Origin of the sequence: Exiguobacterium sp. SH3S1 (assembly GCF_004337105.1) — a bacterium.
GTDB lineage: Bacteria > Bacillota > Bacilli > Exiguobacteriales > Exiguobacteriaceae > Exiguobacterium > Exiguobacterium aurantiacum_A.
Genome location: NZ_SJUW01000006.1, coordinates 57,672 through 113,930, shown reverse-complemented (window position 1 = coordinate 113,930; position 56,259 = coordinate 57,672). Strand labels below are relative to the sequence as shown.

Genomic DNA, 56,259 nt, shown 5'->3' with positions numbered 1-56,259 from the left:
CTCTGGCATCGGAATCCCGACTTCAGCGCTCCCGAAACTGTTCGACAAGTTTTATCGCGTCGACAATTCGGCCAGCCGGAAGATCGGTGGCACCGGTCTCGGTCTTGCCATCTGTAAAGAGATTGTCGAAGGGCATGACGGGACGATCCGGGTCGACTCACGTGTCGGTCTCGGATCGACGTTCACGATCGTCTTGCCGAAATATATCGAGGAAGATCAAATGAGCGGCTAAACAATAAGGGATGACTCGCCTCGGGCGAGCCATCCCTTATGTTATTGAACTTTGCTTTCTGGACCGAATGCCGGATAGAGCGACAAGCCACCGTCAGCAAAGATGGTCGTGCCCGTGACGTAAGACGATTCGTCTGACGCGAGCCACGCTGCCACCGCAGCAATCTGTTCCGGCCGCCCGATCTTATGGGTCGGGATGAGCGCTTCGAGCCCTGTCTTCTCTTCTGGGTCTCGCATCGTCTCTTTGTTGATTGGTGTGTCGATCGCACCAGGCGCGATGGCGTTGACCCGAATTTGATTCGCCGCATATTCGAGCGCGACCGACTTCGTGAACATCTTGACCCCGCCTTTACTCGCCGCATAATGCGTATAGCCTGGGCGTGGGATCACCTCGTGCACCGAAGACATGTTGATGATGTTTCCTTTCAGATCATGTTTGACGAAGTACTTGAGTGCGGCCCGCACCCCTAGGAACGTCCCAGTCAGGTTCGTATCGATAATTTTCTGCCAGTTGTCGAGCTCCATTTCGTGCGTTTTCGCTTCGACTTGGACACCGGCGTTGTTGACGAAAATGTCCATTTGTCCAAATTCAGACACTGCTTTTTCGATCATCTTCTCGGCGAGCCCTTCTTCGGCGACGTCACCTTGGACAGCGACGGCTTTGCCTCCGGCCGCCTCGATGCCGCGGATGACTTCCTTCATCTCGTCTTCACTGCTTCTATAATTTAAGACGACGCTGACGCCTTCTTTCGCATAGCGTTCGGCCACCGCTCGTCCGATTCCTTTTGAACTGCCTGTGATTACTGCGACTTTCCCTTGAAGTTCTGGATAATTTGCCATGTCGGTTCCCCTTTCGTCTTCTCGGTTTGTAGTTCCCGCATTCCCCTCTTCATGAAACCTTTCGGGCTGTCTTTTGAATATTTATGGGAAATCTACTATACTGAAACAAACTATTCGTTTTCAGGACTCGCCTGAAAAACGTACAAACTTATTCTTATGGAGGTGAATCCCCGATTTTTTGGGGAATTTTTGGACAGTCCCATGTTACTCAGTTTATTGATCGTCGCCTTTCTCATCTTCATGACCGCCTTTTTCGTGGCGGCCGAATTTTCAATCGTCAAAGTCCGGAGCGCACGGCTCGACCAACTCGTGCTCGAAGGAAACTCACGAGCGTCCGTCGCTAAAAAAGTCATCGAGAACCTCGATGACTCGCTATCCGCCTCGCAGTTCGGCATCACGCTCGCCGCGCTCGGCCTTGGTTGGATCGGTGCCGATCAAATCGAAGGAATGATTCAACCGCTCGTCGACCGCTTAAGCGTCTCGCCGTCGGTTTCCACATTCCTGTCGTTCTTAATCGCCTTTTTGCTAATCGCCTTTTTACACGTCGTCATCGGCGAACTTGTCCCGAAGACGCTCGCCGTACATGAAGCCGAGAAATTGACGTTGCTCGTCGCCCGGCCGCTCTATTTCTTCACGAAGCTGTTGTACCCGTTCATCCGGGTGCTCAACAGTATGGCCCGGCTCACGCTCCGCTTGTTCGGTGTCAAGACGACGGCGCAAGAGACGGCGCACTCGGAGGAAGAACTCAAAATTATCATGACGGAGAGTTTTCGAAGTGGCGAAATCAACGAGAACGAACTCGCTTACGTTCAAAATATCTTCTCGTTTGATGAACGTGTTGCAAAAGATGCGATGGTGCCGCGGATGAATATGGTGACGATCGATGAAGAAGACTCGATCGAGACGATTATCGCGACCGTCCAAGAGCATCAATATACGCGCTATCCGGTCACACGAGACGGTGACCGCGATGACGTGCTCGGTTTTATTAACGCCAAACAAGTGTTCACGGCCCAACTCGTCAAGAGTGACGCCCCGCTTGAATCGTTCATCCATCAGTTACCTCTCGTCACGGAGTTCACACCGCTCCAAGAAGCGATGGTGAAAATGCAGAACGCACGGACGATGATGTGTCTCGTCATCGATGAGTACGGCGGCACCGCCGGCCTGCTCACGATCGAAGACATCCTTGAAGAGATCGTCGGTGAGATTCGCGACGAGTTCGACCGGGACGAACAAGCCGAGATCACTGAAGTCAATCCAGGCCATTATCGCTTGTCTGGTCTCGTGCTCACGCAAGAGATCGAAGAGCGCTTCGGCATTGAGATCGAGGATGACGTCGACACAATTGGTGGTTTCGTCCTCTCGCAAAAAGCGAATGCACGCACCGGCGAACGTTTCGTCCTGCCAGGTGAGCACGAACTGATCGTCCGCGAGATCGACAATCACCGCATCGTCTTCGTCGACTTGATTCTTGCGCATAAAGACCAGCTTCGAGCCGAAATGGACTAAGTGTCTTTGACCGCCCTCCCTTGAACATTAGGGAGGGCTTTTCGATTGACGCTCGAACTGTCGCTATATTTTCAAGGCTTGTCGTGATATACTGCACATATGTTGCTAATTTGAGTGCGTGCCACTCATTGACACAACATCACCGAACAGTTCATTAATGTTCGGTCCAACAACTACAGAAAGAAGGTTACGCATGGAACGTAAACTATTTTTAATTGACGGAAACTCCATGCTGGCCAGTGCCTACTACGGTGCCGCCGCGAGCCGAACGAAAAAAGGACGCGAGGTATCTAAAAACGATCGGAGTGCCGTCATCGGTATGACCGGCCTCATCCGGACGATTCTACGCAGACATCGTCCGTCTCATTTTGTCGTCGTATGGGACGTCTCACGTGAAACATTGTGGCGTCGCGAGCTTTATCCTGGCTATAAACGCCGCCGTCGCCAGACACCACCCGAGTTGAAGGCTCAAATGGAACTCATGCGCCAATTGCTTGAAGAGAGCGGAATCCCGCAATATCAAGTCGAAGGCTATGAGGGAGAAGATTTGATTGCCCACATCGCTCGGAAGTTCAGCTGCAGCGCGCCTGTCGTCATCATGACGAAGGATAAAGACTTGCTTCAGCTCGTGAGCCCACGTATCACAGTATGGCTTCAAACACAGGAGCTTCAGCAAATGCAAGCTCGTTGTGATATCCAAGACAACCGTCCGCTCCCACTCAAGCGACATCTCGAGATTCGTCCTGAGGAGATTGCAGCGTTGTACGAAGGATTGAAGCCGAAACAGCTCTCAGCGGTCAAAGCGTTGACGGGAGACCGTTCAGACGGCATCCCACCTGTAGCCGGCCTTGACGAAAGTCAATCGGTACAGTTGATCAAACGCTTCGGTTCGCTCGATAAGCTTTACACGGCGCTTAGCGTCAAAGGCGATAAACGACAACTGATCAATGAAACGATCGCGGCACTGACGTCAGAGGAAGTGCCCCGTAACTTGAGACGTACACGCAAAAAAGCCGAGCGCAACATGGAGCTCGTCCGTCTCGATGTCACGGTGCCAGAACTTGAACATTTGAAACTGGCTCATCTTGAGCTCAGCATCAATTCAAAACGGGTCGAACAAGCGTATCAAAAACGCGGTATTCGCCTCTCGTTTGATTCGAGTCAAAAGAAAATTTCAGCACGTTAAAAAGCGCGGACATTAGTCCACGCTTTTTATATTGACCGTAATCCCATCGGTGTCGGTGAGCGACCATTCCGACGTCGTCCCTCCGAGTTCGTGGTTCGTCGAAGCGTCGACAAAAAGCGTCCAAGCTTCTAGTCCCGCCTCGTCGTTCATCGGTTCACTCGGACGGGCCCAGACGTTCGCACCGATGTGGTGATGATACCCGTCGGCCGCGAGGAACAGTGCGCCCGGGTATGAATCGGTCGTGACGGTAAACCCGAGTCGATGTTGATAGAATAACTTGGCCGCTTCGAGGGAACCTACTTTAAAGTGAACGTGTCCCATCGTCGTCCCAACTGGAAGACCTGTGAACGGACGGTCCGCTGCCGCTTCGAGCATCGATTCGTACTCAACCGGATCGGTCGACATCTTCACGTGACCGTTCGCTTCATATTCCCACTGCTCACGTGGCCGATCAGCATACAGCTCGATGCCGTTCCCTTCCGGATCGTTCAAATAAAACGCCTCGCTGACCAAATGGTCGCCTTGACCAACTTCAATCCGTCGCTCGATCAAATGACGGAGAATGCGTCCGAGTTCGACGCGGTCTGGCAGCAAGATTGCCATGTGGAACAAGCCGGCCGCCTTTCGGTTCGGACGCACACCTTTGACTTCATGCAAGATGACGAGCGGCGCATTCGGCGCACCGAGCGTGACGCGGTCGATACCGACTTCGAGTACGTCCATTCCAATGACTTGTTCGTAAAACTGTTTCATGTTTTCTAATTCACTGACCCGGAGCGTGACCGGTCCGAGTTGGATATTGGTTAATTTCATGTTTTCTCACCTCTCTCTTTACTATACATGCCGTGTCCCGTTTGCAGAAGACGGCACAAAAAGGTGGTATAGTTACCGAAAGGATACTTAGAGAGGAGCGAGACTCATGACGATGATCTCAAGCTGTGAAGTCGATACCGCACTCGAACTGATCACCGGTAAATGGAAACCATCGATTTTACTCGCGCTCATCAACGGGGGGACGCTCCGGTTCAGTGAACTGAAACGCTCGCTCCCGAACATTAGCCAAAAGATTTTGACAGCCCAGTTGCGTGACTTAGAAGAGCAAGATATCATCATCCGTACCGTCTATCCGGAAGTCCCGCCGCGCGTCGACTATCAGTTGAGCGAGTACGGCAAGACGCTTATCCCGGTACTCGAGACGATGAACGCTTGGGGCATGAAGCACGCTGCGCGCATGCAACAAAAATAAATTGTCCACATGTGGATAACTCATTTCCGTATCACTGCCCATCACTTATCCACAGGAGGATCTCATGATTCGTTATCCACAGTTGACCGGTCGCCACGTCGGCGTAACCGCCCCGTCGTCCGGAGTACCAGCCGCGCGTCATAGTTTACTTCACGACGCCGAGACGACGTTCGCACGCCACGGCTTCACGCTTCAATTTGAACCGTCTGTTTGGACACAACATAAAGCAAAATCGGCGCCGGCCGCAGTGCGTGCCGAAGAGATGACGCGACTGTTCCACGATGAGGACGTCGATTTGATCATCCCGCCATGGGGCGGCGTCTTGTTGCTCGAGCTACTCGATAAAATCGCTTGGGACACGCTCCCAGCGAAGTGGATGCTCGGCTACTCTGACGTCAGCTTATTTTTATTCGTCTACACGCTCAAGACCGGCATCGCCTCGGCTCACGGGACGAACCTTGTCGATCTGCGCGGGGAATCGTGGGATGCGACGAGTTCGCGTTGGCTCGACGTCTTATCGACGAAACACGGCGAGACCGTCATTCAACTGTCTTCAGAGCAATTTCAAAAAGAATGGCAGCACGGTAATCCGAGTCCATGCGTCTACCATTTGACCGAGCCGACCGAATGGAAATCACTCGGCGGGACGGAAGCGACCGGTCGTCTGCTCGGCGGTTGTATCGACGTCCTCTTGCATACGATCGGGACGCCTTACGGTGACGTCGCTCAGTTCCAACAGACTCATTTGAACGATGAACCGATTCTTTGGTATTTCGAGAACGCCGAGATGGATGTACCGGCACTCAAACGGACCCTGCTTCAAATGAAGTGGGCCGGTTGGTTTGATCATACGACAGGCATCTTATTCGGTCGCAGCGATGCCCAACCACCGGTACAAGGTTATACGGCAGAAGACGTCTACGCTGAACTACAGGAACTGCTCAACGTTCCCATCATTTATGACATCGACTGCGGGCACGTGCCACCGCAACTGACACTCATCAACGGTGCCCACGCCTCGATTCAAGTCGAGGACGGGAAAGGCACGCTCATTCAAACGTTCAAGGGCTGAGGATTCAGCCCTTGATTTTTTGTAGCAATTCGGTCAAATGTGTCCGATAAAATCCTTCGGGAAACCTTTGAACAGATTCTTCGATTGAAGGCACTAATTCGAGCCCACACCCGTAACTCGCACCAATCAGCACCCCTTCAAAATAGACGGCCTGATCGATCAAGCTATGTGTCTTCCAACCGTCCATCCCTTCCCATAGCCGCTTGAAAGCCATATCTCCGAGTTCCATCTCACCTTTCATCGCATAATAGACTCCTTGTGACATCTCGATCGCGGCGATGAACGGGTAATCATCACCCAACAGTCGCTCCATTTCCTCGATCTGTTGACCGAGCTGCTCGACGCGGCCGTAGTGGATGGCATAAAGTGCCTCTGACAAAGCGAGACGCACTTTGGCCACGTGTTCGTCCGTGAACTGAATGTACTGCCTTGCTTTCACAAACGCCTCGTTGATCCGTTGTTCGTCTTTCAGGTAAAGAGCACATAATGCAATCGTCCGATTCACATCGTCGGCTCGATAATACGTTCTCGTCTGATGCATATGTTTAAGGGCAGAATCTAGATGATGGATGGCCCCAGATAGATTCCCTTCATACGTCATTTCTTTCATGACGAGAAGCATCTCATATTCAATCCGAGTTCGTGACGACATGTTTCGCACGTCTAACAATTCCAATCGATCAAACTGTTCGCTTGCTTCCTCAAACTGATTCCACAAAATGTAGTAGTAAGCTTTCCCGATGAGTGCCATCGCCAGCTCATCTTTTTCATCGAGCCGTTCGAACACATTGATTGCACGTTCATAATAAGTTAACAGTTCACTGCGCTTATCGCCATGTTTTAAGTTATCGCCCATAATGACGTATGCCTTCCCTTGCCACACCGAGTTCATCTCTGTCGTCAAATATGGGGATAGCGCCTGCTCGGTAGCTTCCTCGTCCCATGGATTAAGGCTCAATTGGGCGTATTCGATGTCTTCGACGAGCGCTTGAAGCTCCGCCTCGCGAGGATCGACAAGTAACGACTGCACCGACACGTCCAACCGCTTGGCAATCTCGCGCAGACTGCGCATCGACGTTTCGGCTTTCCCGTTCTCAATCATACTGAGCATCGATTTCGTGATGATGCCGTCTGCGAGTTGACTTTGCGTCAACTTTTTTTCTTTTCGTAACGTCTTAATCCGCTGTCCAATCATAGAGCACCTCTTAAAAGTTAAATTTAATTGAACTTATTGTTTACAACTCTCTCTTTGTCGTCTATTATAATGTTAAATCACATTGAACTCAATTACAAAGGAGACTATGTATGACTACTTCTACCTCGAACTTGTACGTGTTGTTGCTCGGGAAATTCATGTCGTTGTTCGCTTCCAGTCTATTCACGTTCGTCGCCGGATTGACGGTGCTGACGACTTCCGGATCCGGGCTCCAGTTCGCCCTCGTCTTACTGGCCGGGACGTTGCCTCGTGTTCTATTATCGCCGTTTGCCGGTGCGTATGCCGACAAATTGAACCGAAAACGCGTCATCATCACGATGGAATCGCTCAACGGGCTATTGTTCTTCTTGGCCGGGGCGGCGAGCCTTATTTGGACGTTCGGCGTCCCTGCTTTCTTGATTATTACATGTCTGCTTTCTATCGTCTCCACTTTCTTGTCGGTCACGTTGACGAGTTCGATTCCACTCCTGTTCGACGAAGACGGGCTTCAACGCGCCAATTCGCTCATCCAAAGTATCATTTCCGTCTCAAGCATTGGCACGCCACTTTTAGCCGGGGCGCTGTTCAAGCTATTACCGATTTCAGCGTTCTTGTTCAGCTCATCCCTCTTGTTCCTCATCGCCGCCCTGTTCGCCTCACGTCTCACATTCCAAGCGTATGAACATGTTTCCACCGATCAATCGACGTGGGACGACGTCCGATCCGGTTTCCGCTATTTGAAACGCCAACGCGTGCTATGGACGCTGACGATTCTCGCGGCGTTCCTCAACTTCTTCTTCGTCGCCTCGGAAGTACTGTTCCCGATCGCCGCCTTGCAACAGATCGGGGTCAGCCCGCTCCAGTTCGGCTTTTTAGAAAGTATGTTCGCAGTCGGATTTTTAGTCGCCTACTTGCCCACGCGCTGCCGTTCTTTAAGATCAAGTATCGTCTAGCGACGGTCCGCACATCGCTTATCGTCATGGGTTGCCTCTTTATCGGCCCGGCCGTCCCGCTCTATTTCGACTTCTCGGTCACACCCGCCATCGTCTTCCTCACCGGATTCGCTTTGTTGAGCGGTTTCTTCATCATCCGCGTCAATATTCCCATCCAACTGTTTTTGCAGACGAACACGGAACCAAGCTACCTCGGTCGTGTCATGGGCGTCCTCGAATCGCTCGCGATGGGGATCACCCCGCTCGGTTTCGTGTCGTTCGGGTTATTGAGCGAATGGATGTCGGTCACGTCACTTTATGCGATTTGCATGGTATGCCTGCTTTCGATCACGCTGTTCGCGATGCATCGCATCCGTCACGATATCGCGGCTGAAAAAGCGACGGTACTGGCTGAAGTCGAAAGCGCGCCGACACATCAATGAACGAAAAAAAGACATCGAACGTTTTTCAGTTCGATGTCTTTTCTGTTGATGGAAGGACTCGTTTCTCTAACAGGAACGGCCCGAACGGGATGACCGAAGCCATGACCGCGAGGACTAACACTTTGAAGCCCCAGTTGAAGCGCCACGCCATGTAAACCGCTGCCGCCACGTAAGCGACGAACAGGAAACCATGGGCCGCACCGACGATGCTGACGGCTAGCGGCATGCCAGCCAAATACTTGAGCGGCATTGCAATCAACAATAAGAGCAGGAATGACATCCCCTCTGTATAACCGAGCCATTTGAATCGAGTTGCGTTCATATCCGTTCTCCTTTTTAATCGATGCTACATTCATCGTAGCCGATAGAGGTGAAGTTTGTCACAGGGGAACGTTAGAAAGTCGTTAGGCTATTTGACGATTTGGTGAACGATGCGCAATTTTTGTTTCGACGAAGCGGCGAAGGAACAAACCGTCGACGCCGATCTTGCCTGCGTTGTAGCCCGCGACGAGAATCAAGACCGATACGATCAACATCGTCGGGTTCGTGCTGACCGTCCCTGACAATAAGAACGCCATGTTCATGACGAGTCCGAAGAAAGCCGCGCTGCGTGTGAGGGCGCCAAGCAAGAGACCGAGACCGACCAAGAACTCACCATACGGAATTAAGATATCGAAAAGTGCTGCGTTTGGAATCGCGAATTTTTCAAGGAAAGCTGCCCACCATCCGGCGACCGCCGGGTGATCTCCCGTCGCGAGTGAAGCTGCGTTTTGAAGGTAACCGCCTGATCCGAAGCCGCCCGTGATTTTACCCCATCCGGCTGTGAGCCATTGATAGCCGAGCCAGATCCGTAACACCGTCAAGATGCCGGTTGCGATGTTGTGGTTTTGCCAAAACTTTGTGAACATGATAATTCCTCCTTTTGAATGGTTGAATAATGGCTTATATGTGATTACATTCACAATATACCATCCATGTTCATGTTTTCACATAGCTTGAGACAATAGTTCACGTTTCGTTCATATGTGTGTCACAGGTCAGTAACTTTTTGGAAATTGCACCAAAAAAAAGCAATGTCTACTCGAGACATCGCTTCCACTGCCGTGAACTACTCACCACTTATTTGCTTCGCAACTTGAAGTGGGAGCTTCTTGGGAAGACCGTGCTTTGACTAGCCACGGTTGTGGACCAAGCTCGTCGGGCAGTCCCTGCCCTGGGGTGTTTTAGTCTGCGAGACGCAACAGGTTGAGGCTCGCGTTGACGTCGCGGTCGTGGTGCGTGCCGCATGCGGCACAGGTCCACTCGCGGACGTGCAGGCCCTTCTTGCCGCCGTTCTCGCCGCAAGCCGAACAGACCTGGGTCGAGGCGAACCAGGGGTCTGCCTTGATGAGCGTCCGTCCATAGAACCTCGCCTTATATTCCAGCTGGCGGACGAACTCGCCCCACCCGGCATCCCCGATCGACTTCGCCAGGCGGCGGTCCTGCATCATCTCCCTCGGCTTCAGCGTCTCGACGACGACGACTTGGTTCTCGTCGACGATGCGTCGCGACAGCTTGTGGAGGAAGTCGTGCCGTCGGTTCTTGACCTGCTCGTGTTTCTTCGCGAGGACGAGCCGTGCCTTCTCGCGGTTCCTGCTGCCGGGCTTCTTGCGGGAGAGCGCGCGCTGCGCTCGTCTCAGCCGTTCCTCGGCCTCGCGCAGGTTGCGCGGGTTCGGGATCTTCTCCGTCACGAGCGCGTCGTTCGTCATGACGGCGAAGTGCCCGAGGCCGAGGTCGATCCCGATCTTGTGCTCGGCCGGGACCCACGGCTCGTCGGGCTGCTCGACGAGGAGCGACACGAAGAACTTGCCCGTCTTCGTCATCGACACGGTCGCCGATCGGATCTCGCCGTCGAAGATTCGGTGCTGTGTGAAGCGGATGAACCCGACCTTCGGGAGCCGGACCCGGTCCCCCTCGATGCGGATCGTGCCGTGCTGGTTGTTCGTCGTGTAGGAGGCGCGCGCCTTTCGTCTCGACTTGAACACCGGGAAGCCGGCCGTCCTGACCAGGAAATCGGCCTGTTCCGACGTCGGGTGGAGCCTGTATTTGTAGCCATTCAGCATGTCTCCCCCTCCTCTCGGCCGATGATCGTGATGAACGCCTTCCTCATCCGATACCCGCGACGGGGGAAGGGAAATCTGACGGAATTACGAACTTATGTTCGTCATATCTGTCACAGGGGTGGCCAAGAGGTTTATGTACGGGCGATTCATCTCCCACCTACGCTGGGCCTCGCCCCAGACGCTTAGAGGTGGGAGAATTCTCGCTTAATTATGTTAAAGATCAACTTGTTGTGGCGGTTGGCCTTTTTTATTCATCACACGCATCGATTGCGGTGAGATTTTTAAAATGACGAGTTTTGGATCATCCGGGCCGTCGAACCAGCCCTCAAGTTTTTCGTTCCACACTTTTTCTTTCATCGACTCGTCATCAGACACCGACGTCTCTCCTAAAATCTCGAGATACGTGTCGCCGACCCCGTCCCCGTCGTAGCCGATCAAGACGTGCGTGTACGGATTGTTCTTCAACTCATCGACTTTATCCGTATCTTTCGAGGTTGCCGTATAGAGTGTCAGACCGTCATGGAAAAACGTCATGTATCGGCTGTGCGGCTTCCCTTTATATACCGTGGCCATCGTTCCGACGTTGCTTGCATCTAGAATTTGTTGTGCCGTTGTTTTAGCATCCATTTAAAAAGCCCCCTTATCATAGTCACTCGTATAATCATTCCCTTGCGGCATTTGATTAAACACGAAGACACGAAAAAACCTGCTCGCCGAAGCGAGCAGGTTATAAAATTCCTTAGAAAGGAAGATTAGATTTTTTCAACGTTAGAAGCTTGTGGGCCACGAGCTCCGTCAGTGATTTCGAAAGTTACTGCTTGGCCTTCTTCAAGTGTCTTGAAGCCGTCGCCTTGGATTGCTGAGAAGTGTACGAATACGTCGTCTCCGCCTTCCATTTCGATGAAGCCGTAACCTTTTTCTGAGTTAAACCATTTTACTTTACCTGTGTTCATAATGAACCCTCCTGAAATAAACGCTGTGCGTTCTAGTAGTGCCTTACTAGAAAAAACTGACCAAAAAAAAGCACAAAACTTGTTGGATTATCTTTCATGAAAAATAATCCCAAGCGATTGTGAATTATGTTTCCAGCTATTCTTAATTAAGCACATATGTAATATACCATGGATAAATGCTTCTGTCTACTAAATACTTCGGTTTGCTAAAAATAATTTCAAAACGGGTACATCACATGTAGTGAACGTTAGGAGGACGACTCATATGATGAATCAAATTGACCGCACGCATATCGCTGCCACTATCGCCCGCTACGCGGCCTGGTCGACAGATGAGCTATTGACGGAGACGCTCGCTTGGCATCAAGCGACGCGACACGACCATTATCCTGACCAATCGAAGTCGTACCGCTCCCACTTGCCGATGACGGAACGGATCACACCGGTGACGAGTGCACTCCCGCTCGAGGTCGTCGACGATCTCGTCCGGCCCGTCTGGATGCGTCGTCTCGACGCGGAACATTTGAATTTACTGCAGACGACACGCCATCACGTCGACGTGACCGATTACGGGGCCGTCGGGGACGGCAAGACGGACTGCACGCTCGCATTCCGGCTCGCGCTTCGGTCGAACCGCCACGTCCACGTGCCGGCCGGTGTCTATATCGTCCGTGGCGTCCGGATCCCCTCGAACTGCGTGCTCGAAGGTGCGGGACAGCAGGACACGGTATTACGCTTGGCCGACGGCACACCGAAGCATCGCCGGCTGCTGCGAAATGCGACACCGTTTTATGGGAACCATCACATCGAGGTCGCCCATCTGACGCTCGACTGGAACGTCGAGCGCCTTGGCGACGTCGATCGGACGTCGAGTGGAGACACGGCTTCGAGCGCGTTGACGTTCGCCCACGTCAAATTCGCCTGGGTCCATCACGTCACCGCCAAAGGTGCCGGACTGCACGCGTTCGATATCACCGCCCCTCACTACCATTACCTCGGGGACGGATCGCGTGCCAAAAAAGGCAGCCGCTACATCTGGCTCGATCGCTGCGAGGCGACGAACTATGGGGACGACGGCATCACGACGCATCATAGCGACGCCATCTACATCACGAACTGCTACTGTCATCACCCGCACGGACGTACGCACGCCCACGGCTTCTCCAATTCAAACGGCATCGAGGTCGATGACGGTTCGCGTCACGTCGTGCTCGTCAACAATATGACGGAAGGTTGTTTTGGAGGAGTCGAGGTGAAAGCCCACGGTACGTCCTCGGCCGCCCATGACGTCCATATTTTTGGGCACGTCTCGTATCGTGATAATCGGTCCTTCAATTTTCGCCACATCGGACACCACTTGGCCGACGATCCCGAGTCGAAGACGGCGCGGTTCATCTCGGGAACGAATTTACTATCGATTGAACCGGTACGCTCGAAGCTATACGCCAAGTCATCGCCCCGTAGCCTCGTCGTATCGGCGTATCAAGACGTATTGATCCATGGCTTTACGGCCATCGGTGACCCGTCCTATGATTATACAGGACATCCAGCGCTCGCCGTCCAGTATAAGTCTCGGAACGTTCAATTAAAACGAATTGCCACAAGCGGGTTCGTTTCCAGCCGCGCCGACATCGAACTGTTCGGCGGCGACAACCGGACCGATCACGTCACAATCGAAGATGTCACGTGCCGGAATTCGGCCCCGATCTCTGTAAAGATCGGCGGACAGCTCGCTAACGTCGTGCTAAAACACATCGAAGGCGAACAAAAAAGTGGAGATGTCCTCATCTCCACGAGTAGCCCGGTCGAAGCGCACGACTTATTCGCTTATGGTTTCTCAGATCGGGTGCGAAGTGACGCTTGAGCCGACTCGACGAGCTCATTCAACCGTGCTTCGTCCAAATTGAGCGAACTGACCGTCTGTTTGGCCATCATCCGGACGATGGCTTTGTCGAGGAAGCCCATCCGCTCAAAGTCATAGCCGCTACCGACGACTTCGACGAAGTAGGCGTGTGCTCGTAAATGTTCCCCGTACGCGCCTTCGAGCTCACGTTGCCGCTCCGCCGCGGTCGGCGTGCCGGCGCACAAGTACAATCCGAGCGGACGTTCAAGCAATTGGACTTCATTTTGCTTCAACCAGTCGGTCAGCTCGTCTTGGACTTTCCCCATCCGGATCGATCCCCCGACGATGACGTGGTCGACCGTTGCCCAATCGACGTCTGGCTCATCGACCAAGTTTTGAACGTGGACGTTTCCGGACAACCGTGCGGCCAAAAGATGGGCGACTTTCTCGCTCGTACCATATCGTGACGTATACGCAATCAACGTCTTCATCTCGTTTCCCCCTTTTAAGTCGGAATCTACTCTTCCTATTCCCGAATGCCTTGGAGAATACTATACGCCCGAAAAAAACTCGCCGTTCGGGCGAGTTTTTTGTCATAGTTTATACACTTGTGCCTCGTACGGACGAAGCGTGAACGGTTCGATCGGCTCCATGTTGCCAATGACACGGTCTTTGACGTCATACGGCAATGTCCGTTCTTGTGTTTCAGCAGAGAAGTTGCACAGCACGAGCCACGTCTCTCCTTCGAGCGCCCGCGTGAACGCGTAGACGGCTTCGTCTTCAGGGAGCAACAGCTCATACTTCCCGTAGACGACGACCGGATTCTGTTTCCGCAGCGCGATCAACTGACGGTAGTAATGGAAGAGTGAATTCGGATCAAGACGTGCCGCTTCCGCGTTCACGTCAACGTAGTTCGGATTGACATCGATCCACGGCGTACCGGTCGTGAACCCACCTTGCGCGTCAGCCGACCATTGGACCGGCGTCCGCGAATTGTCGCGTCCGCGGGCGTGGATGCCGCGGAAGATCTCCTCGTGCGTCAACAAATCGTTCGATGTGTAATCGCGATACGCGTTGAGCGTCTCGATGTCACGGTACTTGTCGATCGAGTCGAACGCGACGTTCGTCATGCCGAACTCTTCGCCCTGATAAATGTACGGCGTCCCTTTCAACATGTGCAGGAGTGTCGCAAGCATCTTGCCAGAGACGACCCGGTACTCATCCGAATCGTTACCGAATCGCGAAATCGCCCGCGGTTGGTCGTGGTTGCTCCAATACAGGCTGTTCCACCCCTCTTCCTCGAGTCCTTCTTGCCAACGCGAGAAGATCGTCTTCAGCTCCGTCAGCTTCCAGTCGGTCGGATTCCACTTCCCAAAGCTGCCGTTGCCGACGTCGACGTGCTCGAAATGGAACACCATGTTGAGCTCGTCACGGTCTTCACCGGTGTAGAGCTTCGCCTCGTCGACGCTGACACCCGGCATCTCCCCGACCGTGATCGTATCGTACTTCGACAACACTTCACGATTCATCTCTTGCATGAACTCATGGATGCGCGGCCCGTTGAAGAAGAACGGCGTTCCGTCTCCGTAGCCCGTCCCGCGCGTCTTCCCGTCCGGATAGCTTTGGTCTTTCGAGATCATATTGATGACGTCCATCCGGAAACCGTCGACGCCTTTGTCGAGCCAGTAAGCCATCAAATCGTACACTTCGCGGCGCAGCGTCTCCGACTCCCAGTTCAAGTCGGGCTGTTTCTTACTGAACAAGTGCAGATAATATTCGTCGCTCGCTTCATCGTACGCCCACGCGCTGCCGCCAAAGAAAGCCCCCCAGTTCGTCGGCGGCTGACCGTTCTCGCCTTTTTTCCAAATGTAGTAGTCGCGGTACGGGCTGTCTTTCGAAGACCGAGACTCCATGAACCATTGGTGCTCATCGGAAGAATGGTTGACGACGAGGTCCATCATGATCTTGATGCCGTGACGGTGCGCCTCTTCGAGCATCGCATCGAAATCGTCCATCGTCCCGAACTCATCCATAATCGCACGGTAGTCGCGGATGTCATAGCCGTTGTCATCGTTCGGCGAATCGTACACCGGTGACAACCAGATGACGTCGATCCCGAGTTCAGCCAAATAGGACATCTTTTCCGTGATGCCCGGGATGTCCCCGATTCCGTCCCCGTTCGAGTCGTTAAAGCTGCGCGGATAAATCTGATAGACGACCGCTTCTTTCCACCATTGTTTCATAAAAGTCTCCTCCTCATCATCGGTTCAAATCTGACGTCATCATCGTACCTTGTCCCGCCGCCTGTGCCTATCCATGATATGATTAAGATATGCACAATCTTGCTATTATAAAGGAGTAATTCGATGGAAATCGGCTTTTGTGGCTATTCGTATCACACAGCAGCATATACTTTTCCGTTCGCCAACCGGTTGGACACGTACTTGATCCGCTTGCAGACTGAAGGGTCGGCCCGAATCCTCGTCAACGGGGAGACATACGTCACGCACCCCGGCGATCTGTTGCTCGTCAAACCGGGTGACTACTATGAGTTGAATATCGATACCCCGGCGAGTGGCGACTATCATTTGTTCTGCGCTGGTCCGACGCTCGACGCCTGGTGGTCGACGACTACCCGCTCACAGCTCACCACGATCTCGATTGACCCTCGCCTCCTGTCGCTTTGGCAACACGTCACGGAAGAGGCACGACGACCGACCGATGAACAGAGCACAGCGTTGATCGAGAAGTTGACCGAGGCGCTTCTGCTCATGCTCGACCGATCGATGCGAGACGTCCGGACGAATGTACGTCCCCCGGTCGTGTCTCGCATGATGCGTTATATAGAAGGAAACGTCACCGCCGACTTCAAAATTGACGACGTCGCCGCTGCCGTCGGCTTGAGCGTGTCGCGGACCGTGCACCTCTTTAAGGAAGTGACCGGGATGACGATCATCGAGTACGCGCACACGATCCGGCTTCAGCTCGCCGAAGAGCAAATGCGGTATACACAACACTCGCTCGAACGGATCGCCGAGCTGTCCGGGTTTCGAACGTATCCCTATTTCCACCGGATTTTTAAACGGAAATATGGCGTCGCACCAGGGGTGTACCGCACACTTCAACAAAAAAACGAAAAAAAATAATCAAAAAGTGATCCATTTTTTGAATCGCTCCGTTAGATGGGTGTAAACAACGACAACCACTCACAAAAAAGGAGCGATTGAACATGAAGAAAAAAACAATGAACAAATTTGTTGCACCGGCACTGGCACTGGGGTTACTCGTACCATTGAACGCACAGGCAGCTGACCACTCTCCAACAGCGAGCACACCAGCTGGAGACCTTCGTGCCACGCTCGACCAATTACTATCTGAGCATTATGTCTTAGCCGTCACATCGATGATGAAAGCTTACGACGGGGCACCTGATGCCGAAGTCGTAGTAAAAGCACTCGATCAAAACGCGCTTGACATGACGCCAGCCATCGCCTCAATCTACGGTGATGCAGGCGCGGCTCAGTTCGAAGACATCTTCGCCGGCCATAACGACTACTCGCCTGACTTCGTCGAAGCTGCCAAGTCAGACGACAAAGAACTTCGTGCCGAGGCTGAAGCCGAAGTCGATGAGTTCGTCGAAGAGTTCTCGACATTCCTCGATGCTGCGACAGAAGGCAACTTACCGAAAGAAGCAGCCGCTGACGTCCTTGAACTTCACGAAGACCAAGTTCTCTCGGTGTTTGATAACTACGTCGCCGGTGACTACGAGTCGGCTTACATGACATACCGTGAAGGCTACAAGCTCATGTTCGACATCAGTAAAGCCCTCTCAGGAGCAATCGTCACGCAAATGCCTGACAAGTTCCCGACACCTGCTGACACGCCAGCTGTAGAGCTTCGTTCGACATTGAACAGCCTCGCCGGTGAACACTTTGCCCTCGCTGCGATCGGCATGCAAAAAGGCTACGACAAAGCGGAAGATTTCGACTACGTCAGCTGGGCTGAAGATCAAAACACGCTCGACTTTAAAGCAGCCATCGGTTCGGTCTACGGTGACGAAGGTGCGGCTCAGTTTGAAAAAGTATGGAACGGGAACCACATCACAGCACAAGGTGACATCGTCGCAGCAACACTTGAAGGCGACGAAGCTAAAATCGAAGAAGCACGCATGAAACTCGATCAGTTCGCTGTCGACTTCAGCACGTTCCTCGATGCAGCGACAGAAGGCAACTTGCCACAAGCGGCCGGTCAAGAAGCGATCATGCAACATGAGGCACTCGTGCTCCAAACGTTTGATCAATATGTAGCCGGTGACGCAGATGCAGCTTGGATGTCATTCCGTGAAGGATACGCGTTCATGTTCGGTGTTGGTGAAACACTCGGTAACGCGATCGTGACACAAATGCCTGACAAGTTCGCTGAAACGACAATGCCGGAAGCGATGCCTGAAACAGGTCTCGGTGGTGCACAAGCACAATCAATGAATACCCTTTACGCTGGCCTTGCTATACTTGGCGGAATCATGCTCGCCTTTGTCACGCTTCGCAACCGTAAAGTATCAGAACAATAAACTAAAGGAGAGAGCCCAATGAACAAGCGCCATTTGTTTTTGGCGCTCTCTCTATTTTGTTTTGGCTTCTGGTCGTGGACGAGCGCTCAAGAATCGTCATCACCACCTGTAGAAGAAAAACAAATAGAGGAGAGCCCAGATTTATCGGCTGAATTCTCACTTCTACAGGAAGAGGTGAAGAAACTTCGTTTAGCCGAGGAAGAGGAAAGCACTAAAGCCGTGACACCTGTCCAGATTCAAATCCCGAGCATCAATGTCGACACCGCGATCGAACAAGTCGGCGTGCTCGATAACGGACAGATGGGCGTACCCGTTGACGAGAATCAAGTCGGCTGGTTCGAACCCGGTGTCAAACCAGGCAGTAAAGGCAACGCCGTCGTCGCCGGACACGTTGATAGTAAGACGGGGCCCGCCGTCTTTTATGAACTCGATCAACTGAAGACAGGCGATGACGTGACGATTATCGACGAGAACGGCAACACGCTGCGATTTCGTGTCACAAAAACAGAGAGTTATGACACGAAAAATGCCCCGATCGACGAGATTTTTGGCGCCACGTCAAATCGCAACTTGAACTTGATCACGTGTTCCGGTACGTTCGGGGACGGCGGTTATGACCAACGTTTCGTCGTTTACACGGAGCTTGTCGATAGCGAGATCAAGTCGACAGTCGAACTCGACGCCCCGACGAACGTCACGTTAAGCGGTAACTTGCTCACATGGCACGCGGTCCGTGACGATGCCGTCATCGGCTACCGTGTCTATGAAGTCAACGACGGGAACGCGACACGTATCGAGAGCGTCCCGTCACACGCCCGGAAGAGCGTTGAAGTCACGAACGGGCAGGCAACGTATTACGTGACGGCGATCGACCGGCTTGGAAATGAGTCGAAGCCGTCTCAGACAGCGAAGTAGACACGAAACGCCCTTGGATAAAAAATCTAAGGGCATTTTTTCTGTTTTCCATATATAGTGAATGTAGCAAAAAATGCATAGATTTAGGATAAGGAGTTTCAAGTCATGAGGACTCGACTTTCACAACCATTCGCAAATCAGTTAAAGAGAAGAATTCGCACCATTTGGGGTGTGAACGATTCGTATTATTGGTACCCTCTTTCCACTTCTCCTCGACTCGATGTGATTGCATTCGACAGCGATTATATTGAAGATGTTGATCAAAAAATCGAAGAAATCCGCCAATGGGTATGGGACCAAGGGACGGAGCTTATATTTGAACTGCATGAGGACCGTACACTATGGCAAATCGACACCGCTTCATTAGATCCTTGTTATGAAGGTCGTTATTTAGAACGCTATTGGTTTGACCAAAAAATGAACTGGATCATTTATGCGTCCCACGAAAGTACAATTAGCTTTGGTGGGCATGGATTGATCACATCACTCCAGTCCTACTGGTCGGATTGGCAGGAGCATCTGTCCGTTTTAGACAATCGATTTTTTGAGTAATGAACTTCACAAAAAAAGACGCACCCATTTTTGATCAATGAGTGCGCCGTACTTACACAAAGCAAGGAATCTGCGGGTTGAACGTCTTGTTGTTCTCCGTCATGATCTGCTTCTTGATCTTGCCTTCTCCGAGATAGACGATACGGTCGGCGAGCGCTTCCGCGTCTTCCTCGTCGTGCGTGACAAAGATCGTCGTCGTGCCCGTCTGTTTGAGGAGACGGCGCAAGTCGTCGCGGATCCGGTGTTGGAGCGACGTGTCCAAGTTACTGAACGGCTCGTCTAAGATCAAGAGAGACGGCTTCGGTGCGAGCGCACGCGCGAGCGCGACACGCTGCTGCTGACCGCCGCTCAGCTCATACGGATAGCGATGTCGGAACTCAGATAAGTTCACGAGCGTGAGCATCTCCTCGACCCGTTCGTTCCGCTCCTTCCGGCTGAGCTTATGGAGGCCGAAGCGGATGTTCTTCTCAACGGTCATGTGCGGGAAGAGCGCATAGTCTTGAAACACCATGCCGACGCCGCGTTGTTCGGGCGGCATAAACTGGCAGTCGTCACAACAGACGCAATCGTTGACGACGACGACGCCTTGATTTGGCATCTCGAGACCGGCGATCAGGCGCAAGATCGTACTTTTCCCCGAACCGCTGTCGCCGAGGAGGGATACGATTTCGCCTTTCGTGATCGAGAGCGAGAACCCTTTGATCGTCTCTGCTTGCGCACCTTTATAGCTGAAGTGTAAATCGTTGATTTGAACAAACATTAGTCGGCCTCCTTATCAAGCACCTTATGGAACACAAAGATTAACAATCCGCTCATGAGAACGATGACGATCGACGCGAGCGCCGCTTCGTGAATCTTCTCATCACTGACATATTTGAACGCCTGCGTCGCAAGCGTCGAGAAGTTGAACGGCTGCAAGAACAGCGTGAGCGGCAACTCTTTCATAATATCGATGAAGACGAGGATGAACGCGCTCATGATCGCCCCTTTGATCATCGGGATATCGACCCGGAAGAACGTCTGCACCGTGCCCCAACCGAGCATACGTGACGCTTCCGTGAACGACTTCCCGACTTTCTCGAATCCGCTCTCGATCGAGTTGTAACCGATGGCGAGGAAACGGATGACGTAGGCGAAGATGAGCATGATGAGCGTCGTCCGGAACACGAACGTCTGTCCGACATCGAGCGCGAGCGCTGCTTTTAGCACCCATTCGTCTAATAGTAAGAACAACGTGATGACAGCGATGGCGATGGCCGCTCCCGGGATCGAGTAGCCGAGCGTCGTCACTTTCGAGATGACGCGCGTCATGTTCGATGGGAACAGCCGCGTATAGTTGGCGATGATGAGTGCGAATACGAGAATGATGATTGTCGCGATAAAGGCGACGCTCACCGTGTTCCAGACGAGGCGGAAAAATTCAGCCGTGAACACTTGCTCGAACGTCAAGAACGTCCAAGCGACGAGTTGGATGAACGGGATCGCAAAAGCGATACCGAAGATCGTCGCCACGTAACCGAACACGGCGTAGCGGTGCCAGCCGTTCAACGGTCTTGGCTTGAGCGGCTTCACTTTTGTCGTCGCATAGCTGAACTGCTTGCGGCCTCGGACGAGTCGTTCCGCCATCAAGATGGCGATGACGATGATCATGAGCGTGCCGGCAAGTTTTAACGCTGAAGACGTGTCTTTCATACCGAACCACGTGCTGAAGATGGCCGTACTGAACGTCTGGATCCCGAAGTATTTGACGACGCCGTAGTCGTTCAACACTTCCATCAAGACGAGACTGACGCCACCGATGATGGCGACGCGCGAGATCGGGATGACGACGGTGAAAAAGATATCCCACGACCCGCGTCCGAGGATGCGGGCGTTCTCGATCATCGACGATGACTGGTTGTGTAGGAACGCGCGTGTGATCGTATAAATGTACGGATATAAGAACAACGTGAAGATGAAGATCGTCCCTTGGATCGTCATGATATTGAAGTACGTCTGATCCACGGTGATGCCAAACTCGTTGCGCAGCGTCGTCTGGATGACGCCGGTGTAGTTCAAGATGCCATGATACGTGTAAGCACCGATATACGGCGGTATTGCGAGCGGCAAGATGAGCGCCCATTTGAAGAATCGCCGTAACGGGAAGTCATACACCGTGACGAACCAAGCGAGGCTCGTTCCGATGATGGTCGTCAAGAAACCGGTCACGAGCATGATGAACAACGTGTTCCTCACGTACGTCGGCAGCAGATATTCGCGGATGTGTTGCCAATTGTCATTGACCGGTGCGAACAGTTCTACTAAGACAACGATTCCTGGCAGGACGATAAACGACAACGCGATAAAGCTCAGGATGGACCATCCATTCAGTTGTCGTTTGATTGCATACCAGTTCATGTCTTACAGCTCCCGTTTCTTTCATTTACTTCCTGTCCCATCATATCAGTTTCATCGTCCCGGTCATACCTTTAGACTGTCAGGAAACGCAAAAACCTTCGGCCTGAACATGCGTTCAAGCCGAAGTCGTCTTATTTCCAACCAGCTTCGTTGAAGATGCGGATGGCTTCTTGCTGATTTTCACCGAGAACAGATAGGTTGATATCTTGTTCTTTGAACTCACCCCATGATTTGAGGAGCTCGTTCGGCTCGACTGATTCGTTGACCGGGTACTCGTAGTTGGCGCTTGCGAACTGCTCTTGCGCTGACGGGTCAGACATGAACTCCATGAGTTTCTTCGCGTTGTCAGAGTTCTTTGCCGCTTTCGTCATCGCGATTCCAGAGATGTTGACGTGCGTACCTGTCGTGTCTTGGTTCGGGAAGAAGATACCGAGCGCTTCAGCGACTTTCTTCTCTTCCGCGTCTTCTGAGTTCAACATGAGACCCATGTAGTATGTGTTCATGATGGCCACATCACCTTCACCGGCGACGACGGCTTTCGCTTGATCACGATCGTTCCCTTGTGGGTCACGTGCCATGTTGTTGACAAGACCTTCTGCCCATTCTTTCGCTTGGTCGACACCGTTCACTTCGATGAATGACGCGAGGAGCGAGATGTTGTACATGTTTTCAGATGGACGAACGAGCACTTTCCCATTCCACTGTTCTTCCGTGAGCGCTTCGTACGTCGACAAGTCTTCCGGCTTCACGCGATCTTTCGCGTAGACAATGACACGTGCACGCTTCGTGAGACCGAACCATTCCTTGTCCGTGTCACGGTATTTTTCTGGGATGTTCGACTCAAGCACATCGCTATCGACCGCTTGAAGATGCCCTGCTTCTTTTGCCTGGTGCAAGTTCCCGGCGTCAGCAGTAATGAAGAGATCCGCTTCCGTGTTCTCACCTTCTGTGTTCAAACGTTCGAGAAGTTCATCACCTTTTCCTTCGACGACGTTGACTTTCACGCCCGTCTCTTCTTCGAACTGTTTGTAGAGCTCTTTGTCGACATCGTAATGACGGCTCGAGTAGACGTTGACGACTTTTGATTCTTCTGCCGTCTCATTGTCCCCCGTAGTAGTCGTCTCTTCAGTGCTCGCGCAAGCCGCAAGCAGTGATGTCGTAAGTGCTGCTGAAAGTCCAAGTGCCATGTACTTTTTGTTCATTTGTAATTCCCCCACGTTTTAGTCTCTTTGTTGGTAATGATAATTACTCTCAATCACTATAATCAATGATAATCATTCTCATGTCAACCTTTTTTTGAAAATGTTGACATTGCTTATGTATTTATAACTTAACAGTTTTGACGATATCATTTCTTGACTTCAAAATGATGGGGCGCCTATAGTTGAAATGAAAAGACCGTCTGGTCGGTACAGAAAGGAGTGACGCAATGACAAACCGATCAACTATCACGAAACAAAAACTGTTAGATGCCGCAACCGAGATCATCATGGAGCACGGTGTGCACCAACTGACATTAGATGAAGTCGCGAAGACCGCTGGTGTCTCAAAAGGTGGCCTGTTATATCATTATCCGTCGAAAGAAGCGCTTTTGACCGCCATCGTCGAACGGCTTCAAACCGAACAAAACGATTTATACGAATCACTTCAGGCTGACGGCCACGGTCCGGTCGAGGCGTTCGTCCGCTTATTCGATGAGACGAAACTCTATCCGGAACGCTCACCGATTCATATCGATGCCGAGAAGATGATCGCCTTCTTGACGTTATTCGCCGTCGATCAAGCGTACGCCGACCGTTGGAAGCACGATATCGACACGTTCTTCGCCGGATTTCAACAGACGAGCGATCCCGTCGAGACGATGATCATCCGCTACGCCCTTGAAGGGATGATGATGTCCGAACACTTCAATGTCGGCGTCCCCCCTACCGCTTTAAAACAAGACATTATCGCTCGACTCATCGAGCGCGCCCGACACATCGATTCGGGAAACTAGACTAATTATTAGAGGAGAAATGAACCCCATGCAAAAGATCACGACCTTCTCCGTCAACAACAAGTTTGCCGTTTGGTTGATGACGATCATCTTAACGGCCGCCGGAATCTTTGCCGGCCTGACGATGAAACTAGAGACACTGCCTGACATCACGACACCGACCGTCTCGGTGACGACGATTTATCCCGGTGCTTCCCCTGAACAAGTGCTCGACGAAGTGAGCTCCGTGCTCGAAGATCGCTTGAAGAGTTTGAACGGTGTCGAACAAGTCCGTTCGTCTTCGTTCCAAAACGCTTCGAACATTCAAATCGATTATGATTTCAGCACGGATATGGAAGCGGCTGAACAACAGGTCAAAGATGCACTCAGCAACGTCGAGCTGCCAGAGTCCGTCCAAGACCCGCAAGTGTCACGCCTCAGCTTCGACGCTTTCCCGGTCGTCGGGGCAGCCGTTTCAGATGAAAGCCTCGATTTGGCTGAGTTGACAAAACTTGTCGAAGACGAGCTCCAACCGGCCCTTGAAGGTGTCGAAGGTGCCCAGCTCGTCCAAATCGCCGGTCAAGAAGTCCGTCGCGTCGAGCTTCGCTTCGACGAGGCCGCACTTGCTGAATACAACTTGACAGAAGATGCGGTCAAACAGTTGATTCAAGCAAACGATGCCCGCATCGCGCTCGGCTTGTACGAGCTCGGGGATACGGAACAGGCCGTCGTCATCGACGGGAAGTCGGAGACGCTCGAAGCGTTCCGTGACCTGCAAATCCCCTACTCACCAGCTCCAGCTGCTGAACCGACTGTCCCAGGGGCGCCAAGCGGATTCCCGGCTGGCGAGACACCTGAATTGCCAAGCGAAGTCCCAGGCACAGTCCCACCTGCGAATGTGCCGACAACAGTCCCGACCGTCGCTTTAAGCGAACTCGCGACAATCGAAGACCGCGGCATCGAAGAATCGATCTCGCGGTCGAACGGAGAACGTTCGATCGGGATTCAAGTGACGAAGACACAAGACGCGAACACCGTCGACGTCGTCAACGCCGTCAAAACGATTTTAGACGACTTTGAGGCCGAATATGATACGGCGAACGTCTCAATCACACTCGACCAAGGTCAGCCGATTGAAGCATCGGTCGAGACGATGGTATCGAAGGCGTTACTCGGCGGACTATTCGCCATTTTGATCATCTTAGTGTTCCTTCGTAACTTCCGTTCGACGATTATTGCTGTCATCTCGATTCCGCTATCGCTCTTGATGGCGCTCATCGTCTTGAAGCAACTCGATATCACGCTCAACATCATGACGCTCGGGGCGATGACCGTCGCGATTGGACGCGTCGTCGATGACTCGATTGTCGTCATCGAAAACATTTATCGTCGACTCACTCGTCCGAACGAACCGTTACGCGGCAAAGCGTTGATCATCGCCGCGACGAAAGAAGTGTTCGTCCCGATCGCGTCATCAACAATCGTGACGATCGCCGTCTTCTTGCCGCTCGGTTTCGTGACCGGCTTCGTCGGCGAACTGTTCTTGCCGTTCGCCTTGACCGTCGTCTTCGCCTTGCTCGCTTCGCTCCTCGTCGCGATCACGGTCGTACCGATGATGGCCGATTCGTTCTTTAAAAACCGTGACAAGCTGAAGCCGGAAGAAGGACCCGGTAAACTTGCCGAATGGTACCGCGGTGTGCTCAACTGGTCACTCAACCATAAGCTCGTCGTCTTCGGACTCGCGACACTTCTCTTGATCGGCAGTTTCGCCCTCGTCCCAGCCATCGGGGTCAACTTCTTGAACCAAGGTTCGGATAAGACGCTGTTCGTCACGTTCGACCCGGAACCGGGACAGACGCTTGACGACTCGATCGCGGCTGCTGAGATCGCCGAGACATACTTTATGGAAGACCAGCCGAACGCGACCGACGTCCAGTTCACGGTCGGTGGCGAAAACCCGCTCAACCCGGGGAATAACAAGCAAGGGATCTTCATCGTCCAGTACGACCCGGACACAGAAGACTTTGCCGACGTCAAATTGGCAGACATCGAACAATTGAACGAACTTGCCTCAGGCGGAGAATGGAAAGAACAAAACTTCGCCGGCGGTGCCGGAACGAGCGGTGTGACGTATAACGTCTACGCTAACTCGCTCGAAGATCTTGAAGCGATTGTCCCGACATTCATCGAGACGATCGAAGAAGAGACGGACTACGTCCGCCAAGCGACGTCTGATCTTCGTGAGTCATACGTCCAGTACACGTTCAACGTCGATCAACAAGCAGCAGCTGAAGCTGGCGTCTCGGCCGCTCAACTCGCTCAAACGATCGGTCAGTTCCAAGCACAAGCGAGTCCGCTCGCCAGTGTGACGATCGATGACAAACAGCTCGACGTCATCATCCCGACGGAACAAGTCACGTATGACAGCATTGAAGACTTGCAAGCGCAAGAAGTGACGACGCCGTTCGGACCGCGCCCAATCTCAGACTTCATCGAAGTCGAAGAAGGCACGACGCCGGACACACTCGTCCAGCGCGACGGCAAGCTCCTTGCTACCGTCAGCGTCGAACTTAGCACGGACAAGGCGACGGAAGCGTCGGCCGCCATCGAAGAACGTGTCTCTGACATCGATCTCCCGACTGGCGTCTCGTATGACGTCGGCGGTGTGACAGAACAGATTCAAGAATCGTTCACGCAGCTCGGCCTCGCGATGCTCGCAGCCATCGCCATCGTCTACTTGGTGCTCGTCGTCACGTTCGGCGGTGCCATCACCCCGTTCGTCGTATTGTTCTCGCTCCCTTACGCGATCATCGGCGGACTCGTCGCCCTCTTGATCACGGGAGAAACGATTTCCGTATCTGCTTTGATCGGTGCGCTCATGTTGATCGGGATCGTCGTCACAAACGCGATCGTCTTGATCGACCGCGTCATTCATAAAGAAGAAGCCGGTCTATCGACGCGTGAAGCGTTGCTTGAAGCAGCCGGTACGCGACTCCGTCCGATCCTCATGACGGCGCTCGCGACAATCGGTGCCTTATCACCACTCGCCCTCGGACTCGAAGGCGGCGCACTCATCTCGAAAGGTCTCGGTGTCACCGTCATCGGCGGACTCACAAGTTCGACGTTACTGACGTTGCTCATCGTCCCAATCGTCTATGAGTTCTTCGCTCGATTCCGCAAGAAACAACAAGCATAATTCAAAAAGAGATTTGACCGAGAGCCGGTCAAATCTCTTTTTGTTGTGTTCAGTAACATTGCATGATCATTTCGGTCTCCTCGAATCGTTGGGCCTGAAGCGCCTCTGTCGGAATCAAAAAGTAAAGAATCCCGACATCGCCGAACATGATATCGAGCTCTTCTGACGAATCCATTTGGAAGAGCAGGAACGGCCGCTTGAAGCGGTCACCATATGTGTCCTGAGCCTCTTCGAACACATCATTTTGAATTGCGTTCGGATGACCGCCGATTGCGTGCACCTCGCCTTCATCGAACAACGCTTCAAGGGCGGTGTACTCGTCTTCCGTCATGAGATTGAATAGTAGATCAACGTTCGGGGCGTAGGATTCCTCGAACGCGACGGCCCGCTCATTGAGTGCCTCACCGACTCGAATGCGCTCTAATCTCGTCTCTTCCGTATAAATGACGCGCCAAAGATGACGTTCGTCCTTGTCACCCCACGGTTGTTCTTCAAGATCGTAAAAGAAAGACAGCAGCCCTTCTTTCGGAAGCGCCTCGACCGACTCACAGCCGGCAAAGTCGCTTAAGCGAAATTGCGCCAAAAATGTCAAGTTGTCTCCAGGATGGTCCGACCCGCTCGGTAAATCTGGATACCCACCAAATTTCGAGTGGCCGATCGCAACCTCTTCACGCATCGTTCGGGGTACAAGCTTTAAATTGACACGCTTCGAAAACGCCGCCAAAATATCATCTCGGTGTTCAAGGCCATACGTTTGAATAAACTGCTCTACTACGTGTAGTTCCATCTTTACACCCCATTTGTCTAGAATACATGTAGTTTATCACACCGAACGTATGTACCCATTATCTTTTTTGTCCCAGCCTCTATCTTGACTGACATAAGAAAGTCTGAGAGAATTCATACGTTTTGAATGTATATGCGAAAGGATGAATCACATGCAACGTCTTATCAAATGGATTATCGGCCTTTCGCTCTTATTTGGCTTGAGCGCGCTCGGGAATTGGATCGTCGCCGTGCTCGCTTTAAAAGTGCCAGGGAGCGTCATCGGCATGGTCCTGTTACTGCTCTTATTGATGACCAAGATCATCCGCGTCGAATGGATTGAAGATAGCGCCGGCTTCTTGACGAAGCACCTCGCCTTTTTCTTCATCCCGATCGCGGTCGGGCTCATGTCGTATAGCTCGCTTTTAAAGGCGGAAGGCGTTCCGCTCTTCCTCGCCTTGATCATCAGCATGACGGTCGGCCTCGTCGTGACGGCTCTCGTTTCCGGAAGACGGGGTGAGACGTCATGACCGCCCTCTGGATCTTGATTACCATTGCCGTCTACATGTTGAGCCGGAAACTGTCATTCAAATGGGCGTCCCCGTTCACGAACGTCGTCTTTTTGAGCACGCTCACGCTCATCTTGCTGTTGCTCGTCTCTGGACAAACGTACGACACGTATGCGCCGGCGAAAGATGCGATCACGACACTGCTCGGGCCGGCGACAGTGGCGCTCGGCTTGCCGCTCTATCGCAACTTGCCGATCCTGCTCGCTCGGGCTAAACGAGCGCTCGGTGCCATCGTGCTCGGGACGTTATCCACGATTTTCGTCGCTGTCGGTCTCGGGACCGCGCTCAAGTTGACGGATCACGTCTTGCTCGCCTTGTCCGTCAAATCGGTGACCTCGCCGATTGCGCTCGAGCTGGCACGACAGTTACAAGGTGACGCCGCGCTCGCCGCTTCGGTCGCCGTCGCCTGCGGCATCCTTGGCGCCATGCTCGGCCCAGTGATCCTCTCCATGTTCCACGTGACCGATCCGTTCACACGTGGACTCGCCCTTGGGACGATCAGCCATGGCATCGGGACGGCCCAAGCCGCGACCGAGCATCCGCTCTCAGGCGCGACCGGTGGTGCCGCAATGGGACTGACCGCCATCTTCACGTCGTTTTTGTTGCCGTTGTTGCTCCCTATCCTTTTCTAATGCCAATCGTTCAAAATATTTCATAATATGTAACATCTCATATTATAAGTGAACTACTCACCACTTATTTGCTTCGCAACTTGAAGTGGGAGCTTCTTGGGAAGACCATGCTTTGACCAGCCACGGTTGTGGACCAAGCGCGTCGGGCAGTCCCTGCCCTGAAGGTTTTCAGTCGGCAAGGCTCAACAGGTTGAGGCTCGCGTTGACGTCGCGGTCATGGAGCGCCCCGCATGCGGCGCATGTCCATTCGCGGACGTGCAGATCCTTCCTGCCGCCGTTCTCGCCGCAGGCCGAACAGACTTGGGTCGAGGCGAACCACGGGTCGGCCTTGATGAGTGTCCGTCCATAGAACCTAGCCTTATATTCCAATTGGCGGACGAACTCCCCCCATCCGGCATCCCCGATCGACTTCGAAAGGCGGCGGTCCTGCATCATCTCCCTCGGCTTCAGCGTCTCGACCACGACGACTTGGTTCTCGTCGACGATGCGTCGTGACAGCTTGTGGAGGAAGTCGTGCCGTCGGTTCTTGACCTGCTCGTGCTTCTTGGCCAATAGGAGCCGTGCCTTCTCGCGGTTCCGGCTGCCGGGCTTCTTGCGGGAGAGCGCGCGCTGCGCCCGTTTGAGCCGCGCCTCGGCCTCGCGCAGGCTGCGCGGGTTCGGGACCTTCTCCGTGACGAGCGCGTCGTTCGTCATGACGGCGAAGTGCCCGAGGCCGAGATCGATCCCGATCTTGTGCTCGGCCGGGACCCACGGCTCGTCGTCCTGTTCGACGAGGAGCGACACGAAGAATTTGCCCGTCCTCGTCATCGACACGGTCGCCGACCGGATCTCGCCGTCGAAGATTCGGTGCTGTGTGAAGCGGATGAACCCGACCTTCGGGAGCCGGACCAGGTTTCCCTCGATGCGGATCGTGCCGTGCTGGTTGTTCGTCGTGTAGGAGGCGCGCGCCTTCCGTTTCGACTTGAACACCGGGAAGCCGGCCGTCCCGGCGAAGAACTTCGCGAACGCCGTGTCGAGGTGCAGCTTCGCGTTCGCGAGCGCGAGGCTGTCCGCCTCGCAGAGGAACGGGAAAAGCGGCTTGTAGGAGGCCGGCGTCGGCGGCTTCCGCTTCGGTCCGGTCCCCGCCTTCGTCTCCTCGCGGATTTTGATGCGGTCCTCGAGCAGCTTGTTGTAGACGAAGCGGGCGCAGCCGATCGTTCGGACCAGGAAATCGGCCTGTGCCGCCGTCGGATAGAGCCGGTATTTATAGCCCTTCAGCATGTCTGTCCCTCCTTCACACCCGGCGTCAGGATGATTCTCTTCCCATTCCGATACCCGCGGCGGGGGAAGGGAAATCTGACGGAATCAAGAACTTATGTTCGTAATTATGTCACAGGGGTGCCCAAGAGGTTTATGTACGGGCGATTCATCTCCCACCTACGTTGGGCCTCGCCCCAGACGCTTAGAGGTGGGAGAATTCTCGCTTAATGATGTTAAAGAAGACGGTTGCTTTCTTTTTTGAAAAGGAGGAAGGACAATGAAACGTGTACAAGGTGGAGTCGCGCTTGTGACGGGCGGTGCCGCTTAAACGCATCGGAAAGCCGGCCGACGTCTCGAACCTCGTCTTGTTCCTCGCCTCAGACGAGTCGAGTTACTTCACGGGCGCCGAGTTCGTCATTGACGGCGGTGTCATCATCCAGTAAACGATGGACAGGCGCTTCGGTCGCCTGTCCATTTTTCAAACAATTTTGATACTTCTCCAAACGGTTCCCGTGCTACACTAAAACGGATGAGAAACGATATGGGGAGGTATTTTTTATGCAAGCAAAATTGATTGAACGGTTGATGACGTATGCCAAAATTGACACGCAATCTGACTTTACGAGTGAGACGACGCCGTCGACGGCGAAACAGTGGGATTTGATCCGCCATCTCGAGGCCGAACTGAAGGCGATTGGGCTCGAGGACGTCGAGACCGACGAGTACGGCTACTTGTTCGCGACGTTGCCGAGTAACGTCGACCATGACGTGCCGACGATCGGGCTGCTTGCTCACGTCGATACGGCGACCGATTTTACGGGCACCAACGTCAATCCGCAACTCGTTGAACACTATGCGGGTGGCGATATCGTCTTGAACGAGGCACTCAATGTTATCTTGTCGCCGCGTGACTTCCCCGAGCTTGACGATTACGTCGGCCATACGCTCATGACGACAGACGGGACGACGCTGCTCGGTGCCGATGATAAGGCCGGCATGGCGGAAATCGTCACGGCGGTCGAATACTTACTGGCGCATCCGGAAATCCCACACGGACCGGTCCGGATTGCGTTCACACCGGACGAAGAGATCGGGCGCGGACCACATAAGTTCGACGTCGCCCGCTTCAACGCCGACTTCGCCTACACGATGGACGGCGGTCCGCTTGGCGAACTTCAATATGAAAGTTTCAACGCCGCCGGAGCGACCGTCACGTTCCACGGTACGAACGTCCACCCGGGTAGCGCCAAGAACAAGATGGTCAACTCGATGAAACTGGCGATGGCGTTCCAGAACCGCCTTCCGGCTGACGAAGCACCGGAACATACGAGCCATCATGAAGGCTTCTTCCACTTGAACGGATTCTCGGGTGATGTCGAGACGACAGTTCTCCAATACATCATCCGCGACCACGACCGGACGAAGTTCGAAGCCCGGAAAGTCTTCCTCGAGAAACTTGTCGCCGAATGGAAACAAAAATACGGCGAGGCACGCATCGACTTGAAAATGGACGACCAGTACTACAACATGGCCGAGAAAATCGAGCCGGTCAAACATATCGTCGACACCGTCGCCGACGTCATGCGCGAGCTCGGGATTGAACCGGTAATCGAACCGATCCGCGGCGGGACCGACGGCTCGCAACTGTCGTATATGGGTCTGCCGACACCGAACATCTTCACTGGCGGCGAGAACTATCACGGCAAGTTCGAGTACGTCTCCGTCAACAATATGGAAAAAGCGACACACGTCATCATCCAGACGCTCCGCACGTTCGCCGAACGCGCGCGAGCATAACACATGCGCCTCCAATCATTCTCTTCTACACTAGAGACATTGGAGGCGATTTTTATGAAGCATACGTTTCAAATGAACCTTGACTGGACCGGCGGACGTAACGACGTCGGCACGATCGAGGCCGAACGATTAAAGACGCAAATCTCGATCCCCCCGGAAATGGACGGACCGGGCGTCGGGACGAATCCCGATGAGATGCTCCTCGGAGCTGCGGCGACGTGCTATATCATCACGCTCGCGGCCATGCTCGGACGGAGCGACCTGACGCATCAAGGCATCATAATCGACGCCGAAGGCATCGTCGACGTGACGAACGGCGTGTTCACGTACGAGACGATTCGCTATAAAACGGTGATCAACGTCCAGGCCGATGCGACCGACCGGGATATCACGCTCGTCGAACGGATCGCCAAGAAAGCGAAAGACGGCTGTATGATTTCACGCGCCTTGGCCGGCAACGTGACGTTCGAGCTCGACACGACGGTCAATCGCGTCGACTGACGATGTATCGGTTTGAACGACCGTTAGAAGAAGGTGTGATCGTCAAGCGGCGCAACCGCTTCGTCATGGACGTGTTGCTCGATGACGAAATCGTCGCGTGCCACTGTCCGGTCACGGGACGGATTGGTGATATCATCTTCGAAGGTGTTCCTTGCCTCGTCTCGGCGGCAAACAATCCACGACGCCACACTTCTTTCACGGTGGAAGCCATCTCGATTGACCGGGACAAGCGCTGGATCGGCATCCATCAAGGACGGGCCAACGACTACGTCGAACATCTCTTGAAAGCGGACGCTTTGCCGGTCTTTCTGTCTCCAGAATGCATCGAACGTGAAATCGTGTCAGGCGATTCGCGCCTCGATTTCAAAATCGATGCAGTTTATATGGAAGTGAAAACACCGCTAACGGAACTGTTCGTGACGCCGCTCCCTCGCTTTGAAGGAAACGCAAGGCAAATCCCTGTCGAGACGAAACGGTTCATTCGTCATCTTGAAACACTGATCACGACGTTGCCACAAGCAGGACGGGCCGTTTTATTGTATGTCTTTTTATATGATGCGCCTGTCTTCACCGGCAATCCGAAGCGGAGACATGACGAGGCCATCCGCCGGCTGATCCGTGACGCGATCGCGGACGGGTTCGAAGTCTGGCAGTTGAACTGCGAAGTCACCATAGAAGGTATTACCCCGCTGCGCTGTCTCGAGATGACACATCACTTCAAATAAAAAAAGCCATCCTGCGATGACTTTCATTGTAGCAAGAGCGGCGTGACGTACGCCTCGATGACAGCGGAGACAGCGAGGAGCGGGACCGCGATGAACAGGAACGTCTTGACCCCTGCGATCAATAGCGCCTTGAACGTGACGTCCGTTTCTTTTCCTCGTAACTTCTTCCATACATGACGGTTGAGCGACAGTCCCATCGCCGCCCCGAGCAGAATCGCCGAGATCTCGGTGACGCCGTGCGGTAAAATCCCGAGAACAAGCACTTTGACGACCGACTCGCCCGTGAAACCGACGAGCATGGCGACGAGGCCGATGACGGCAGCGTTGATGACGACGAACACATATGGGATGAAGAGCGGGATCATCCCGAGCAAGAAGGCGAGCAACGTGACACGTGTATTGTTCACGAACAAGGCGATCATCATGTCACGTGGACTCGAGTCGAACGTCAGCCCGCTCGCTTCAAACGATTCGCCGAGTTGGGCTAAAATCTCGTCGACTTGTTCGGCCGCGACGAACGTGCGGAATAACCAATACGAGACGACGCCTGTCACGAAGAACACGAGCAACAGTCGGACGAAATCCTTGCGGTAGTAGTCGTTCCACGCCTCGCGGATCGATAGTGATGTTTTCATGAACGATTCCCCCTTATCCATTCATACGAATCCGTTCCACATTTGTTTCATATTTACCCGCGACTGCGCGTTTTTAAAAAACGTGATACAATACACGTCGTAAACAAATCAGAAAAACGAGGTATTCTATACATGATTACAGTAAATAACGTAAGTCTTCAATTCGGTGGCCGTAAGTTGTTCGAAGACGTGAACATCAAGTTCACACCAGGCAACTGTTACGGCTTGATCGGCGCGAACGGTGCCGGTAAATCAACATTCTTGAAAATTCTTTCCGGTGAGCAAGAGACGTCAACGGGTGACGTCAGCTTCTCACCTGGCGAACGTCTCGCCGTCCTCAAACAGGACCATTATGCGTACGAAGACCAGGCTGTGCTTGAAACAGTCATCAAAGGTCATGAGCGCTTGTATCAAGTCATGAAAGAAAAAGATGCAATCTATATGAAAGAAGATTTCTCTGACGAAGACGGCATGCGTGCCGCTGAACTCGAAGGTGAATTCGCTGAGATGAACGGTTGGGAAGCCGAGTCGGAAGCCGCAACGGTGCTTCAAGGTCTCGGCATCACTGACGCGTCGCACCATAAACTCATGAGCGAGCTCACGGGTGGCGAGAAGGTCAAGGTACTCCTTGCCCAAGCGTTGTTCGGTAAGCCAGACATCTTGCTCCTCGATGAGCCGACGAACGGACTTGACATCAAAGCGATTCAATGGCTCGAAGAGTTCTTGATCAACTTTGAGAACACTGTCATCGTCGTTTCCCACGACCGTCACTTCTTGAACAAAGTTTGTACGCACATGGCTGACCTCGACTTCGGTAAGATTCAACTGTACGTCGGGAACTACGACTTCTGGTACGAGTCGAGCCAACTCGCATCGCGCATGGCCAACGACCAGAACAAGAAAAAAGAAGAGAAGATCAAAGAGCTCCAAAACTTTATCGCCCGTTTCAGCTCGAACGCCTCGAAGGCGCGTCAAGCGACGTCGCGTAAAAAGTTGCTCGATAAGATCACACTGGACGACATCCGTCCGTCATCACGCCGTTATCCGTTCGTCGGTTTCTCGATGGAACGTGAAATCGGAAATGACGTCTTGTACGTCGACAACGTCTCGAAGACGATCGACGGTGTCAAAGTACTCGACAACGTCACGTTCTCATTGAACAAGATGGACAAAGTCGCTTTCGTCGGTCGCAACGACGTCGCTATCACGACGCTCTTCAAGATCCTCATGGGTGAGATGGAGCCAGACACGGGTACGGTCAAATGGGGCGTGACGACGATCCAGTCGTACTTCCCGAAAGACAACTCGGAATACTTCGAAGGCTCAGATAAGAGCATCTTGGACTGGTTACGCCAGTTCTCACCAGCTGACGAGTCAGATACGTTCCTCCGTGGTTTCCTCGGCCGTATGCTCTTCTCTGGCGAAGAAGTCATGAAGAAAGCGTCTGTCCTCTCAGGGGGAGAGAAAGTTCGTTGCATGCTCTCGAAGATGATGCTCTCGAACTCGAACGTGCTCGTCCTTGACGATCCGACGAACCACTTGGACCTCGAATCGATCACAGCGCTCAACAACGGACTCGAGACGTTCAAAGGCGTACTCCTCTTCAGCTCACATGACCATCAGCTCATCTCGACGATTGCGACACGCATCATCGAAGTGACGCCGAACGGGATTGTCGACAAAGAAGCGACGTACGACCAGTTCCTCGAGAACGAATCACTTCAACAACAAGTCGAATCACTTTACCAAAACGCATAATAAAAATCGATCGGCGCGTGCGCCGATCGATTTTTATTTGACTTCGACTGTCTCCATGACGTGTTCATGGATGTCGTGTCCTTTCGTCACATGGACTTGGACGTTGTACGTACCGGTCTCCGGGAACGTATGCTCACCCGCATAGCTCCCGTTTTCCGTTTCCTCAAGCTTCACCCAATCGTGCTTATCCGCACCGTCTTTGAATACTTCAAGTTGAACGTCCGCACCTGTCAGCGCCTCATGGTCAATTTCAACGTTGACTGTGAACGGGCTCGCTTCATTCGCCGTCACTTGCTTTGGATCGAGCATGATATCGGCCCCGGCGTGTTGGTGATGGTCTGATTCAGCCTCAGCATCCGTTTCTGGATGGCCGACCGTCACGTTCGCCGTCGGCATCGTGTGCATCGCCCGCGCCGTCACATGGACTTGGACCGTATAGACCGCTTCATCCGCAAACGTTGCTTCCGTCTCATAGACCCCGTCTTCCGTGAGCGAAGCTTTCAGCATCTCGCTCTCTTCCTTGGCACCGTTCTTCCACACTTCGAACTTGATCTCGTCCGCGTCATCGACCCCTGCGCCGTCTTGCGTGACGCGAACCGATAACGTGACCGCTTCATCTATTTCCGCTGTCGCCGGTACGTTCAATTCTGCTTCGACGGGCTCCATCGACTGCACCATCTCCGTCGCATTGTCCGCCTCTTCTGTCCCGCATGCCCCGAGGACGAACAGACCGGCTAACCCTGTGGCCATCCCGATTCGTTTCACTGTTTGTCTCATCATGACCCCCCTAGTTAATCGCTTACACGTTTCACACTTTGTTCATGATATCATCCTTTTTCAGGAAGTGTGTGAGGATTTTGTGATATTTACCACGCCTCCTGCTCATAAATTAAACACAAAATTTGAGAGTCATTATCCAAAAATCCCTTTGCCTATTTTTAGGTTTATCACGTGTTTATCACCAAAACGGGGTATATAAAATATATACACAGCTCAATATATGGAAAGCCTTGACACCAAGATACATACACCAAGAATGGAGGCGAAAGGAAAAATGAAGAGCAAATTTGTACGGTTATTGATGGCTTTGTTGATCGTGCTGGCACCGTTAGTCGCCTATCCAAAATCAGCTGATGCCGCTGCTTCGAAGTTCATAACGAGCGTGAACACGACGAGTAAAGTCGTGGCATTGACGTTCGATGACGGAGCGGATGGTGCGAATACGAACAAGATTTTGGACATACTTGCCAAGAACAACGTCAAAGCCACTTTCTTTTTGACTGGAACCGGCGCCAACCACCATCCTCAATACATTAAAAACATCGCAGCTAAAGGTCACCAACTAGGTAACCACTCGTACAGCCACCCATACTTCACCCAGTTGACCGCCACTCAAATGAAGACCGAACTCGACCGTACCGAAGCAATTGTTAAATCACTGACCGGTAAAACGACAAAACCGATCTTCCGGGCTCCGTTTGGCGCCGTGAACAGCGCCGTCTTGAGCGGTGTCGGCGCTGCCGGCTACGCTTATACGATCCAATGGAACATCGACACGATTGACTGGAAAGGGCTCACTGCTAGCCAAATCAATACGAAAGTCCAAACAAACATCAAACCAGGATCGATCGTTCTCATGCACACTGGCGCTGGCGCACCGGGCACACCGCTCGCCTTGCCGACGATGATCTCGCAACTGAAAGCGAAAGGCTACAAGTTCGTGACAGTTTCCCAATTGCTCGCTTACCAATCTACTTCAACCGCTAAAACGTATACTGTCAAATCAGGCGACACGCTCTATAGCATCGCCCGGGCTTACAACGTCACCGTCGCTGCACTCGCTGCCGCTAACAAGATTACGAACATCAACCTAATTAGTGTCGGTCAAGTGCTCGTCATCCCAGGAACAAGCGTCACACCACCCCCAGCGACGACTGTCAAATATACGGTAAAAGCAGGCGATACACTCTACAAGATTGCGACACTGTACAAAACGACCGTCGCCAAAATCGCTGCCGCCAATAACATCACGAACATCAACCTGATCAGCGTCGGTCAAGTACTGATCATCCCAGGCACAACCGTCACTCCTCCGCCAGCGACGACCGTGAAGTATACCGTCAAGTCAGGCGACACGCTCTATAAGATTGCGACGACATATAATACGACCGTCGCCAAAATCGCTGCTGCCAACAACATCACGAACATCAATTTGATCAGCATCGGTCAAGTACTCACAATTCCTCGTTAACCACAAAAAAGATGATGCCGCGGCATCATCTTTTTTGTTTGCTTCATTTCACTTCAAACTGTTCCGCCTCGGTCGATCCAGCCAGCGCTGTCGTCGACGACTGTCCGCTCGAGATGACGAGTGAGACTTCATCGAAGTAGCCGGTGCCGACTTCACGCTGATGGCGCGTCGCCGTGTAGCCGTGTTGTTCGGCCGCAAATTCGGCTTGTTGTAACTCAGAATATGCTGCCATCCCACGCTCTTTATAGCCGCGGGCGAGCTCGAACATGCCGAAGTTGAGCGAATGGAACCCGGCGAGTGTGACGAATTGGAACTTGTAGCCCATCGCCCCGATCTCTTGTTGGAACGTCGCGATCTCGTCGTCAGACAGCTTCTTCTTCCAGTTGAACGAAGGTGAACAGTTGTAGGCGAGCATTTTTCCAGGATACTTCGTATGGATTGCGTCCGCGAACTGGCGTGCCTCGTCCAAGTCCGGTTCCGACGTCTCACACCAGACGAGATCGGCGTAAGGCGCATAGGCGAGACCGCGGGCGATCGCCTGCTCGATGCCGGCCTCGGTCCGGTAGAAGCCTTCCGGCGTCCGGTCGCCGACGATGAACGGATGGTCGATCGGGTCGATGTCACTTGTGATCAAGTTGGCCGCATGCGCGTCCGTCCGGGCGACGATGATCGTCGATACGCCCATGACGTCTGCTGCGAGGCGCGCCGCGATCAAGTTTTTCACAGCCGTTTGCGTCGGGAGCAATACTTTACCGCCGAGGTGACCACACTTTTTCTCCGAAGACAGCTGGTCTTCTAAGTGGACACCGGCCGCGCCGGCCTCGATCATCGCTTTCGTCAGCTCGAAGACGTTGAGCACACCGCCGAACCCAGCTTCCATATCGGCGACGATCGGCGCGAACCAGTGCGTATCCCCTTTCCCTTCCGCCGTTTGAATCTGATCGGCCCGTTGCAGCGCCTGATTGATTCGCTTGACGACGCTCGGTACCGAGTTGGCCGGGTACAGGCTTTGGTCCGGATACATATGCCCTGATAAGTTCGCATCAGCAGCGACTTGCCAGCCGCTCAAGTAGATGGCCTCAAGCCCCGCCTTCACTTGTTGGATCGCCTGATTTCCGGTGAGCGCCCCGAGCGCGTGGACGTAATCCCGTTTGTGGAGCAGGTCCCACAGACGTTCCGACCCTTTCGTCGCGAGTGTATGTTCGATCAAGACCGATCCACGAAGCTTCATGACGTCGTCGACTCCGTACGGACGCTCGACCCCGTCAAACCGTTCCGACTGAAAAATCTTCTCGAGTTGCATGCGTTGTTCATTCATTGTTATTCCTCCTGTATTATATTAGTTTTATTTTAATAAATTTGTTATATAACAGATGTTGCGCACTTAATCCAAGTAGGCGCAGCATTCGAGTGCCGACTTGAACGTCGAATGTTCCATCCCACAACTGCGGCAGACGTTTTCCTCGTCCCGCTCTTCCGGTTTGCGGAACACGACGACTTCCTCGACCGGTTCTTTCATGATTTGGAGCGAACCGTCCGTCCGGTCGAGCACGAGGCGCATCAAGTCGTTGCCGTATACGAATGCGGTATTGGCGAGCGTCGCTGTCGACTCTCCAGAGACGATGCGGCGGATGACCCAACGTTCGATTAACTGTTCGCTTTCGATTTTTTTCGTTGTCATGATGATGCTCCTCCTTTTAAGTTCAATTCAAGTGTCGACTGTGTCAAAAACTGACGGCGGCGGCGATGCAAGATCGGTTCCGTGTACCCGCTTGGCGAATCCGTTCCTTCGAACACTAAGTCTTTTGCTGCTTGATACGCGATCGAGTCGGTCACGTCCGGCGTCATTGGCCGGTAGTTCGGGTCGGCCGCGTTCTGCTTGTCGACGACTTCAGCCATCCGGTACATCGTCGCTTCGACTTGCTCACGCGTACAGACACCATGATAGAGCCAGTTGGCCACGTGTTGGCTCGAGATGCGGAGCGTCGCCCGGTCCTCCATCAACCCGATATGGTGGATGTCCGGCACTTTCGAGCAGCCGACGCCTTGCTCGATCCAGCGGACGACATAACCGAGCAGCCCTTGCAGGTTGTTCTCGAGCTCCTCCCTCACTTCATCGTCTGTATAGACGCGTGTCGCGAGCGGAATCTCGAGCAGGCGTTTCCGTTCGCTGTCGATATCGAACGACCGTTGCACCAACTCACGTTGGACACGGAACGCATCCACTTGATGGTAATGGAGCGCGTGGAGCGTCGCGGCCGTCGGCGATGGGACCCAGGCGGTCGTCGCGCCGGACTCAGCATGGGCGACTTTCTCCCGCATCATGTCGCGCATCTTATCAGGCATCGCCCACATCCCTTTGCCGATTTGGGCTTGTTGATAGAAGTCGGCCGCGAGTCCGGTCAAGACGTTCAAGCGTTCGTAGGCATCGAGCCAAGCCGACGTCTTCATCTCGCCTTTTTTGCGCATCGGCCCGAACGTGAGCGACGTATGGATCTCGTCACCGGTCCGGTCAAGAAAACCGGTGTTGATGAAGACGATTCGCCCCTTCACGCGTTCGATGCAGTTTTTCAAGTTGAGCGACGTCCGTCTCTCCTCGTCCATCACACCGACTTTGAGCGTATGGCGCGGCAAGTCGAGCACGTCTTCGATCGCGTCGAACAAGTCGTTCGTGAACGTGACTTCTTTTGAACCGTGCATTTTCGGTTTGACGATGTAGATCGACCGTTCCCGCGAGTTCCGTTTTGAGTCGAGGTGACGGCTCGCGATCAGTGACGTGAAGATGCCGTCGAGGATTCCTTCCGGTACTTCCCTTCCTTGATTGTCGAGCATCAAATCTGTCGTCATCAAGTGACCGACGTTCCGAATGAACAGTAAGGAACGTCCCGGTAGCACGACGTCTCGTCCGTTTCTGCCTGTGTAGCGGCGGTCTTCATTCAGCTGGCGCTTGAGGGGCTTACCGCCTTTCGTGAACGTCGCTTCGAGCGTGCCGTCCATCAGCCCGAGCCAGTTTTTGTACAGGTGGACCTTGTCCCGAGCGTTGACGGCTGCGACCGAGTCCTCACAGTCGACGATGGCCGATAAGGCAGACTCGAGTTCGATATCGGTGAGCCCTGCCCCATCCGTGCGGCCGATCGGATGGTTCCGGTCAAATTTCAGTTCGGCATGGAGGCCGTTATGGACGAGCACTAAGCTCGTCGGACTGTCCGGATTCCCGACGTAACCGACGAAACAGTCATTGCTGAACGGGACGTCTTGTCCGTTGATGATGACGTATGGTTCATCGGCGCGAACCGCGTATCCTTCCGCGTCCCGGTGCGAACCCGTTAGAAGCGGGAACGTGTCGTCGAGGTATTGTTTGGCGTAAGCGATGACCGCTTTACCCCGGACCGGATTGTAGCCGGCCGACTTCGTTTTTCCGTCCGCTTCATCGATGACGTCCGTTCCATACAGCGCGTCATAAAGACTTCCCCAGCGTGCGTTCGCCGCGTTCAGCGCATAGCGTGCGTTGTCGAGCGGGACGACGAGCTGCGGTCCCGCTTGCTGTGTGATCTCCGAATCGACACCCGAGACATCGATACTAAAATCAGGGACGACCGGTTCGATGTAGCCGATTGATTGGAGGAAGCGCTCGTAGCCGACAATGTCGAAATTTGGTTTCTGTTCGCTGTACCACTTCTGTAACAGTCGCTCAAACGACTTCCGTTCGTGAAGCAACGCCTCATTTCGAGGAATGAACTCGTCTAGTATGCGCTCGACTCCTTGCCAAAACTGATGGCCCGTCTCGGCTCCTGGCAATACATGAGCCGAGACGAAGTCGAGGAGCTCCCGATGTACGCGATAAGTACCTACTTGTGTATACTGTTCCAAGCCTTCACATCCTCCCGTATTTGTTGTTATATATCAGTTGACTTTAATATAGACTATTATATAACAGTTTGGCAACAGTTTTTTTAAACTTTTTATTTGCCCACAAACGAAAAACGCGTTACGATAGATTACATGACCCATCAATGATTGAGTCATCAATTAGTTAAGGAGGGTTATGGATGCGCGAATCTTGTTCGCCTAGCGACCAAATTCTCTACAACGTCATCACTGTACAAAAAGAACTCAGCCAGCTGTTCGATACCGAAATGGATGGACTGAGCCTGACCCGATACGATATTTTGAGCAACTTGAATCACGTCGGTCCGCTTCGCCAACGCGAGCTGCAACAGCGCGTCGATGTCGATCACGCGGCCATCACCCGTCACTTGAAACAACTCGAGACGCAAGGGCTGATCGCTCGTGAACGATGTCTTCAAGACAATCGTGTCATCTACGTCGACTTGACCGAGCTCGGTCGTGACAAAATTGCACATTGGACCGAGCAAAAGAAGTGCTTATCGGACCGACTTTTTGTAAACATGAAGGTAGAGGAGCAACAACATTTGCTCGACCTGTTAAATACGTTACAACACAATATTCAACACGAAAGGAAGACCCTAACATGAACACGACAACACAGAAAGACTTTATGGAGATTGTAAAAGGACGCCGTTCGATTCGCGTCTATGACGAGAACGTCAAAATCTCGAAAGACGAAATGACACAAATCCTCGAGGAAGCGACGACAGCACCGTCTTCGCTCAACCTTCAGCCATGGCGCTTCGTCGTCATCGACAGCGCCACCGGAAAAGAGACACTCCTCCCGCTCTCGAGCTTCAATAAGCGTCAAGTCGAGACGTCATCGGCTGTCATCGCCATCTTCGCCGACTACCAAATGGCCGACTACACGGAAGAGATCTTCAATTCTGCCGTCGAGCGCGGCCTGATGCCTCCTGAAGTCCGCGACCGCCAAGTCGACATGATCAAAGGCATCTTCAAAGACGCACCGAACGAAATGATCAAAGACAGCATCTTGCTCGACTCAGGCCTCGTCGCGATGCAGCTCATGCTCGTCGCCCGTGCCCACGGCTATGACACGAACCCGATCGGCGGCTACGATAAGAAGAATATCGCCGAAGCGTTCGGTCTCGAGAAAGAACGCTACCTCCCGGTCATGCTCCTCTCGATCGGTAAAGCCGCAGAAGAAGGTTACCCGTCGGTCCGCTTCCCAATCGACCGCATCACAGACTGGAAGTAAGCAAAAGCTCAATCGCGTCGAGGCGATTGAGCTTTTTTTCATCCGATGTATTTGACGACCTCGTTGAAGTCGCGGCGCGTCTTCGGCGCGAAATCGCGAGCCCGGTAACCGAACGCGATCATGGCCGAGAGCGACCACGCCCCGCGTTCCATGACACCTTCTGAAATCAACAGTTCGTCAATCTGTTGTTGGTTGAACCCTTCGATCGGACATGAGTCGATCCCGATTTGGGCTGCTGCCGTCATCATGTTGCCGAGCGGGATGTACGTCTGGCGCTTGATCCACTCTTGGAACACTCGCTCATCGTCTAACAGACGATAATCTTGTTCTTGGAACTCCTGCACTCGTTTGATTCGGAGCGCATATTCGTCCTCGGTCCGTCCTTGGACGCCAGTGATGATGTGGCGCAGATAGTCCGAATCATAGCGCATCGCCTCAGGAGTCCGGGCCAAAATCAAGACGAAATGGCTTGCCGTCAACGCTTGTCCTTGAGCGCCCCACGTGTTGTCTTTAATTTTTTGAAGTAAATCTTCGCGGCGAACGACGACGAACTGCCACGGCTCGAAGCCGAATGAGCTCGGTGACAATCGTCCCGTCTCCAGGATAAATTCAAAGTCGCTTTCATCAATCTTGCGGTCCGCGTCGAACTCTTTCGTCGCTTGACGCCAACGGTACGCTTCTAAAATATCTTTTTTCTTCACTCAAATCCACTCCCCATTACCAAGATGACTCCATCATATCAAATCGATAAATGAGAAACCGTTCATGAAGATTCTTCAACGGCAATCGGACGTCTTGGACGTAACGGAACGGTGTCTCATCATTCAAAAAGTGTAAATAATCGTCGGACGGATAGTAGAGGATGATATCGACCGAACGCGGCGAGAGCTCAACCGAGTCGAGAATATTGGCAACGACTTTGCGGAACACTTGAACCGAAAACGGGTTGAAGAAATAAAATCGGTTCGCCTCAGGTGGGATCATAAACCGTTCGGCATACGCGCACTCGAACTGGGTGCTCCCACGCGACCGATGCTTCTTCGTATAGTTGACCCAGTTTTGAAGCGCCTCCTCGTGATAGCCCCCATCCATCTCGACCCCGATGGCGCGGACACGGAACGTGTAGGCGAGATAAAACGGCAACCTCCCTTTCCCGGATCCAAAGTCGACGACCGTGTCCGTCGGCTCGAGCGGATAGGCGTCGCGCAACAAGTCGAGCGCAGCATATGGGGTCGGCTCATAACGATGGTATTCGACCGAGGTCGGGAAGCCTTGCTGAGGCTTCACCGTCTCGATTTGTAGCAGTCGTTCATATTGTTGTTCAGTCATGAAAGTGTCCCTTCTTGATTTTTTGGAAGAATGAATCATGCAACGCCTCGGCCAAGTCGATTTCGCGATCAAGGTACGGCTGACGCGACATCCAACCTTCCCCGGCATAAAGTGCCAGTGCGACGAAACCACTGCCGAAGACGACTGCCGCGAGCGGACGGCCGTCAAGGAACGCATATAGGCAAATCATGGCGACGATCGTGACGCTAACCCGCGACATCCAATGGCTTCGCCTAATCTGTAACTGATACTGAGTCCACATATGGAGCCAAGCGATTAGGAGAACCGACAAGAAGAATGACAAAATTGAAGCATGTGTCCATCCCCAATCGACGAGCACCGGCCTAAACAACGAAACGACCACACCATATTTAATGAGCAGCTTAACGATATGATAGGACAGCGAATAGCGCTTCAACACCTTGATGAGCGCATCGCCGGTGCTTCGCCTGACATCTGCTCGTTCGACCCAAATGAAAAACGTATCGCTGACGACAAGGAGCAGGAAGAGCACCGCCCAAACGAACGCCGAAACGTCGCCGATCCAATCAAGACCACCTTGCCAGAACAAGATATACTGATAACCGAGAAAGAAAAAGAGCGGAAACACGACGTACAATCTGAGCCGCCACGTTTTCCAATGCTTGGCCGCATGGTCCATGACGCGTCGCTTCAATAAATACCGAGCTGTCATCGCACGGCCACATGTTCAACCATTTCAAACAACGTCCTGCTTACCGATTGAAGCGATTCGCGCAGCTGTCGTTTCGCCGCTTCCGTCTCAAAACCGGCGTTCCCGATATGAACATCCATGTGAACCTCCTCGCGACCGATTTGCATCATTTGGCATGGTGCGCTAATGTGGATAAGCATGTGTTCTTGTCTATCTATCATACCATGCCCCAAACATAGCCTTGACAACAAAATCCCCCGTAAAGGAGTAAGTACTATGCAACATTATCTAGCCATCGATATCGGTGGAACGAGTATCAAATACGGAGTCGTCCAAACTGATGGGACACTTCTGTCGAACGACCACGTCCCGACCCCTAAGACGTGGAAAGCATTTCTCGAACAGATCGATGCAATCGTGAACAACACGCAAGCCGCGGGACCGATCCAAGGAATCGCCTTTAGCGCTCCCGGCGCCGTCGATTCGTCGACCGGGGTGATTCACGGCGTTACCGCCCTCCCCTACATTCACGAACAGCCTTTCCTCGAGCCGTTTCAAGACCAGTACGACTTACCCGTCACCGTCCTAAACGACGCGAACGCGGCAGCGCTCGCCGAAGGATGGACCGGGGCCGCCGCTTCTTTGAAACGTTATGCGACAGTCGTCATCGGCACGGGTGTCGGTGGTGCTTTTATCGACTCGAACGAAGTCATGGTCGGTTCACACTTCCATGGCGGCGAGTACGGCTATTGGATTCTTGACCCGAATGCCCCCCACCCGGACGGCACGTGGAGTAAAGTCGGTGCGACGGCCGTTCTCGTGAAGCGGTGCAGTGATCGCCTCGGACTGCCCCTCACCGGCAAAGACGTGTTCGACCTTCAATCGGACTCACGTATCCATGAGGAACTCGAAAACTTCTATCGTTGGAATGCGATCGGACTCTACAATCTCCAGTTCGGGCTCGACCCGGAACGGATTTTGATCGGTGGCGGCATCAGCCGGCGGCCTGAAGTCCGTGACGGCATCAAGCGTCACCTCGATGTGCTCACGGATTCGTTCGGCACGTTCCGGATCGACGTCGAGACGTGCGCCCACTTCAATGAGGCCAACTTGATCGGCGCTGTCCGGTTCCACCTTTTAACGAACTAAAAACAGGGTTTCCATCACTGCTTGGTGACGGAAACCCTGTTTTCTATTGTCTGATGCGGTCCTCATGAAGGTGGTGATACACCTCGTCCCGGATGGCTTGGAGCGTCCGATCATGAACAATCACGTGGGCGCGAATGATGCGGTTCGTTCGCTCATCGATCTTCCGCGTCTCTAGATAGCGATCTAAGATCGGTAAACTGAAATCATCGACTGGCAAATACGTAATCGGGATCACTTCCTGTCCCGATTTAACAGAGACTTGTATCCCGTTCACGTCAGGAAAGAAGTGCGACTCGTAATACGGCTCAATGATGAGCTCGTCTTTCATCGCGTCCTTTACTTCGGGGATTGTCGTCGGCAAGGCAATAAAATAAACCATCTGATCAAACGAGAACGAGACGTCTTGTAACGAAACGTGCAACGCAGTCGCCTCACGCTTGGCGATGTGACGTAAGATGAATAGATAGCAGTACCGGCTCGACAGCAGTATGGTCCCAACAAAGGCGACCGCCATCATCATGACGCTAAACTCACTCATAGCGCCACCCCTTCCCAGCGACAGACTTGATTTTTCCCGCGTGACTTGGCCGCATAAAGCGCCTGGTCCGCACATTCAATCAACTGTTCGACCGTCTGATCACGAAGCGTATGCTTCGAGGCGACGCCAAAACTGAGCGTCAACTGCCCGCCCGGTTGTTGATTCCCGTGCGTGAATGTTGTACCGAGCACGGCTGAACGAATCGTTTCGGCCACGTGCGTCGCTCCGATCTCATCGAATTGCGGGAGCAAAACGACAAACTCTTCGCCGCCGAACCGATACGCCATCTGTTCATCGGGTACACTTCGGCGAATGACGCTCGCGAGTCGCGTCAACAGTTCGTTCCCCGCCAAATGGCCGTTCGTATCGTTATAATGTTTGAAGTGGTCGATGTCCATGACGATGAGCGACAGTTCGTCTTCATCACACTCGCGGAACAATACATCCAAATCTTGCTCGAACGAGCGATGGTTCTTCAAACGAGTCAGTCCGTCACGGAGCGCGAGCGTCTCAATCCGTTGATAAAGCGTCGTCTGATGCAACGCAAGCGATGCTTGTTCCGCGATGGGCCGAACCCCATCGATTTTTTGAGGGGTGATCGGCTTCTTGTTGACGACGTTATCGATGACGAGCAATCCGTACGGGATACCTTGATGATGTAACGGGAAAATTGTGCACTCGTCCATCTGTAACTCTGTATGTAATAGTCGTAGGACCGCATCATCGGTGATGCTCGCATAGACGTGTTGGGGTCGGCCCGAGTCGAGTGTCTGTTTAAACACATGATTGGAATTAAATGGGAACGTCATTTTACGAATCCGTTCGTTCAATGGCTCATCGTGTGTCGAGTCCGTCTCTTTCTCGTCAATTAAATCTTGAAGGTCATAATGTTGCCGTGTGATTTCTTCCCAAATTTGGTACCCTTCCTCGGGATTCATCGGTCCCGTCCCCATGACGCCGTAAATGCTGTCTTTTTCCGGGTCGGCAAAAAAGATGATTGAGCGGTTGAAGCCGAGCCCATGACCTGCCGTCACCGATGTCAAAATCGTCTGTAGGAGACGGTCCGGGTCGAGCGTATCTTGCATCGTGAAGCTGACTTCACGAAACACGTTCAATTGACGAGAGCTTGTCGTCAACATCCGTAACCGATCCGATCGTTCCCGTTTCAATTGTTTAATATAACCGAACAAGAGCGCGGCACCGAGTCCGAAAAAGATATAACTGAGCAACAATGGAAACGATAAGTTTCCTGATTGGCTATAGACGAGCAACCAACCGACAAGAGTCGCGGTCACCATGCCCGTCCATTGAAAACAGATGAGGCCGGTCGCGATGAGCAGCAGCACTGACCAATGTAAATCATAAAAGTCGAACAGAATCCCATGCCAAATCACGACAAGGCTACTCGCCCCAACGAGTAGCCAACGGTTCAAAGATGGGGTCGTCATCAAGCGCAGTACGTTGATGACGAGTGTGATCAGGACGATGCCAACAATCAATAAACCGTATACCATCGCTACCCCTCATTTCGTCAATAATCATCTCTACACGTCTATTATAGAGCGATTATTCAAACGTGGGACAGTTTCCGCCCAATCACTGACCAAACTTTTAAGTTTCTTGAAAGATTTTCCAATAGACTTCAACGTTTGTTTTACATCATTATTTCGTGTACTTCAGCACAGTAACGTGAAATGATGGAAGCAATTAACCGAATCAAGTGAGGTGGAAACCTAATGGATTTTTGGATAGACACGCTCTCATCGATCGGGACGTACATGCTGATCGCTGCCGGTGTCAGCGTCGCGATCATTTTGTTGCGGAAAATCACGAAGTCATAATAAAAGGCGGCCACGGCCGCCTTTTGTTAGTCAAATAAAATCCGTTGCATCCGTTCCGGCGCTGCTAAAAAGTCGCGCATGACCCGGACGTGTTCGAGTTCATCGAACGTCGTCGGCGCGAGCCCCGCCTCGACTTCCAAAATCGCCGCGTCAGGGTACGACATGAGAATCGGTGAATGACTCGCGATGATGAATTGACTCCCGGCCTGCACGAGCTCATGCATCCGGGCGAGCATCGTCAATTGACGCATCGGCGACAACGCGGCCTCCGGCTCGTCTAAAATATAGAGGCCCGCGCCCCGGAAACGGTGGAGCATGAGCGACAAGAACGCTTCCCCGTGTGACTGCTCATGGAGCGAGCGACCACCATACGATTCATAAAACCGCTCAGGGTCTGGACTCAAGCGCGCTATTTCGTCCACGTAACTTGATAGCTGATACGCCGTCTCGGCCCGGAGGAAAAAACCGTCCTTCGGGCGATACGCACTACGAATCGGGCGCAACGCCTCGAACAGCGGGCTATGCGTCGACTCGGTCTCAAAGCGGAACGTCGTCGCCCCGCCTTCCGGATTGAATCCGGCGGCAATCGCCATCCCTTCGATCAACGTCGACTTGCCGCTGCCGTTTTCCCCGACTAAAAACGTGACCGGATTCGTCAACGTCAATTCGTCAAACGCTTCAAAAATCGGGAGCGAAAACGGATACCCTGGCGTTTCGATCCGATCTCGTTCTAAGCGGACACCTCGTAAAAATAAGTTCAATCCCATTCGATCCAAAAAATCGCCCCCTCGTTTGATTCGACCCCGTAATTGAGTTGCTGCGCTTCAAGCAACAACTTGTTGATGGCGAGTCCAAGACCGTGTCCGTTCGACCGATCACCTTTGACGTACATATCCCATACGCTCGCACGCATCCTATCATCGAGCCCCGGACCTTGATCCTCGATCTCGAGTCGGTTTCCGACAATTCTGATTGTGATGACGCCACCGTCGGGACTCACCTGGTAGGCGTTATGAAGAAAGTTGGACAACACCCGTTCCATCGCCGTTTGGTCGGCTTGTAGCGTGACTGCTTCGAGTTCGAGTTGGACGGTGACTTGTTTATGCCGGAACCAGTCTTCCATTCGTGCCACCGTCTCACGAACGAGTCCGTCCAATCGGATCGGCTCGATTTGAAGCGGCAGACTTCGTGACGATAACTTCGAGTACTCGAGCATCTGCGTGACGAGACGATCGATCCGGTCAACTTCTTCGGTCATGCTCCGTCCCGTCGACGAGACGTCTTCTGGCTTGACGACGCCGAGCTCGAGCATCTCTGCCTCGTTGCGAACGATAGCGAGCGGTGTCCGCACGTCATGTGTGACCCCAGAGATGAACGTCTTTTGCAGCGTCTCTTGTTCTTGAAGCGCACGATTCATCTGATCGACCGCTTCCGTCAAATCACCGATTTCATCGTCTGTGACCGGCGGCAAGTTGATCGTGTGTGTTCCTGCCATGATCGCCGTTGCCGCTTGTTTCAATTGGACGAGCGGTGACGTCAAGCGCCGCCCCATCCAATACGTCACGCCTATCGCCGCGACGAGGGCGAGCAGGAAGCCACTCCCGAGAATCATATAGATTTGACGGAACTGGGGATTCGCTAGCGGCGCATTCGTATACGTCACGATTTGAATGTCTCCTTCTTCTCGTAAAAACGTCAAGAGACGCGTACCGTTTACGCTGACTTGATCGCGTTCCACCAATGCGTCCGGGTTCAGCGTCGGTGTCATCTGTCGCCGCATCCGTCCGCCTCGGTCAAGATCGATCGGTTCGCCGTCTTGAAACACGAGGACGTTGAGCTGTCCCGGTATGCCTCGCCCTTCAGCTAACGCGTCATAGACGATGTCCGCTTCACGCTCGAGCTGGGCGTAGCTTTCCGTCTCGGCAAAGCGGCCGATCAAGAGCGACGTGAGTCCGAACGTGAGCACGGCCATGACCACGAGCGGGAGAATGGCGGTCCACAACAACTTTTTCATCAACCGGTTCATCACACGTCCTCCAATCGATAACCGACCCGATGCACCGTCTTCAACTGCCGTTTGATCGTCTTGGACTTGTCGCGGAGCTGTTTAACGTGCGTGTCGACCGTCCTCGTGTCACCGACGAACGTATAGTCCCACACGTCGTCGAGCAATCGGTTCCGGTCAAGCGCTTCCCCGATATGCTTCATGAAATAGAGCAGCAGTTCGTACTCCTTATTGGCCAATCGAATCGGTTTCCCGTCTTCCGTCACCGTCCGTGATTTTTCATCCACTTTCAGATCACCGAACACGATGCCATCCGTCTGCTTGACGAGACGCTTCAATCGAATCTCGAGCTCTTTCAAGACGATCGGTTTGACCAAATAGTCGTCAGCACCGAGCTCAAGACCGAACACTCGGTCATCGGCTTCCCCGCGTGCCGTCGTCAACACGATGGCCGGCCGCGGCTGAAGTGTCTGTAATCTCGGAATGAGCGTCCATCCTTCTCCGTCCGGCAGGCGAACGTCGAGCAGGACCGCATCGAACGGCTGATCAAGCAGTCGTTTCGCCTCGGCGAGTGTCCCCGCCACGCTGACAGTAAAGCCCGCGTACGTCAAAAAACGGGCCATCCCGTCCGCTAGCTTCTGTTCATCTTCCACTACGAGCACGTTCATCTGTATCGCCTCCACTCCCATTATATCGCATCAAGAAAGCATCCCATCGTTTCCCAAATACAATTTGCAAAAACCTTGCAACTCCCTCACAACTTGCCGGCGGGCAAGATTTACACTTGAGGTAGTAAAAGGAGGAGATACACATGAAATCATCAAAATTAGCACTCGCTTTGGCCGGTCTGCTTGCCGTCTCGGGCACAGGCGTCTACGCAGCCACAAACGAGACGACGACAACTGAAACGACAGAATCGACGGAAGCTTCGACGCAATGCGAACGCGGTGAACGTGGTGAACGCGGCATGTTCGGAGACCGGGCAGCCGGACAAGCGGCGTTGCTTGAGGCGCTCGGTTTGACCGAAGCCGAGGTCGAAGCGGCACGTGAAGAAGGACAGTCGCTTCCTGAGCTCGCGGAAGAGAAAGGCATCACGGTCGACGCATTCATTGACGCGATCATCGCCTCACACGAAGTGAAACTTGATGCAGCGGTCGAGAACGGTAATTTGACGCAAGCGGAAGCCGACGCGATTTTAGCTGAACATGAGGAGCGATTCGCCGACGTGACAAGCTATGACGACCTAGACATGCAAGGACCGGGAGGGAGAGGTCGACACGGTCACGGGTCGCATCACGGTGGCCAATTCGGCGGTCCAAACCAAGACGACAATACACCTTCAACAGATGACAATGTAGAAAATCAGAGTACAAATTCACTGTAAGCAAAAAGGCAACCAAATCTCGGTTGCCTTTTCATATGGCCAATAAAAGTAACGCGTATCCGATGAGCCCGACGGCAAAGGCACGAAAACTGCTGTCACGCTCTTCGGGTAACTCTTCTTTCATAACGTTCAAGATGATGCCACCGGCCAAAAAGGCGACAATCATCGACAGCGTGACTTCATGAAGCGCTGAAAACGCCCCAACACTCCAGCCGACGAGCACCGCGAGGGAAAGCAACAACCGTCCCCGCTCGTCATATAACTGTTGATGGTGGTGTCTCAACCCTTGATCGACCGTGATGAAATGAATCCCTAACGCGAGAAAGTAGAGCGTCATCGCCCATATCGTGTCGAACTCACTCTCTGCGAGCACATACCCGATGCTAAAGTTGTAAAAGATGAACAGCGCCATATGAATCCAAAACACGCTTCCTTCATCTCGTTTTTTCATTTGGGACGCCAATCGCTCCAATCCGTAAAAAACGGCCAAACCGAACATACTAACAATGAGGATATGATTCTCGATCGAGGCGAACAGACCGCTCCCGAGATGTCCTTCGAGCTCGCGTTGGTATTCATTCAGTTCAGGCAAGAGATGCAAGAACACGTAAGCGACAGCGACGCCACCGGCGAGCGACAAGAAGCGGCTCCGTGGCGTCTCGCGCACGTGAATCAGTTGACCTGAAAAGTAGTGGATCAAGGCAAATCCGATGGCGAACAACAAACTTAACCAAAACATCTAGTCCACCTCCGACACATTACCCGACAGCCGGACGTTTCGTCATGACTCTCGGTCCTTGGTCCTTACCCGAGCGCTTAAGGTCATACACTTTTTAGTCTCCACGTTCGGCGCGTTGCCGTGCCCGAATCTCTTTTTCAACACGACGCAACGCTTTCTTCGAGCCACGCTCAAAATCATGCGCCTCTTTGCGCTCTCGATAGTCTACGAACAACGTCTCTAAGTCATAACCTGCCGGATAGAGATCAACCGCCTGCGCTTCAAGCCGGACGCGTCGCAACGGATGGTCGCTGAACGTCCCTTCTGCATAAACCGTGACATGTCGCCCAGAATCGTCCGTCGCATAGACGAGCCCGACTTGATTCGTCTCGAGTAACCGGACGCGATCTCCTTTTTCAAATTGCTGGATCAGTTCCGGTTTCGCATTCACCACTTCTTGTGTCAGTTTCGAAGTGTCGACGAGTGTCTGGTCATATACTTTTTCTTTCATATAACGTGACGCTTGTTTCAAAATCGCTTCGGGTAGCTTCATTTTCCGGGCAATGAACAGCGCGTTGCTGTCACCGGACTGACCGATCAACAACCGATACTTCGGCTCGAGCGTGTCCGGGTCGAACTGCATCGCCGCGTTCATGAAGTCCGGATGCGCCTCGGAATACGCTTTGATTTCCCCGTAATGGGTCGAGGCGACGACGAGACAGCCGCGCTTGTACGCCTCTTCTAAAATCGCGATGGCGAGCGCCGCCCCTTCGTTCGGTTCGGTCCCACTCCCAATTTCGTCAAATAAGAGCAACGATCGCTTGCCGGCCCGTTGCATGATATTTGCCACGTTGTTCATATGGGCCGAGAACGTGCTGAGGGCGGACCCCATGTCTTGATTGTCACCGATATCGACGAACACGTCGTCGAACGTCGAGATGTCCGTATCGGGATGAGCCGGGATGTGCAGTCCGCTCATCGTCATCAAGCTGAGCAAGCCGATCGTTTTCAAGACGACCGTTTTCCCGCCGGCGTTCGGTCCGGTGATGATGAGTCCGCGGTACGTCTCGCCGAGCGAGAAGTCGAGCGGGACCGCCCCATCAAGCAACGGGTGCCGGACTTGTCGCAAACGAATTTTCCCGGTCCCGTTCACGCGTGGCGAAATTCCTTCGATCGTCTGGCTATACTTCCCTTTGGCGAATACCATGTCGTACTGGGCGATAACGTCGAGCGTCGTCTCAATCGCCGGTAACGCTTCGGCCACCATACCGGTCAGTGTCGCGAGCACTTGATAAACTTCGACCGCTTCCTCGGTCCGTTTGACGGCGAGTTCCGCGTTCAGCTTGCTGATCGCTTCCGGCTCGATGAACACGGTCGTCCCCCGGTTCGACGTATCGATGATCGTCCCGGCGACTTTATGTTTGTACGACGCCTTGATTGGGATCGTGAATCGGTCCTGCTTCTTCGTCACAAACGCGTCTTGAATCGCTTCACGGTTGGCCGCGCTCTTCAAAAATTTAGTCAACCGCTCCTCGATCCGTCCTTCGAGAATATCGATTTGCTTCCGAGTCCGTTTCAGTTCTTTTGACGCCTCATCGACGACGCGTCCGGCCCGGATCGACCGAACGATTTCTTCTTCGATCGAGCGCCTTTCACTCATCTCGTCCGCGTACAGAGATAACAACGGTGCAAAGAACGTCTGCTCGGCCATGAATCGTTTCAGTTTGCGGGCTCCGCGGAAAAATTCAGCGACGGCTTCAAGTTCACCCGCTTCGAGCTGGATGCCACGACTGATTTTCCCGATGAGCGGTTCCATGTCGGACACCCCGATGAACGGGACGTGCGACGAGGCGTCTAGGATCGCTCGTGCCTCCGACGTCTCTTGCAGTCGTTTCTTCACCGTCTGTAGATGGCTCGTCGGTTGTTGATTTCTGAGCAACTTGCGACCGAACCCGCTGATGCAGTAGCGTTCGACTCGTTGGATGAGTTCAGTATATTGTAGTTTTTCTAACGTTTGTTCGTTCATGGTGATCTCTCCTTAAAATAGGGTGGAGATACCGCGCAAACAAAAAGCGTCGGTCGATGACGACCAACGCAAAAAGACAGACCGGTGTCTGGCAGTTTATGATGGGCGGTATCCGTAACAGAACATGAAGGCATGACAAAAACACGCGTCATCCTACATTTTTCAGTTCGTTAGGCAGATACGACCTCACTCATCAACATGCAACACCTTTCACTTAAGATTCGTTTTCACTATACAACAAATTTCAGAATAAGTACATTTTTTAGAGAGCGCTTACAAATTAGGTCTTGTCTTCTTTTAGATAGCGTGCTATGTTGAGACAGAAGAAACAAATATTGATCACATGTGACTGATTCGATCAGGCATGGGGTAAGACGAAAGGCTCACGCCACCCGTCTATACTCCATGCCTGTTTTGTTTTTTCACAATCATTTTCGTAGGGAAAGGATGAAGTGAACATGTTATTGAATAAGTGGATGAAGCGACATACACTGACACTTTATGCACCCATGGAAGGAGACATCATTCCACTTGAGCAAGTGGCCGACCCCGTCTTCAGCGAGAAGATGATGGGCGACGGAATCGCCATTAAGCCGACAAACGGGACAGTCGTCGCACCGGCTAATGGAACGATCGTCCAAATCGCACCGACGAAGCACGCCATCGGCATCCGGACGGAAGACGGAGCTGAGATTTTGATTCACGTCGGGTTAGACACGGTCGAACTTTCAGGAGACCCGTTCACAGTCCACGTCACTGTCGGTGACCATGTTGACGTCGGACATCCTTTGTTGACAGCGGACTTGAAGCAGATTAATCAAGCCGGGAAGGACACGGTCACTCCGATGATTGTCACGAACGGAAGCGAGCTGCCAAATCCTTACTCGTTCCACGCAGGTGGCCCCTCGCTTTCCGGAAAGACTGTCGTCGCTCAAGCGGAACAATGACTCCTCGATAGGAGGACACATGTTAAAAATTAAAAAGATTTTAAACAACAACGCGGTCATCGTCTCGGACGAAGGTGAAGAAAAGATCGCCATCGGACCCGGCGTCGCGTTTAAAAAAGGGCGCAACGACATCGTCAACCCGCACAAAATCGAAAAACTTTTCGTCATGTCGGAAAACGATAAGTTTCAACAACTCCTCAGCCGTATCCCGGTCGAGCACTTCACGATTTCCGAAGAAATTATCACGCATGCGGAGAAGCGGCTCGAGACGACGTTCAATGAGCATATCCACGTCGTTTTGACCGATCATATCTCATTCGCCATCGAGCGTGAAGAAGAAGGAATCTCACTTCGGAACAAGCTGTTGAATGAGATCAAAATCTTGTATCGCAACGAATATGAAATCGGACTGTGGGCGCTGCAACTAATCGAGGACAAAATCGGATTGAAGATGCCGAAAGACGAAGCGGCTTTCATCGCGCTCCATAT

At 53.0% G+C, this 56,259-nt stretch carries 58 protein-coding genes and 1 pseudogene (2 of these 59 running past the window's edge); 28 read left to right on the top strand and 31 right to left on the bottom strand.

Annotated features, from left to right (window positions below):
* On the top strand, positions 1-232 hold the end of the coding sequence (locus tag EVJ26_RS08485) for a HAMP domain-containing sensor histidine kinase (protein ID WP_131470259.1). Its footprint begins 1,724 nt before the window's first position; only the last 232 of its 1,956 coding nucleotides appear in the window; the start codon falls outside the window, past its left edge; its stop codon occupies positions 230-232.
* A 41-nt stretch (positions 233-273) separates the two neighbouring features.
* On the opposite strand, the gene EVJ26_RS08480 is transcribed toward EVJ26_RS08485, so the two are convergent.
* The gene (locus EVJ26_RS08480; RefSeq protein WP_131470258.1) at positions 274-1,071 is read right to left on the bottom strand and encodes a glucose 1-dehydrogenase; all 798 of its coding nucleotides are present in this window, start codon (positions 1,069-1,071) and stop codon (positions 274-276) included.
* Between the two features lie 201 nt (positions 1,072-1,272).
* On the opposite strand from EVJ26_RS08480, the gene EVJ26_RS08475 reads away from it, so the two are divergent.
* Both EVJ26_RS08475 and EVJ26_RS08470 read left to right on the top strand, forming a co-directional pair.
* Positions 1,273-2,583 carry a hemolysin family protein gene (locus EVJ26_RS08475; RefSeq protein WP_071398830.1) on the top strand — a complete coding sequence of 437 codons (1,311 nt, stop codon included), beginning with the start codon at positions 1,273-1,275 and terminating at the stop codon, positions 2,581-2,583.
* Between the two features lie 193 nt (positions 2,584-2,776).
* Complete coding sequence (locus EVJ26_RS08470) at positions 2,777-3,769, top strand: 5'-3' exonuclease (RefSeq protein ID WP_070328350.1); 993 nt, start codon at positions 2,777-2,779, stop codon at positions 3,767-3,769.
* Between the two features lie 12 nt (positions 3,770-3,781).
* Here EVJ26_RS08470 and EVJ26_RS08465 read toward each other — a convergent pair whose 3' ends face one another.
* Positions 3,782-4,582: a VOC family protein gene (locus EVJ26_RS08465; RefSeq protein WP_131470257.1), complete on the bottom strand. Its 801-nt coding sequence runs from the start codon at positions 4,580-4,582 to the stop codon at positions 3,782-3,784.
* 106 nt (positions 4,583-4,688) lie between these two features.
* On the opposite strand from EVJ26_RS08465, the gene EVJ26_RS08460 reads away from it, so the two are divergent.
* Positions 4,689-5,015, top strand: a complete 327-nt coding sequence (locus EVJ26_RS08460) for a winged helix-turn-helix transcriptional regulator (protein ID WP_071398828.1) — start codon at positions 4,689-4,691, stop codon at positions 5,013-5,015.
* A gap of 64 nt (positions 5,016-5,079) precedes the next feature.
* On the top strand, positions 5,080-6,087 hold the full coding sequence (locus tag EVJ26_RS08455; protein WP_131470256.1) for a S66 family peptidase: 1,008 nt from the start codon (positions 5,080-5,082) through the stop codon (positions 6,085-6,087).
* A 4-nt stretch (positions 6,088-6,091) separates the two neighbouring features.
* Here EVJ26_RS08455 and EVJ26_RS08450 read toward each other — a convergent pair whose 3' ends face one another.
* Positions 6,092-7,282, bottom strand: a complete 1,191-nt coding sequence (locus tag EVJ26_RS08450; RefSeq protein WP_131470255.1) for a helix-turn-helix domain-containing protein — start codon at positions 7,280-7,282, stop codon at positions 6,092-6,094.
* A gap of 110 nt (positions 7,283-7,392) precedes the next feature.
* On the opposite strand from EVJ26_RS08450, the gene EVJ26_RS08445 reads away from it, so the two are divergent.
* Both EVJ26_RS08445 and EVJ26_RS14520 read left to right on the top strand, forming a co-directional pair.
* Complete coding sequence (locus tag EVJ26_RS08445) at positions 7,393-8,235, top strand: MFS transporter (protein ID WP_236635537.1); 843 nt, start codon at positions 7,393-7,395, stop codon at positions 8,233-8,235.
* Between the two features lie 26 nt (positions 8,236-8,261).
* Positions 8,262-8,657, top strand: coding sequence for an MFS transporter (locus tag EVJ26_RS14520; protein WP_236635536.1), 396 nt, complete (start codon positions 8,262-8,264; stop codon positions 8,655-8,657).
* A 25-nt stretch (positions 8,658-8,682) separates the two neighbouring features.
* Here the strand turns inward: EVJ26_RS14520 and EVJ26_RS08440 are convergent, their stop codons facing one another.
* The 5 genes from EVJ26_RS08440 to EVJ26_RS08420 form a co-directional block, all read right to left on the bottom strand.
* Positions 8,683-8,979 (bottom strand): DUF3817 domain-containing protein, encoded by a 297-nt coding sequence (locus EVJ26_RS08440; RefSeq protein ID WP_021068057.1) that lies wholly within the window; start codon positions 8,977-8,979, stop codon positions 8,683-8,685.
* 82 nt (positions 8,980-9,061) lie between these two features.
* Positions 9,062-9,565: a DoxX family membrane protein gene (locus EVJ26_RS08435; RefSeq protein WP_131457930.1), complete on the bottom strand. Its 504-nt coding sequence runs from the start codon at positions 9,563-9,565 to the stop codon at positions 9,062-9,064.
* A 315-nt stretch (positions 9,566-9,880) separates the two neighbouring features.
* On the bottom strand, positions 9,881-10,759 hold the full coding sequence (locus EVJ26_RS08430) for an RNA-guided endonuclease TnpB family protein (protein WP_131470254.1): 879 nt from the start codon (positions 10,757-10,759) through the stop codon (positions 9,881-9,883).
* Positions 10,760-10,972: 213 nt separating this feature from the next.
* Positions 10,973-11,386 (bottom strand): pyridoxamine 5'-phosphate oxidase family protein, encoded by a 414-nt coding sequence (locus EVJ26_RS08425; RefSeq protein WP_070328358.1) that lies wholly within the window; start codon positions 11,384-11,386, stop codon positions 10,973-10,975.
* Between the two features lie 125 nt (positions 11,387-11,511).
* Positions 11,512-11,712: a cold-shock protein gene (locus EVJ26_RS08420; protein ID WP_016507985.1), complete on the bottom strand. Its 201-nt coding sequence runs from the start codon at positions 11,710-11,712 to the stop codon at positions 11,512-11,514.
* 265 nt (positions 11,713-11,977) lie between these two features.
* Between EVJ26_RS08420 and EVJ26_RS08415 the strand changes: the two genes are divergently transcribed.
* Positions 11,978-13,576, top strand: a complete 1,599-nt coding sequence (locus EVJ26_RS08415) for a glycoside hydrolase family 55 protein (RefSeq protein ID WP_131457932.1) — start codon at positions 11,978-11,980, stop codon at positions 13,574-13,576.
* Here the strand turns inward: EVJ26_RS08415 and EVJ26_RS08410 are convergent.
* Both EVJ26_RS08410 and EVJ26_RS08405 read right to left on the bottom strand, forming a co-directional pair.
* Positions 13,540-14,046: a flavodoxin domain-containing protein gene (locus tag EVJ26_RS08410; RefSeq protein ID WP_131457933.1), complete on the bottom strand. Its 507-nt coding sequence runs from the start codon at positions 14,044-14,046 to the stop codon at positions 13,540-13,542. The genes EVJ26_RS08415 and EVJ26_RS08410 overlap by 37 nt on opposite strands.
* A 102-nt stretch (positions 14,047-14,148) precedes the next feature.
* Positions 14,149-15,798, bottom strand: coding sequence for a glycoside hydrolase family 13 protein (locus EVJ26_RS08405; protein ID WP_131457934.1), 1,650 nt, complete (start codon positions 15,796-15,798; stop codon positions 14,149-14,151).
* 123 nt (positions 15,799-15,921) lie between these two features.
* On the opposite strand from EVJ26_RS08405, the gene EVJ26_RS08400 reads away from it, so the two are divergent.
* From EVJ26_RS08400 to EVJ26_RS08385, 4 genes are all read left to right on the top strand, one after another.
* Positions 15,922-16,701, top strand: a complete 780-nt coding sequence (locus EVJ26_RS08400) for a helix-turn-helix domain-containing protein (RefSeq protein ID WP_131470253.1) — start codon at positions 15,922-15,924, stop codon at positions 16,699-16,701.
* Between the two features lie 83 nt (positions 16,702-16,784).
* Positions 16,785-18,125: a globin family protein gene (locus EVJ26_RS08395; RefSeq protein ID WP_131470252.1), complete on the top strand. Its 1,341-nt coding sequence runs from the start codon at positions 16,785-16,787 to the stop codon at positions 18,123-18,125.
* An 18-nt stretch (positions 18,126-18,143) separates the two neighbouring features.
* Complete coding sequence (locus EVJ26_RS08390) at positions 18,144-19,040, top strand: class F sortase (RefSeq protein ID WP_131470251.1); 897 nt, start codon at positions 18,144-18,146, stop codon at positions 19,038-19,040.
* Positions 19,041-19,145: 105 nt separating this feature from the next.
* The gene (locus EVJ26_RS08385) at positions 19,146-19,592 is read left to right on the top strand and encodes a hypothetical protein (RefSeq protein WP_131457938.1); all 447 of its coding nucleotides are present in this window, start codon (positions 19,146-19,148) and stop codon (positions 19,590-19,592) included.
* A gap of 52 nt (positions 19,593-19,644) precedes the next feature.
* Here EVJ26_RS08385 and EVJ26_RS08380 read toward each other — a convergent pair whose 3' ends face one another.
* The 3 genes from EVJ26_RS08380 to EVJ26_RS08370 form a co-directional block, all read right to left on the bottom strand.
* Entirely contained in the window at positions 19,645-20,352 is a 708-nt protein-coding gene (locus EVJ26_RS08380) for an ABC transporter ATP-binding protein (RefSeq protein ID WP_131441682.1), read from the bottom strand.
* Positions 20,352-21,989 (bottom strand): ABC transporter permease, encoded by a 1,638-nt coding sequence (locus EVJ26_RS08375; RefSeq protein ID WP_131457940.1) that lies wholly within the window; start codon positions 21,987-21,989, stop codon positions 20,352-20,354. The genes EVJ26_RS08380 and EVJ26_RS08375 overlap by 1 nt, the downstream gene beginning before the upstream one ends.
* A gap of 131 nt (positions 21,990-22,120) precedes the next feature.
* The gene (locus EVJ26_RS08370; protein ID WP_131457941.1) at positions 22,121-23,191 is read right to left on the bottom strand and encodes a Fe(3+) ABC transporter substrate-binding protein; all 1,071 of its coding nucleotides are present in this window, start codon (positions 23,189-23,191) and stop codon (positions 22,121-22,123) included.
* A gap of 227 nt (positions 23,192-23,418) precedes the next feature.
* Between EVJ26_RS08370 and EVJ26_RS08365 the strand changes: the two genes are divergently transcribed.
* A complete protein-coding gene (locus tag EVJ26_RS08365; protein WP_131457942.1) occupies positions 23,419-23,985 on the top strand; it encodes a TetR/AcrR family transcriptional regulator in 567 nt (188 codons plus the stop codon).
* A gap of 28 nt (positions 23,986-24,013) precedes the next feature.
* Positions 24,014-27,160 carry an efflux RND transporter permease subunit gene (locus tag EVJ26_RS08360; RefSeq protein ID WP_131470250.1) on the top strand — a complete coding sequence of 1,049 codons (3,147 nt, stop codon included), beginning with the start codon at positions 24,014-24,016 and terminating at the stop codon, positions 27,158-27,160.
* 49 nt (positions 27,161-27,209) lie between these two features.
* Here EVJ26_RS08360 and EVJ26_RS08355 read toward each other — a convergent pair whose 3' ends face one another.
* Entirely contained in the window at positions 27,210-27,947 is a 738-nt protein-coding gene (locus EVJ26_RS08355) for a YwqG family protein (RefSeq protein ID WP_131470249.1), read from the bottom strand.
* Positions 27,948-28,098: 151 nt separating this feature from the next.
* Between EVJ26_RS08355 and EVJ26_RS08350 the strand changes: the two genes are divergently transcribed.
* Positions 28,099-28,455 carry a CidA/LrgA family protein gene (locus EVJ26_RS08350; RefSeq protein ID WP_131470248.1) on the top strand — a complete coding sequence of 119 codons (357 nt, stop codon included), beginning with the start codon at positions 28,099-28,101 and terminating at the stop codon, positions 28,453-28,455.
* On the top strand, positions 28,452-29,126 hold the full coding sequence (locus EVJ26_RS08345; protein WP_131470247.1) for an LrgB family protein: 675 nt from the start codon (positions 28,452-28,454) through the stop codon (positions 29,124-29,126). The genes EVJ26_RS08350 and EVJ26_RS08345 overlap by 4 nt, the downstream gene beginning before the upstream one ends.
* Positions 29,127-29,294: 168 nt before the next feature.
* On the opposite strand, the gene EVJ26_RS08340 is transcribed toward EVJ26_RS08345, so the two are convergent.
* A complete protein-coding gene (locus EVJ26_RS08340) occupies positions 29,295-30,386 on the bottom strand; it encodes an RNA-guided endonuclease TnpB family protein (protein ID WP_131470246.1) in 1,092 nt (363 codons plus the stop codon).
* A 296-nt stretch (positions 30,387-30,682) separates the two neighbouring features.
* On the opposite strand from EVJ26_RS08340, the pseudogene EVJ26_RS08335 reads away from it, so the two are divergent.
* The 4 genes and pseudogenes from EVJ26_RS08335 to EVJ26_RS08320 form a co-directional block, all read left to right on the top strand.
* Positions 30,683-30,808: pseudogene (locus tag EVJ26_RS08335) on the top strand (SDR family oxidoreductase); the annotation flags it as partial.
* 115 nt (positions 30,809-30,923) lie between these two features.
* Entirely contained in the window at positions 30,924-32,162 is a 1,239-nt protein-coding gene (gene pepT / locus EVJ26_RS08330) for a peptidase T (RefSeq protein ID WP_131470245.1), read from the top strand.
* A gap of 54 nt (positions 32,163-32,216) precedes the next feature.
* Positions 32,217-32,663: an OsmC family protein gene (locus EVJ26_RS08325; protein WP_131470244.1), complete on the top strand. Its 447-nt coding sequence runs from the start codon at positions 32,217-32,219 to the stop codon at positions 32,661-32,663.
* A 2-nt stretch (positions 32,664-32,665) separates the two neighbouring features.
* Positions 32,666-33,388 carry a DNA/RNA nuclease SfsA gene (locus EVJ26_RS08320; RefSeq protein WP_131470243.1) on the top strand — a complete coding sequence of 241 codons (723 nt, stop codon included), beginning with the start codon at positions 32,666-32,668 and terminating at the stop codon, positions 33,386-33,388.
* Positions 33,389-33,411: 23 nt separating this feature from the next.
* On the opposite strand, the gene EVJ26_RS08315 is transcribed toward EVJ26_RS08320, so the two are convergent.
* Positions 33,412-34,023: a stage II sporulation protein M gene (locus tag EVJ26_RS08315; protein ID WP_161567614.1), complete on the bottom strand. Its 612-nt coding sequence runs from the start codon at positions 34,021-34,023 to the stop codon at positions 33,412-33,414.
* A gap of 132 nt (positions 34,024-34,155) precedes the next feature.
* Here EVJ26_RS08315 and EVJ26_RS08310 point away from each other — a divergent pair, with 132 nt between their 5' ends.
* Positions 34,156-35,781 (top strand): ABC-F family ATP-binding cassette domain-containing protein, encoded by a 1,626-nt coding sequence (locus tag EVJ26_RS08310; protein WP_131468907.1) that lies wholly within the window; start codon positions 34,156-34,158, stop codon positions 35,779-35,781.
* Positions 35,782-35,814: 33 nt separating this feature from the next.
* Here EVJ26_RS08310 and EVJ26_RS08305 read toward each other — a convergent pair whose 3' ends face one another.
* A complete protein-coding gene (locus EVJ26_RS08305) occupies positions 35,815-36,558 on the bottom strand; it encodes a FixH family protein (protein ID WP_131457953.1) in 744 nt (247 codons plus the stop codon).
* Between the two features lie 277 nt (positions 36,559-36,835).
* Here EVJ26_RS08305 and EVJ26_RS08300 point away from each other — a divergent pair, with 277 nt between their 5' ends.
* Entirely contained in the window at positions 36,836-38,032 is a 1,197-nt protein-coding gene (locus EVJ26_RS08300) for a LysM peptidoglycan-binding domain-containing protein (protein ID WP_131457954.1), read from the top strand.
* Positions 38,033-38,075: 43 nt separating this feature from the next.
* On the opposite strand, the gene aceA is transcribed toward EVJ26_RS08300, so the two are convergent.
* From aceA to EVJ26_RS08285, 3 genes are all read right to left on the bottom strand, one after another.
* Entirely contained in the window at positions 38,076-39,350 is a 1,275-nt protein-coding gene (aceA, locus tag EVJ26_RS08295) for an isocitrate lyase (protein ID WP_131470241.1), read from the bottom strand.
* 66 nt (positions 39,351-39,416) lie between these two features.
* Entirely contained in the window at positions 39,417-39,713 is a 297-nt protein-coding gene (locus EVJ26_RS08290; protein ID WP_131457828.1) for a hypothetical protein, read from the bottom strand.
* Positions 39,710-41,902, bottom strand: a complete 2,193-nt coding sequence (locus EVJ26_RS08285) for a malate synthase G (RefSeq protein WP_131470240.1) — start codon at positions 41,900-41,902, stop codon at positions 39,710-39,712. Before EVJ26_RS08285 ends, EVJ26_RS08290 begins: the two co-directional genes overlap by 4 nt.
* Positions 41,903-42,081: 179 nt before the next feature.
* On the opposite strand from EVJ26_RS08285, the gene EVJ26_RS08280 reads away from it, so the two are divergent.
* Both EVJ26_RS08280 and EVJ26_RS08275 read left to right on the top strand, forming a co-directional pair.
* Positions 42,082-42,528, top strand: a complete 447-nt coding sequence (locus tag EVJ26_RS08280; protein WP_131468909.1) for a MarR family winged helix-turn-helix transcriptional regulator — start codon at positions 42,082-42,084, stop codon at positions 42,526-42,528.
* A complete protein-coding gene (locus EVJ26_RS08275; protein ID WP_131468911.1) occupies positions 42,525-43,160 on the top strand; it encodes a nitroreductase family protein in 636 nt (211 codons plus the stop codon). Before EVJ26_RS08280 ends, EVJ26_RS08275 begins: the two co-directional genes overlap by 4 nt.
* A gap of 38 nt (positions 43,161-43,198) precedes the next feature.
* Here the strand turns inward: EVJ26_RS08275 and EVJ26_RS08270 are convergent, their stop codons facing one another.
* The 4 genes from EVJ26_RS08270 to EVJ26_RS14555 are packed head-to-tail and all read right to left on the bottom strand — an operon-like array spanning position 43,199 to position 45,302.
* Positions 43,199-43,861: an NAD(P)H-dependent oxidoreductase gene (locus EVJ26_RS08270; protein ID WP_131457830.1), complete on the bottom strand. Its 663-nt coding sequence runs from the start codon at positions 43,859-43,861 to the stop codon at positions 43,199-43,201.
* 16 nt (positions 43,862-43,877) lie between these two features.
* Positions 43,878-44,489, bottom strand: a complete 612-nt coding sequence (locus EVJ26_RS08265) for an SAM-dependent methyltransferase (RefSeq protein WP_131470239.1) — start codon at positions 44,487-44,489, stop codon at positions 43,878-43,880.
* Positions 44,482-45,183, bottom strand: a complete 702-nt coding sequence (locus EVJ26_RS08260; protein WP_131470238.1) for an ABC transporter permease family protein — start codon at positions 45,181-45,183, stop codon at positions 44,482-44,484. Before EVJ26_RS08260 ends, EVJ26_RS08265 begins: the two co-directional genes overlap by 8 nt.
* Complete coding sequence (locus EVJ26_RS14555) at positions 45,180-45,302, bottom strand: hypothetical protein (RefSeq protein ID WP_255417551.1); 123 nt, start codon at positions 45,300-45,302, stop codon at positions 45,180-45,182. The genes EVJ26_RS08260 and EVJ26_RS14555 overlap by 4 nt, the downstream gene beginning before the upstream one ends.
* Before the next feature lie 136 nt (positions 45,303-45,438).
* Between EVJ26_RS14555 and EVJ26_RS08255 the strand changes: the two genes are divergently transcribed.
* The gene (locus tag EVJ26_RS08255; protein WP_161566949.1) at positions 45,439-46,311 is read left to right on the top strand and encodes an ROK family protein; all 873 of its coding nucleotides are present in this window, start codon (positions 45,439-45,441) and stop codon (positions 46,309-46,311) included.
* Positions 46,312-46,354: 43 nt separating this feature from the next.
* Here the strand turns inward: EVJ26_RS08255 and EVJ26_RS08250 are convergent, their stop codons facing one another.
* From EVJ26_RS08250 to EVJ26_RS08230, 5 genes are all read right to left on the bottom strand, one after another.
* Positions 46,355-46,849: a hypothetical protein gene (locus tag EVJ26_RS08250; protein ID WP_131470237.1), complete on the bottom strand. Its 495-nt coding sequence runs from the start codon at positions 46,847-46,849 to the stop codon at positions 46,355-46,357.
* Positions 46,846-48,363: a GGDEF domain-containing protein gene (locus tag EVJ26_RS08245; protein WP_131470236.1), complete on the bottom strand. Its 1,518-nt coding sequence runs from the start codon at positions 48,361-48,363 to the stop codon at positions 46,846-46,848. Before EVJ26_RS08245 ends, EVJ26_RS08250 begins: the two co-directional genes overlap by 4 nt.
* 353 nt (positions 48,364-48,716) lie before the next feature.
* Entirely contained in the window at positions 48,717-49,457 is a 741-nt protein-coding gene (locus EVJ26_RS08240) for an AAA family ATPase (protein ID WP_131457886.1), read from the bottom strand.
* On the bottom strand, positions 49,448-50,716 hold the full coding sequence (locus tag EVJ26_RS08235; RefSeq protein ID WP_131470235.1) for a HAMP domain-containing sensor histidine kinase: 1,269 nt from the start codon (positions 50,714-50,716) through the stop codon (positions 49,448-49,450). The genes EVJ26_RS08240 and EVJ26_RS08235 overlap by 10 nt, the downstream gene beginning before the upstream one ends.
* Positions 50,716-51,363, bottom strand: a complete 648-nt coding sequence (locus EVJ26_RS08230; RefSeq protein WP_131470234.1) for a response regulator transcription factor — start codon at positions 51,361-51,363, stop codon at positions 50,716-50,718. The genes EVJ26_RS08235 and EVJ26_RS08230 overlap by 1 nt, the downstream gene beginning before the upstream one ends.
* Before the next feature lie 143 nt (positions 51,364-51,506).
* Between EVJ26_RS08230 and EVJ26_RS08225 the strand changes: the two genes are divergently transcribed.
* Positions 51,507-52,079: a hypothetical protein gene (locus tag EVJ26_RS08225; protein WP_131470233.1), complete on the top strand. Its 573-nt coding sequence runs from the start codon at positions 51,507-51,509 to the stop codon at positions 52,077-52,079.
* 31 nt (positions 52,080-52,110) lie between these two features.
* On the opposite strand, the gene EVJ26_RS08220 is transcribed toward EVJ26_RS08225, so the two are convergent.
* Both EVJ26_RS08220 and EVJ26_RS08215 read right to left on the bottom strand, forming a co-directional pair.
* Entirely contained in the window at positions 52,111-52,818 is a 708-nt protein-coding gene (locus EVJ26_RS08220; protein WP_131468924.1) for a hypothetical protein, read from the bottom strand.
* A gap of 94 nt (positions 52,819-52,912) precedes the next feature.
* Positions 52,913-54,823 carry an endonuclease MutS2 gene (locus EVJ26_RS08215; protein WP_131470232.1) on the bottom strand — a complete coding sequence of 637 codons (1,911 nt, stop codon included), beginning with the start codon at positions 54,821-54,823 and terminating at the stop codon, positions 52,913-52,915.
* 458 nt (positions 54,824-55,281) lie between these two features.
* Here EVJ26_RS08215 and EVJ26_RS08210 point away from each other — a divergent pair, with 458 nt between their 5' ends.
* Both EVJ26_RS08210 and EVJ26_RS08205 read left to right on the top strand, forming a co-directional pair.
* Positions 55,282-55,770: a PTS sugar transporter subunit IIA gene (locus EVJ26_RS08210; protein WP_236635535.1), complete on the top strand. Its 489-nt coding sequence runs from the start codon at positions 55,282-55,284 to the stop codon at positions 55,768-55,770.
* Between the two features lie 19 nt (positions 55,771-55,789).
* Positions 55,790-56,259, top strand: the 5' portion of a protein-coding gene (locus tag EVJ26_RS08205) for a PRD domain-containing protein (RefSeq protein ID WP_131470231.1). Its footprint extends 379 nt past the window's final position; the window shows 470 of its 849 coding nt (coding positions 1-470); the start codon lies at positions 55,790-55,792; its stop codon lies beyond the right edge, outside the window.

Coding starts and splice junctions, on each gene's coding strand:
- EVJ26_RS08480 (WP_131470258.1), bottom strand. CDS start 1,071: ATGGCAAATTATCCAGAACTTCAAGGGAAAGTCGCAGTAATCACAGGC.
- EVJ26_RS08475 (WP_071398830.1), top strand. CDS start 1,273: ATGTTACTCAGTTTATTGATCGTCGCCTTTCTCATCTTCATGACCGCC.
- EVJ26_RS08470 (WP_070328350.1), top strand. CDS start 2,777: ATGGAACGTAAACTATTTTTAATTGACGGAAACTCCATGCTGGCCAGT.
- EVJ26_RS08465 (WP_131470257.1), bottom strand. CDS start 4,582: ATGAAATTAACCAATATCCAACTCGGACCGGTCACGCTCCGGGTCAGT.
- EVJ26_RS08460 (WP_071398828.1), top strand. CDS start 4,689: ATGACGATGATCTCAAGCTGTGAAGTCGATACCGCACTCGAACTGATC.
- EVJ26_RS08455 (WP_131470256.1), top strand. CDS start 5,080: ATGATTCGTTATCCACAGTTGACCGGTCGCCACGTCGGCGTAACCGCC.
- EVJ26_RS08450 (WP_131470255.1), bottom strand. CDS start 7,282: ATGATTGGACAGCGGATTAAGACGTTACGAAAAGAAAAAAAGTTGACG.
- EVJ26_RS08445 (WP_236635537.1), top strand. CDS start 7,393: ATGACTACTTCTACCTCGAACTTGTACGTGTTGTTGCTCGGGAAATTC.
- EVJ26_RS14520 (WP_236635536.1), top strand. CDS start 8,262: ATGGGTTGCCTCTTTATCGGCCCGGCCGTCCCGCTCTATTTCGACTTC.
- EVJ26_RS08440 (WP_021068057.1), bottom strand. CDS start 8,979: ATGAACGCAACTCGATTCAAATGGCTCGGTTATACAGAGGGGATGTCA.
- EVJ26_RS08435 (WP_131457930.1), bottom strand. CDS start 9,565: ATGTTCACAAAGTTTTGGCAAAACCACAACATCGCAACCGGCATCTTG.
- EVJ26_RS08430 (WP_131470254.1), bottom strand. CDS start 10,759: ATGCTGAATGGCTACAAATACAGGCTCCACCCGACGTCGGAACAGGCC.
- EVJ26_RS08425 (WP_070328358.1), bottom strand. CDS start 11,386: ATGGATGCTAAAACAACGGCACAACAAATTCTAGATGCAAGCAACGTC.
- EVJ26_RS08420 (WP_016507985.1), bottom strand. CDS start 11,712: ATGAACACAGGTAAAGTAAAATGGTTTAACTCAGAAAAAGGTTACGGC.
- EVJ26_RS08415 (WP_131457932.1), top strand. CDS start 11,978: ATGATGAATCAAATTGACCGCACGCATATCGCTGCCACTATCGCCCGC.
- EVJ26_RS08410 (WP_131457933.1), bottom strand. CDS start 14,046: ATGAAGACGTTGATTGCGTATACGTCACGATATGGTACGAGCGAGAAA.
- EVJ26_RS08405 (WP_131457934.1), bottom strand. CDS start 15,798: ATGAAACAATGGTGGAAAGAAGCGGTCGTCTATCAGATTTATCCGCGC.
- EVJ26_RS08400 (WP_131470253.1), top strand. CDS start 15,922: ATGGAAATCGGCTTTTGTGGCTATTCGTATCACACAGCAGCATATACT.
- EVJ26_RS08395 (WP_131470252.1), top strand. CDS start 16,785: ATGAAGAAAAAAACAATGAACAAATTTGTTGCACCGGCACTGGCACTG.
- EVJ26_RS08390 (WP_131470251.1), top strand. CDS start 18,144: ATGAACAAGCGCCATTTGTTTTTGGCGCTCTCTCTATTTTGTTTTGGC.
- EVJ26_RS08385 (WP_131457938.1), top strand. CDS start 19,146: ATGAGGACTCGACTTTCACAACCATTCGCAAATCAGTTAAAGAGAAGA.
- EVJ26_RS08380 (WP_131441682.1), bottom strand. CDS start 20,352: ATGTTTGTTCAAATCAACGATTTACACTTCAGCTATAAAGGTGCGCAA.
- EVJ26_RS08375 (WP_131457940.1), bottom strand. CDS start 21,989: ATGAACTGGTATGCAATCAAACGACAACTGAATGGATGGTCCATCCTG.
- EVJ26_RS08370 (WP_131457941.1), bottom strand. CDS start 23,191: ATGAACAAAAAGTACATGGCACTTGGACTTTCAGCAGCACTTACGACA.
- EVJ26_RS08365 (WP_131457942.1), top strand. CDS start 23,419: ATGACAAACCGATCAACTATCACGAAACAAAAACTGTTAGATGCCGCA.
- EVJ26_RS08360 (WP_131470250.1), top strand. CDS start 24,014: ATGCAAAAGATCACGACCTTCTCCGTCAACAACAAGTTTGCCGTTTGG.
- EVJ26_RS08355 (WP_131470249.1), bottom strand. CDS start 27,947: ATGGAACTACACGTAGTAGAGCAGTTTATTCAAACGTATGGCCTTGAA.
- EVJ26_RS08350 (WP_131470248.1), top strand. CDS start 28,099: ATGCAACGTCTTATCAAATGGATTATCGGCCTTTCGCTCTTATTTGGC.
- EVJ26_RS08345 (WP_131470247.1), top strand. CDS start 28,452: ATGACCGCCCTCTGGATCTTGATTACCATTGCCGTCTACATGTTGAGC.
- EVJ26_RS08340 (WP_131470246.1), bottom strand. CDS start 30,386: ATGCTGAAGGGCTATAAATACCGGCTCTATCCGACGGCGGCACAGGCC.
- pepT (WP_131470245.1), top strand. CDS start 30,924: ATGCAAGCAAAATTGATTGAACGGTTGATGACGTATGCCAAAATTGAC.
- EVJ26_RS08325 (WP_131470244.1), top strand. CDS start 32,217: ATGAAGCATACGTTTCAAATGAACCTTGACTGGACCGGCGGACGTAAC.
- EVJ26_RS08320 (WP_131470243.1), top strand. CDS start 32,666: ATGTATCGGTTTGAACGACCGTTAGAAGAAGGTGTGATCGTCAAGCGG.
- EVJ26_RS08315 (WP_161567614.1), bottom strand. CDS start 34,023: ATGAAAACATCACTATCGATCCGCGAGGCGTGGAACGACTACTACCGC.
- EVJ26_RS08310 (WP_131468907.1), top strand. CDS start 34,156: ATGATTACAGTAAATAACGTAAGTCTTCAATTCGGTGGCCGTAAGTTG.
- EVJ26_RS08305 (WP_131457953.1), bottom strand. CDS start 36,558: ATGAGACAAACAGTGAAACGAATCGGGATGGCCACAGGGTTAGCCGGT.
- EVJ26_RS08300 (WP_131457954.1), top strand. CDS start 36,836: ATGAAGAGCAAATTTGTACGGTTATTGATGGCTTTGTTGATCGTGCTG.
- aceA (WP_131470241.1), bottom strand. CDS start 39,350: ATGAATGAACAACGCATGCAACTCGAGAAGATTTTTCAGTCGGAACGG.
- EVJ26_RS08290 (WP_131457828.1), bottom strand. CDS start 39,713: ATGACAACGAAAAAAATCGAAAGCGAACAGTTAATCGAACGTTGGGTC.
- EVJ26_RS08280 (WP_131468909.1), top strand. CDS start 42,082: ATGCGCGAATCTTGTTCGCCTAGCGACCAAATTCTCTACAACGTCATC.
- EVJ26_RS08275 (WP_131468911.1), top strand. CDS start 42,525: ATGAACACGACAACACAGAAAGACTTTATGGAGATTGTAAAAGGACGC.
- EVJ26_RS08265 (WP_131470239.1), bottom strand. CDS start 44,489: ATGACTGAACAACAATATGAACGACTGCTACAAATCGAGACGGTGAAG.
- EVJ26_RS08260 (WP_131470238.1), bottom strand. CDS start 45,183: ATGACAGCTCGGTATTTATTGAAGCGACGCGTCATGGACCATGCGGCC.
- EVJ26_RS14555 (WP_255417551.1), bottom strand. CDS start 45,302: ATGGATGTTCATATCGGGAACGCCGGTTTTGAGACGGAAGCGGCGAAA.
- EVJ26_RS08255 (WP_161566949.1), top strand. CDS start 45,439: ATGCAACATTATCTAGCCATCGATATCGGTGGAACGAGTATCAAATAC.
- EVJ26_RS08250 (WP_131470237.1), bottom strand. CDS start 46,849: ATGAGTGAGTTTAGCGTCATGATGATGGCGGTCGCCTTTGTTGGGACC.
- EVJ26_RS08245 (WP_131470236.1), bottom strand. CDS start 48,363: ATGGTATACGGTTTATTGATTGTTGGCATCGTCCTGATCACACTCGTC.
- EVJ26_RS08240 (WP_131457886.1), bottom strand. CDS start 49,457: ATGGGATTGAACTTATTTTTACGAGGTGTCCGCTTAGAACGAGATCGG.
- EVJ26_RS08235 (WP_131470235.1), bottom strand. CDS start 50,716: ATGAACCGGTTGATGAAAAAGTTGTTGTGGACCGCCATTCTCCCGCTC.
- EVJ26_RS08230 (WP_131470234.1), bottom strand. CDS start 51,363: ATGAACGTGCTCGTAGTGGAAGATGAACAGAAGCTAGCGGACGGGATG.
- EVJ26_RS08225 (WP_131470233.1), top strand. CDS start 51,507: ATGAAATCATCAAAATTAGCACTCGCTTTGGCCGGTCTGCTTGCCGTC.
- EVJ26_RS08220 (WP_131468924.1), bottom strand. CDS start 52,818: ATGTTTTGGTTAAGTTTGTTGTTCGCCATCGGATTTGCCTTGATCCAC.
- EVJ26_RS08215 (WP_131470232.1), bottom strand. CDS start 54,823: ATGAACGAACAAACGTTAGAAAAACTACAATATACTGAACTCATCCAA.
- EVJ26_RS08210 (WP_236635535.1), top strand. CDS start 55,282: ATGTTATTGAATAAGTGGATGAAGCGACATACACTGACACTTTATGCA.